Origin of the sequence: Streptomyces sp. NPDC014764, from assembly GCF_043082785.1 — a bacterium.
GTDB classification, from domain to species: domain Bacteria; phylum Actinomycetota; class Actinomycetes; order Streptomycetales; family Streptomycetaceae; genus Streptomyces; species Streptomyces althioticus.
The window spans coordinates 166665-220492 of record NZ_JBIBXY010000005.1; the positions used below are offsets into that span (position 1 = coordinate 166665).

57 protein-coding genes (1 of these 57 only partly in view) are annotated in these 53828 nt (G+C 72.6%); 20 read left to right on the forward strand and 37 right to left on the reverse strand.

Features of this window, described 5'->3' with window-relative positions; all coding sequences use genetic code 11:
* The first annotated feature begins 2 nt into the window (after positions 1-2).
* Together ACF1AG_RS15035 and ACF1AG_RS15040 are read left to right on the forward strand one after the other, a co-directional pair.
* Positions 3-839 (forward strand): MBL fold metallo-hydrolase, encoded by an 837-nt coding sequence (locus ACF1AG_RS15035; protein WP_387796301.1) that lies wholly within the window; start codon positions 3-5, stop codon positions 837-839.
* A gap of 225 nt (positions 840-1064) precedes the next feature.
* Complete coding sequence (locus ACF1AG_RS15040) at positions 1065-1898, forward strand: ribonuclease BN (RefSeq protein ID WP_387796304.1); 834 nt, start codon at positions 1065-1067, stop codon at positions 1896-1898.
* Positions 1899-1929: 31 nt separating this feature from the next.
* Here the strand turns inward: ACF1AG_RS15040 and ACF1AG_RS15045 are convergent, their stop codons facing one another.
* Entirely contained in the window at positions 1930-3018 is a 1089-nt protein-coding gene (locus tag ACF1AG_RS15045; RefSeq protein ID WP_359602256.1) for a galactosyldiacylglycerol synthase, read from the reverse strand.
* 236 nt (positions 3019-3254) lie between these two features.
* Between ACF1AG_RS15045 and ACF1AG_RS15050 the strand changes: the two genes are divergently transcribed.
* Genes ACF1AG_RS15050 through ACF1AG_RS15060 form a run of 3 tightly spaced genes read left to right on the forward strand, consistent with a single transcriptional unit; the run spans position 3255 to position 5873 of the window.
* A complete protein-coding gene (locus ACF1AG_RS15050) occupies positions 3255-4103 on the forward strand; it encodes an SDR family NAD(P)-dependent oxidoreductase (protein ID WP_391809836.1) in 849 nt (282 codons plus the stop codon).
* Between the two features lie 13 nt (positions 4104-4116).
* Positions 4117-5034: a DMT family transporter gene (locus ACF1AG_RS15055; RefSeq protein WP_391809837.1), complete on the forward strand. Its 918-nt coding sequence runs from the start codon at positions 4117-4119 to the stop codon at positions 5032-5034.
* 29 nt (positions 5035-5063) lie between these two features.
* Positions 5064-5873 (forward strand): polysaccharide deacetylase family protein, encoded by an 810-nt coding sequence (locus ACF1AG_RS15060; RefSeq protein WP_391809838.1) that lies wholly within the window; start codon positions 5064-5066, stop codon positions 5871-5873.
* Positions 5874-6335: 462 nt separating this feature from the next.
* Here ACF1AG_RS15060 and ACF1AG_RS15065 read toward each other — a convergent pair whose 3' ends face one another.
* Positions 6336-6764: an OsmC family protein gene (locus ACF1AG_RS15065; protein ID WP_387796312.1), complete on the reverse strand. Its 429-nt coding sequence runs from the start codon at positions 6762-6764 to the stop codon at positions 6336-6338.
* A gap of 48 nt (positions 6765-6812) precedes the next feature.
* On the opposite strand from ACF1AG_RS15065, the gene ACF1AG_RS15070 reads away from it, so the two are divergent.
* Entirely contained in the window at positions 6813-7100 is a 288-nt protein-coding gene (locus ACF1AG_RS15070; protein WP_359602233.1) for a muconolactone Delta-isomerase family protein, read from the forward strand.
* A 23-nt stretch (positions 7101-7123) separates the two neighbouring features.
* Here the strand turns inward: ACF1AG_RS15070 and ACF1AG_RS15075 are convergent, their stop codons facing one another.
* From ACF1AG_RS15075 to ACF1AG_RS15100, 6 genes are all read right to left on the reverse strand, one after another.
* Entirely contained in the window at positions 7124-8542 is a 1419-nt protein-coding gene (locus ACF1AG_RS15075) for a glucoamylase family protein (RefSeq protein WP_359602231.1), read from the reverse strand.
* Positions 8543-8738: 196 nt separating this feature from the next.
* Positions 8739-9941 (reverse strand): glycoside hydrolase family 1 protein, encoded by a 1203-nt coding sequence (locus ACF1AG_RS15080; RefSeq protein ID WP_387796318.1) that lies wholly within the window; start codon positions 9939-9941, stop codon positions 8739-8741.
* Between the two features lie 59 nt (positions 9942-10000).
* On the reverse strand, positions 10001-10885 hold the full coding sequence (locus ACF1AG_RS15085; protein ID WP_359602228.1) for a carbohydrate ABC transporter permease: 885 nt from the start codon (positions 10883-10885) through the stop codon (positions 10001-10003).
* Positions 10882-11859, reverse strand: a complete 978-nt coding sequence (locus ACF1AG_RS15090) for a sugar ABC transporter permease (protein ID WP_359602226.1) — start codon at positions 11857-11859, stop codon at positions 10882-10884. Before ACF1AG_RS15090 ends, ACF1AG_RS15085 begins: the two co-directional genes overlap by 4 nt.
* Before the next feature lie 5 nt (positions 11860-11864).
* Positions 11865-13106 (reverse strand): sugar ABC transporter substrate-binding protein, encoded by a 1242-nt coding sequence (locus tag ACF1AG_RS15095; RefSeq protein ID WP_359602224.1) that lies wholly within the window; start codon positions 13104-13106, stop codon positions 11865-11867.
* Positions 13107-13451: 345 nt separating this feature from the next.
* Positions 13452-14540: a LacI family DNA-binding transcriptional regulator gene (locus tag ACF1AG_RS15100; RefSeq protein ID WP_359602222.1), complete on the reverse strand. Its 1089-nt coding sequence runs from the start codon at positions 14538-14540 to the stop codon at positions 13452-13454.
* Positions 14541-14799: 259 nt separating this feature from the next.
* On the opposite strand from ACF1AG_RS15100, the gene ACF1AG_RS15105 reads away from it, so the two are divergent.
* Positions 14800-15210, forward strand: coding sequence for a DUF4190 domain-containing protein (locus ACF1AG_RS15105; protein ID WP_359602220.1), 411 nt, complete (start codon positions 14800-14802; stop codon positions 15208-15210).
* A 522-nt stretch (positions 15211-15732) separates the two neighbouring features.
* Here the strand turns inward: ACF1AG_RS15105 and ACF1AG_RS15110 are convergent.
* Positions 15733-16161 carry a DUF6228 family protein gene (locus ACF1AG_RS15110; protein ID WP_359602218.1) on the reverse strand — a complete coding sequence of 143 codons (429 nt, stop codon included), beginning with the start codon at positions 16159-16161 and terminating at the stop codon, positions 15733-15735.
* Positions 16162-16224: 63 nt separating this feature from the next.
* On the opposite strand from ACF1AG_RS15110, the gene ACF1AG_RS15115 reads away from it, so the two are divergent.
* A complete protein-coding gene (locus ACF1AG_RS15115) occupies positions 16225-16608 on the forward strand; it encodes a signal peptidase I (RefSeq protein WP_359602216.1) in 384 nt (127 codons plus the stop codon).
* 203 nt (positions 16609-16811) lie between these two features.
* Here ACF1AG_RS15115 and ACF1AG_RS15120 read toward each other — a convergent pair whose 3' ends face one another.
* From ACF1AG_RS15120 to ACF1AG_RS15140, 5 genes are all read right to left on the reverse strand, one after another.
* Positions 16812-17504, reverse strand: a complete 693-nt coding sequence (locus tag ACF1AG_RS15120) for an MBL fold metallo-hydrolase (protein WP_391809839.1) — start codon at positions 17502-17504, stop codon at positions 16812-16814.
* Between the two features lie 185 nt (positions 17505-17689).
* Complete coding sequence (locus ACF1AG_RS15125) at positions 17690-18220, reverse strand: 3-isopropylmalate dehydratase (protein WP_391809840.1); 531 nt, start codon at positions 18218-18220, stop codon at positions 17690-17692.
* Positions 18217-19473, reverse strand: a complete 1257-nt coding sequence (locus ACF1AG_RS15130) for an aconitase/3-isopropylmalate dehydratase large subunit family protein (RefSeq protein WP_387796333.1) — start codon at positions 19471-19473, stop codon at positions 18217-18219. Before ACF1AG_RS15130 ends, ACF1AG_RS15125 begins: the two co-directional genes overlap by 4 nt.
* A complete protein-coding gene (locus tag ACF1AG_RS15135; protein WP_359602208.1) occupies positions 19473-20342 on the reverse strand; it encodes an isocitrate lyase/PEP mutase family protein in 870 nt (289 codons plus the stop codon). The genes ACF1AG_RS15130 and ACF1AG_RS15135 overlap by 1 nt, the downstream gene beginning before the upstream one ends.
* A gap of 155 nt (positions 20343-20497) precedes the next feature.
* The gene (locus ACF1AG_RS15140) at positions 20498-21967 is read right to left on the reverse strand and encodes an MmgE/PrpD family protein (protein ID WP_391809841.1); all 1470 of its coding nucleotides are present in this window, start codon (positions 21965-21967) and stop codon (positions 20498-20500) included.
* Between the two features lie 98 nt (positions 21968-22065).
* Between ACF1AG_RS15140 and ACF1AG_RS15145 the strand changes: the two genes are divergently transcribed.
* Entirely contained in the window at positions 22066-22755 is a 690-nt protein-coding gene (locus tag ACF1AG_RS15145; protein ID WP_359602204.1) for a GntR family transcriptional regulator, read from the forward strand.
* Between the two features lie 12 nt (positions 22756-22767).
* Here ACF1AG_RS15145 and ACF1AG_RS15150 read toward each other — a convergent pair whose 3' ends face one another.
* On the reverse strand, positions 22768-24171 hold the full coding sequence (locus ACF1AG_RS15150; protein WP_359602202.1) for an MFS transporter: 1404 nt from the start codon (positions 24169-24171) through the stop codon (positions 22768-22770).
* A 207-nt stretch (positions 24172-24378) separates the two neighbouring features.
* Between ACF1AG_RS15150 and ACF1AG_RS15155 the strand changes: the two genes are divergently transcribed.
* Positions 24379-25131 (forward strand): IclR family transcriptional regulator, encoded by a 753-nt coding sequence (locus tag ACF1AG_RS15155; RefSeq protein ID WP_359602200.1) that lies wholly within the window; start codon positions 24379-24381, stop codon positions 25129-25131.
* Between the two features lie 41 nt (positions 25132-25172).
* Here the strand turns inward: ACF1AG_RS15155 and ACF1AG_RS15160 are convergent, their stop codons facing one another.
* Complete coding sequence (locus ACF1AG_RS15160) at positions 25173-26015, reverse strand: helix-turn-helix transcriptional regulator (protein ID WP_359602198.1); 843 nt, start codon at positions 26013-26015, stop codon at positions 25173-25175.
* A gap of 101 nt (positions 26016-26116) precedes the next feature.
* Between ACF1AG_RS15160 and ACF1AG_RS15165 the strand changes: the two genes are divergently transcribed.
* On the forward strand, positions 26117-27172 hold the full coding sequence (locus ACF1AG_RS15165) for an NAD(P)-dependent alcohol dehydrogenase (RefSeq protein WP_359602197.1): 1056 nt from the start codon (positions 26117-26119) through the stop codon (positions 27170-27172).
* 401 nt (positions 27173-27573) lie between these two features.
* Here the strand turns inward: ACF1AG_RS15165 and ACF1AG_RS15170 are convergent, their stop codons facing one another.
* Complete coding sequence (locus tag ACF1AG_RS15170) at positions 27574-29916, reverse strand: M4 family metallopeptidase (RefSeq protein WP_391809924.1); 2343 nt, start codon at positions 29914-29916, stop codon at positions 27574-27576.
* 365 nt (positions 29917-30281) lie between these two features.
* Positions 30282-31196, reverse strand: coding sequence for an alpha/beta hydrolase (locus ACF1AG_RS15175; RefSeq protein WP_387796345.1), 915 nt, complete (start codon positions 31194-31196; stop codon positions 30282-30284).
* 108 nt (positions 31197-31304) lie between these two features.
* Here ACF1AG_RS15175 and ACF1AG_RS15180 point away from each other — a divergent pair, with 108 nt between their 5' ends.
* On the forward strand, positions 31305-31739 hold the full coding sequence (locus ACF1AG_RS15180; RefSeq protein WP_359603665.1) for a MarR family transcriptional regulator: 435 nt from the start codon (positions 31305-31307) through the stop codon (positions 31737-31739).
* A 398-nt stretch (positions 31740-32137) separates the two neighbouring features.
* On the opposite strand, the gene ACF1AG_RS15185 is transcribed toward ACF1AG_RS15180, so the two are convergent.
* On the reverse strand, positions 32138-32725 hold the full coding sequence (locus ACF1AG_RS15185; protein WP_391809842.1) for an isochorismatase family protein: 588 nt from the start codon (positions 32723-32725) through the stop codon (positions 32138-32140).
* Between the two features lie 146 nt (positions 32726-32871).
* Positions 32872-34338, reverse strand: a complete 1467-nt coding sequence (locus ACF1AG_RS15190; protein ID WP_391809843.1) for an MmgE/PrpD family protein — start codon at positions 34336-34338, stop codon at positions 32872-32874.
* A gap of 807 nt (positions 34339-35145) precedes the next feature.
* Between ACF1AG_RS15190 and ACF1AG_RS15195 the strand changes: the two genes are divergently transcribed.
* Positions 35146-35568, forward strand: coding sequence for a DUF6003 family protein (locus ACF1AG_RS15195; RefSeq protein ID WP_387796351.1), 423 nt, complete (start codon positions 35146-35148; stop codon positions 35566-35568).
* An 11-nt stretch (positions 35569-35579) separates the two neighbouring features.
* On the opposite strand, the gene ACF1AG_RS15200 is transcribed toward ACF1AG_RS15195, so the two are convergent.
* From ACF1AG_RS15200 to ACF1AG_RS15225, 6 genes are all read right to left on the reverse strand, one after another.
* Positions 35580-36644, reverse strand: coding sequence for an NAD(+)/NADH kinase (locus tag ACF1AG_RS15200; RefSeq protein WP_359603657.1), 1065 nt, complete (start codon positions 36642-36644; stop codon positions 35580-35582).
* Between the two features lie 205 nt (positions 36645-36849).
* Positions 36850-36972: a type B 50S ribosomal protein L36 gene (gene ykgO / locus ACF1AG_RS15205; protein ID WP_019525784.1), complete on the reverse strand. Its 123-nt coding sequence runs from the start codon at positions 36970-36972 to the stop codon at positions 36850-36852.
* Between the two features lie 43 nt (positions 36973-37015).
* Entirely contained in the window at positions 37016-37273 is a 258-nt protein-coding gene (locus ACF1AG_RS15210) for a type B 50S ribosomal protein L31 (RefSeq protein ID WP_359603655.1), read from the reverse strand.
* Positions 37274-37366: 93 nt separating this feature from the next.
* Entirely contained in the window at positions 37367-37531 is a 165-nt protein-coding gene (gene rpmG / locus ACF1AG_RS15215) for a 50S ribosomal protein L33 (protein ID WP_006130960.1), read from the reverse strand.
* An 82-nt stretch (positions 37532-37613) separates the two neighbouring features.
* Positions 37614-37958: a hypothetical protein gene (locus ACF1AG_RS15220; protein ID WP_391809844.1), complete on the reverse strand. Its 345-nt coding sequence runs from the start codon at positions 37956-37958 to the stop codon at positions 37614-37616.
* Positions 37959-38002: 44 nt separating this feature from the next.
* Entirely contained in the window at positions 38003-38698 is a 696-nt protein-coding gene (locus tag ACF1AG_RS15225) for a DJ-1/PfpI family protein (protein ID WP_359603649.1), read from the reverse strand.
* 332 nt (positions 38699-39030) lie between these two features.
* Here ACF1AG_RS15225 and ACF1AG_RS15230 point away from each other — a divergent pair, with 332 nt between their 5' ends.
* On the forward strand, positions 39031-39639 hold the full coding sequence (locus ACF1AG_RS15230; RefSeq protein ID WP_359603671.1) for a TOPRIM nucleotidyl transferase/hydrolase domain-containing protein: 609 nt from the start codon (positions 39031-39033) through the stop codon (positions 39637-39639).
* A 227-nt stretch (positions 39640-39866) separates the two neighbouring features.
* On the opposite strand, the gene proP is transcribed toward ACF1AG_RS15230, so the two are convergent.
* Entirely contained in the window at positions 39867-41396 is a 1530-nt protein-coding gene (gene proP / locus ACF1AG_RS15235) for a glycine betaine/L-proline transporter ProP (protein ID WP_359603647.1), read from the reverse strand.
* A 243-nt stretch (positions 41397-41639) separates the two neighbouring features.
* Here proP and ACF1AG_RS15240 point away from each other — a divergent pair, with 243 nt between their 5' ends.
* Positions 41640-42485 carry a hypothetical protein gene (locus ACF1AG_RS15240; RefSeq protein ID WP_359603645.1) on the forward strand — a complete coding sequence of 282 codons (846 nt, stop codon included), beginning with the start codon at positions 41640-41642 and terminating at the stop codon, positions 42483-42485.
* 13 nt (positions 42486-42498) lie between these two features.
* Positions 42499-43461 (forward strand): class I SAM-dependent methyltransferase, encoded by a 963-nt coding sequence (locus ACF1AG_RS15245; RefSeq protein WP_391809845.1) that lies wholly within the window; start codon positions 42499-42501, stop codon positions 43459-43461.
* Here ACF1AG_RS15245 and ACF1AG_RS15250 read toward each other — a convergent pair.
* From ACF1AG_RS15250 to ACF1AG_RS15280, 7 genes are all read right to left on the reverse strand, one after another.
* Positions 43458-44480, reverse strand: a complete 1023-nt coding sequence (locus ACF1AG_RS15250; RefSeq protein WP_359603642.1) for a P1 family peptidase — start codon at positions 44478-44480, stop codon at positions 43458-43460. The genes ACF1AG_RS15245 and ACF1AG_RS15250 overlap by 4 nt on opposite strands.
* Complete coding sequence (locus ACF1AG_RS15255) at positions 44477-45148, reverse strand: hypothetical protein (protein ID WP_391809846.1); 672 nt, start codon at positions 45146-45148, stop codon at positions 44477-44479. Before ACF1AG_RS15255 ends, ACF1AG_RS15250 begins: the two co-directional genes overlap by 4 nt.
* Positions 45145-45675 carry a hypothetical protein gene (locus tag ACF1AG_RS15260; RefSeq protein WP_359603638.1) on the reverse strand — a complete coding sequence of 177 codons (531 nt, stop codon included), beginning with the start codon at positions 45673-45675 and terminating at the stop codon, positions 45145-45147. The genes ACF1AG_RS15255 and ACF1AG_RS15260 overlap by 4 nt, the downstream gene beginning before the upstream one ends.
* 134 nt (positions 45676-45809) lie before the next feature.
* Entirely contained in the window at positions 45810-46724 is a 915-nt protein-coding gene (locus ACF1AG_RS15265) for a DMT family transporter (RefSeq protein ID WP_391809847.1), read from the reverse strand.
* A gap of 100 nt (positions 46725-46824) precedes the next feature.
* A complete protein-coding gene (locus ACF1AG_RS15270; protein WP_391809848.1) occupies positions 46825-47346 on the reverse strand; it encodes an NUDIX hydrolase in 522 nt (173 codons plus the stop codon).
* A gap of 31 nt (positions 47347-47377) precedes the next feature.
* A complete protein-coding gene (locus tag ACF1AG_RS15275; RefSeq protein WP_359603632.1) occupies positions 47378-47614 on the reverse strand; it encodes a hypothetical protein in 237 nt (78 codons plus the stop codon).
* A 63-nt stretch (positions 47615-47677) separates the two neighbouring features.
* On the reverse strand, positions 47678-48874 hold the full coding sequence (locus tag ACF1AG_RS15280) for an FAD-dependent oxidoreductase (protein WP_391809849.1): 1197 nt from the start codon (positions 48872-48874) through the stop codon (positions 47678-47680).
* Between the two features lie 236 nt (positions 48875-49110).
* On the opposite strand from ACF1AG_RS15280, the gene ACF1AG_RS15285 reads away from it, so the two are divergent.
* Entirely contained in the window at positions 49111-49326 is a 216-nt protein-coding gene (locus ACF1AG_RS15285; RefSeq protein ID WP_190003299.1) for a hypothetical protein, read from the forward strand.
* A 28-nt stretch (positions 49327-49354) separates the two neighbouring features.
* Here the strand turns inward: ACF1AG_RS15285 and ACF1AG_RS15290 are convergent, their stop codons facing one another.
* The gene (locus tag ACF1AG_RS15290) at positions 49355-50350 is read right to left on the reverse strand and encodes an aldo/keto reductase (protein ID WP_359603628.1); all 996 of its coding nucleotides are present in this window, start codon (positions 50348-50350) and stop codon (positions 49355-49357) included.
* Positions 50351-50532: 182 nt separating this feature from the next.
* Between ACF1AG_RS15290 and ACF1AG_RS15295 the strand changes: the two genes are divergently transcribed.
* The gene (locus ACF1AG_RS15295; protein ID WP_391809850.1) at positions 50533-51393 is read left to right on the forward strand and encodes a helix-turn-helix transcriptional regulator; all 861 of its coding nucleotides are present in this window, start codon (positions 50533-50535) and stop codon (positions 51391-51393) included.
* A gap of 20 nt (positions 51394-51413) precedes the next feature.
* Positions 51414-51806 (forward strand): hypothetical protein, encoded by a 393-nt coding sequence (locus tag ACF1AG_RS15300; protein WP_391809851.1) that lies wholly within the window; start codon positions 51414-51416, stop codon positions 51804-51806.
* 62 nt (positions 51807-51868) lie between these two features.
* Here the strand turns inward: ACF1AG_RS15300 and ACF1AG_RS15305 are convergent, their stop codons facing one another.
* Positions 51869-52474, reverse strand: a complete 606-nt coding sequence (locus ACF1AG_RS15305) for a DUF998 domain-containing protein (RefSeq protein WP_391809852.1) — start codon at positions 52472-52474, stop codon at positions 51869-51871.
* A 237-nt stretch (positions 52475-52711) separates the two neighbouring features.
* Between ACF1AG_RS15305 and ACF1AG_RS15310 the strand changes: the two genes are divergently transcribed.
* Positions 52712-53542: an alpha/beta hydrolase gene (locus ACF1AG_RS15310; protein WP_359603620.1), complete on the forward strand. Its 831-nt coding sequence runs from the start codon at positions 52712-52714 to the stop codon at positions 53540-53542.
* Positions 53543-53638: 96 nt separating this feature from the next.
* Here ACF1AG_RS15310 and ACF1AG_RS15315 read toward each other — a convergent pair whose 3' ends face one another.
* Positions 53639-53828, reverse strand: the final stretch of a protein-coding gene (locus tag ACF1AG_RS15315; RefSeq protein WP_387796364.1) for a TetR/AcrR family transcriptional regulator. It continues 422 nt past the right edge of the window; 190 of the gene's 612 nt are visible here — the last part of the coding sequence; the start codon falls outside the window, past its right edge — the gene reads right to left on this strand; it ends in the stop codon at positions 53639-53641.

Here is a 53828-nt window from a genome sequence, read left to right on the forward strand (position 1 = left end):
CCGTGGAGCGCACACCGCACGCAGGCACCGTCAGGGTGAGGTTCATCGGCAACGCCACCCTGCTGATCCGCTACGGCAGCCTGACCCTGCTGACCGATCCGAACTTCCTGCACCGCGGTCAGCTCGCCCACCTCGGCTACGGCCTCGTGTCACGCCGGCTGACCGAACCCGCCGTGGACGTCACCGATCTCCCCCACGGCGACCTGGACGCGGTGGTGCTGTCGCATCTGCACGGCGACCACTTCGACCGGGTGGCCCGGCGCCACCTGGACCGAGGGCTGCCCTTCGTGACCACCCCGCACGCCTCCCGCGTCCTCCAGGGGCTGTTCGGCTTCCACCGCGCCGTGGGTCTGCGCACCTGGCAGAGCCACACCCTGCTGCGCGGTGACTCGCAGGTCCGTGTCACCGCGCTGCCCGGCCGGCACGCGCCGGGTCCGGCGAGGCGCCTGCTGCCGCCGGTGATGGGGAGCCTGCTGGAGTTCGGCGACCGCTCCGGCCGAGTCCGCCTGGTCATGTACCTCTCGGGCGACACCCTGATGTTCGACGGGCTGCGCGACATCGCCCGCCGGTGCCCCGACATCCATCTGGCGGTACTGCACCTGGGCGGGACCACGCTGCCCGGCGGCCTGGTCGTCACCATGGACGCCGGACAGGGCGCCGATCTGCTCGACGTGATCCGCCCGCACCGGGTGCTGCCCGTCCACTACGACGACTACGGCGTCTTCCGCTCCCCGCTCTCCGACTTCCTCGCCGAGGCGGCCCGGCGCGGCCACGGCGGCCGGATCCTGCGCTGCCGGCCGGGCGAACGGGTGACGGTCGGCGGGGACACCCGTCGCTGAGCCCTGCGAGGTGCCGCACCGGACGACCGACGCACGCGGGTGTCCGGCGGCCCCGCCGGGCCGGGCGAAGTGGCGGGCCCCGTCACGGTCGCCGGATGATGAAGCCGGAGAGCGGAACGGCCGCCGTGCGGCGCCCGGTCCGCCCACCCGGCGTGGCACGAGACGGTCCGGTCCCGCCGCGGGTCACGTCGCGGCGCGTGCCCGAGCAGGCGAAGGAGGGGCACCGTGAGGCGGTACCTCGGCGTGCTCCAGAACAGCTGGAGGTGGCTGGGCGCCCATACCCTGATGACGCGGGGCCGGGAGCTGGAGCTGATGCACCGGGCCATGGGCTTCGCCACCCTCGCGCTGGTGACCCTGGCGCCGCTGCTGATCGTGGTCGCCGCCGCGGACCCCCTGGGCCGGGGCGGTTTCGCGACCTGGCTGGCGGACGGCATGGGTCTGACCGGGCGGTCGGCGAGGGTGCTCACGGAGATCTTCAGTCCGCCCCGCAAGGTGGTGGGCACGACCAGTGTGTGGGGCGGTCTCGCGCTCGCCGTGTTCGGCGTCGCCCTCGGCGGCAGCGTCCAGAACGGCTACGAGCGGGTGTGGCGGCTGCCGCCCGGTCCCTGGCACCGGGTGTGGCGGCAGGCGCTCTGGCTGGCCGTGCTCACCGCGTTCCTCTACCAGGAGGTGCGGACCCGCACGCTGCTGTTCGGGCCGGAGCGGATCACCCTGTCGGCGGCGGCCGGCGTGCTGTTCTTCTGGTGGGGTCAGCGCTTCCTGCTCGGCGGCCAGATCCGCTGGCGCGACCTGCTCCCCGGCGCGGTCGCCACCATGGTGGGCCTGGTCGGCCTGCGGATCTTCTCCTACTACGTGTTCACCCCGCTCATCGTGGAGAACGCTGTCAGCTACGGCACGGTGGGCGTGGTCCTGGTCGTGGAGTCCTGGCTGATCGGGGTGGGCTTCGTCGTGTACGGCGGCGCCCTGTTCGGGCACTGGCTGCTCACCCACCACGGCTTCCTCCGTCACTTCGGCCGCCGGCACCACGACGAGGAGCAAGGGCGGGTGGGCGTGAAGTGATCGCCGCAGGCGAGGGCGGCCGGGCGTGCGCTCAATCCTGGCCGGGTGACGGTACGGCGGACCGGCCGGCCAGGACGACGGCGCGCTCCAGGACGTCGGCGCGGAAGATCGCGCGTCCGCGTGCCGCCCTCCGCTCGCGTCCCACGGGGCCTTCCGTGACGAGCCGGTCCAGGACGTCGAGCAGGGCGGGGCCGTCGTCGGCGGCCTCGGAAAGGCCCAGTTGCGCCGTCCGGCGGACTCCGTCGGCGCCGTGTCCGGGCAGCGGACGGTGGCCGACGACCGGCAGCCCGGCGGCGAGTGCCTGCACGGCGGTCTGGCCGGCGGCGTTGTCCACCAGCGCGCGCACCGCGTGCAGCAGAGCCGGCATGTCCGTCACCCAGTCCAGGGCGAGCGTGCCCGGCACGCGGGCGGTGCGGGACCGCAGCGCCCGGTTGCGGCCGCACAGCACCACGGGGAGGTAACCGGCGCCCGCGAGCAGCCGGGCGGTCTCGCCGAGGCCCGCGGCCGCGCCCCAGGCGCCCGCGGACAGCAGCACGGGCGGCCGCCCAGGGGCAAACCGCTCGAACCGTTTCCGCCAGTCGTCGGCGCCGGGGGCGGGGGCGGAGAACTCGGGCGCCACGACCGGGCCCGTGGTCTCGACGTGCGTGCCGGGGACGGCCCGGCGCACGTCGTCGGCGGCCTGGTCGGTGAGGCAGAGGCAGGCGTCGTTGCCCGGGTGGAGCCACTGCCGGTGCACGGCGAAGTCGAGGACGAACACCACGCTGGGGACGCGCAGCCTGCCCAGCGTCCTGAGGTGGCCGGTGAGCTGCGCGGCCAGGTGGAAGACGGGCACGACCAGGTCCGCGCCGGTCCGCGCCACGAGCCGTTCCAGTCCGTCGGCGGCGAGCCGGGCGAGCGGGACTCCACTGGGGCGGGTGTGGTCGCCGGGGCGCAGGAACGCCCGGTAGAGGCCGTCGTACACCCAGGGCGCGTGGCGCACCGACGTCCGGTAGAAGGCGCGCAGCCCGGGGCCCGTGCCGTACGGGAGCAGGCGCATGAGGTCGACGGCTTCCGCCTCGTGGCCCTGTGCGCGGGCGCGCCGGACGAGTTCGCGGGCCACGGTGTCGTGTCCGGCGCCCATGCTCGCGCTGAGCACCAGCACGCGGCGGGCGCCGGCCCGGCGGTCGGCGCCCCGGTGGTGCGGGGCCGGGGAGGACGAGAGCACGTCTTGCTGAGTCACCGCCGACGCGCCGGTGAAACGCCCGCCGGGCGTTTCGGGCGTCCCTGACCTGGATACTCCGGGCTCACCCCCTCCCGGACGACGGGAGTGGTCCAGCCGGCCGCTTCCGGTGTCCGCCCAGCAGCCGAGGTCAGCCCATGCCCCACGCACCCTCCCGCGCCGGTACGGCCGGCGCTTCCGACGCCCGGACACCCGCGCTGCTCCCCGACGACGTGAGGGAGCCTCCCGGCGCGGCGGCGCGGCGGCCGGGGACGGCCCTGGTGACCGGCGCCTCGTCGGGCATCGGCGCCGCCGTGGCGCGCAGGCTGTCCGCGGAGGGGTGGCGTCTGGTGCTGAGCGGCCGGGACGCGGGGCGCCTGGCCGAGACGGCCGCGCACGCGGCAGCCGCCGTGTTCCCCGAGGACCTCACCCGCCCGGCCGCCGAGCGGCGGCTGACGCGGTTCGCACTCGACGAGGTGGGACGTCTCGACCTGCTGGTGGCGTGCGCCGGGGTGGGCTGGGCCGGTGACTTCGCCACCATGACACGGCGTTCCTTCGACGAGGTGATGGAGGTGAATCTGCTGACCACGCTGCGTCTGGTGCGGCAGGTGCTCCCCCACATGGTGGAGGCGGGCTCGGGCCGGACGGTGCTCGTCGGTTCGCTGGCGGGGGCCGTCGGGGTACAGGGCGAGGCGGTCTACTCGGCGTCGAAGGCGGCGGTGGCGGTGTTCGCCGACGCGCTGCGCTACGAGCTGCGCGGCACGGGTGTGGGCGTGAGCCTCGTCGTGCCGGGGGTGGTGGACACACCGTTCTTCGAGCGGCGCGGTACGCCCTACGCGCGGACCCGGCCCCGGCCGGTGCCGCCCGAGCGGGTGGCCGACGCGGTGTGGCGTGCCGCCGTCCGGGGGCGCGACGAGGTCTACGTCCCCGCGTGGCTGCGTCTGCCGGCCAGGGTGCGCGGCGTGGCGCCGGGTCTGTACCGGCGGCTGGCCGCCACGTTCGGATGAGCGGCGCCGCGGCGTGCTGACCGTGGTCCTGGCGCTTCTCGCGGCGTTGGCCAACGCCGCGGCCTCCGTGCTGCAAAGGCGGGCCGCCGCCGACGAGCCGGAGAGCGGCAAGGGTCTGCGGCAGGCGCTGCGCTGGCTGGGACACGTGCTGCGGCGGCCGCACTGGGTGGCGGGCGCGGGGATGCTCGCCCTGTCGACGGTGCTGCAGGCGGCTGCGCTCGGCGTGGGCAGTCTCGCGCTGGTGCAGCCGCTGATGGCGGCCGAGCTGCTGTTCACCCTGGCGGTGGGCAGCCTGGTCTTCCAGCGTCGCCCCGATCTGAGAACCTGGCTGGCCTTCGTCGCCCTGGCGGTGGGCCTGTCCCTCTTCCTGACGGCGGCGGCGCCGACGCCGGGCCGGTCCACGGCGATACCGGGGCACTGGTGGCCGGCGGGAGGAATCCTGCTGGCGGTGGTGGCGGCACTGGTGGCGGCGTCCCGTACGGTGCGGGGCGCGCCACGCGCCGCGCTGCTGGGGCTGGCGTCCGCCGTGTCGTTCTCGGCGACGGCCGCGCTGCTCAAAGAGGTCACCGGGCTGATTCCGGACGGCCCGGTCGCCGTCCTGTCGACCTGGCCGCTCTACGCCACCGCCGTGGTGGGCATCATCGCGTTCCTCCTGCTGCAGGCCGCGTTCCGGGCGGGCACGCTGGCCGCGTCCCAGCCCGCCCTGACCCTCGGTGACGCGCTCACCAGCGTCGCCCTCGGGTGGGCGCTGTTCGGGGAGCAGATCAATCTCGGCGCGCGGGTGGTCCCGGAGCTGATCGGCATCGCGCTGATGGGCGCCGGCAGCGTCGGCCTGGCGCGGGCCCCGTCGGTCGGGGGCGGCTGGGACCAGGCCAGGGCGCGGGACGACCCCGGTTCCGGGGCACGGCGCCAGGCGTCCCGCCCGCCGTGAGCCGTCCGCGTGATCTGGAGGTCACCGCCATGCCCGAATCCGTCCCCCGGGCCGCCGCGCTGCCGCTCGCCGCGGGCGTCCTGGCGCACATAGGTCCTGCGGCCACCTGGCTGCCCGTGGTGCGCAGACACCTGTCCCCCCGTCTCGCCGGCGTGGGGCACCCCCGTCATGTCGCCCTGACCTTCGACGACGGCCCCGACCCGGTCTCGACGCCCCGCTTCCTCGACGCACTGGACGGCCTCGGTGTGCGGGCGACGTTCTTCGTCCTCGGCGACGCGGTCGTACGGCATCCCGGCGTGGTGCGGGAGACGGCGCGGCGGGGGCACGAGGTGGCCGTGCACGGCTGGAGCCACGACCGCCCGTGGCTTCCCACGCCGGCACGCGACGTCCGCGCCCTGCGTCGCGCGGTCGAGGCCGTTCAGGACGTCACGGGGGTGGCCCCCCGGTGGTACCGGCCGCCGTACGGGATCCTGACGTCCGGCCGGTGGGCGGCCGCCCGCGCGGCGGGGCTGCGTCCGGTGCTGTGGACGGCGTGGGGCCGGGACTGGACGGCCACGGCCACTCCCGCGTCGGTGCGCGCCACGGTCGAGGCGGACCTGGGCGGCGGCGGCACGGTCCTGCTGCACGACACCGACCGTACGGCGGCGCCGGGAAGCTGGCGGGCCGCACTGGGCGCGCTGCCCGGCCTGGTGGCGGACTGGCGCGCGGCCGGCTGGACGGTCGGCCCCCTCACGGACCACGGAACGGCGGACGTGCACGCGACCGCTCCGCGGGTGCTGGGAAGGGCGGGCGAGGTGCGACGGCGGGCGCCGGAGCAGGGGCGGTCGCGGCATGGGTGAGGCGGGTGCCGGCCGTGGGCGACCGGTGGTGACGACGGGCTGGGCGGGCGCTCCTGGCGGGGACCGCCGGGCGGGCTCGGCCGGCGCTCCTGGCGGGGACCGCCGGTCCGCGGTGCGGCCACGGCAGCGGTCCGCGGCGATTCCCCGGCACCGGCCGGTCGTGGGGCATGTGAGGGGGACCGCCGGTCCTGGGCACCGCGACGGTGCCCAGCCGCACCGCTGCCCCGGCCACCGGCCGGCCCCGCGCTGCATGAGTCCGCACCGCCGCCGGCGGATCTCGGCACGCGTGAGCGGCCCCCCGACGGGCGCCGCCACGGCGCCTGCCCACACCGCACCTCCGGTCCCCGGAGGTGCGGTGTGGCTCACGCGGTGCCGTCGCCACCAGCCGGTCACGGCACGCCTCGGCTGGCCCCCGGTTCGCGGGCACCGCGACGGCACCCGCCCGCACGGGGGCGAGGGCCCTCAGTCCTCCGCGATCTCCGTGGTGACCGGCGTGCCGAGTTCCACCGTGCGGCTTACCGTGCAGAGGCGGTCGTGGGACGCCTTCACCGCGCGCGGGAGGATCGCCCGGGCACGGTCGGCGCCCTCCTCTTCGGGGAAGGCGACGTGGAAGGTGACCCGCAGGCCGGTCATGCGGTTGCCCTGTTCGTCGCTGATCTTGTCGCCGCTCACCTCGACGGAGAACGCGGTGGGTTCCGCGTGCCGGCCGGTGGCCACGTCGACGTCGGCCGCCGAGCAGCCCCCGATGGCGGCGAGCAGCAGTTCGACGGGGGTGAAGGCGTCACCCCCGTCGGTGCCGAACCGCACGGTCCCGCCACGCGGGTTGGTGGCGACGAACTGGCCGGTGCTCGTCCGCTCGACGACGACGGAACGCTTGGACGCTTCGCTCATGCGTCGACAGTAGTCCCGAAACGGCATTCACCCCGAAGGGAGAACGACATGCGGGAGTTCCTGGTGGAGCTGACCACCACCGTCCCGGACGGCACGGACCCGGCCGAGGTCGACCGGGTCCGCGCCCGCGAGGCCGTGCGCGCGCGTGAGCTCGCGGCCTCCGGGCATCTGGCGCGCCTGTGGCGCCCCGTCGGCGAGAAGCGCAGCATCGGCCTGTGGCGTGCCGAGGACGAGGCGGCGCTGCGCGAGGAGGTGCTGGGCACCCTGCCCCTGTGGCCGTGGATGACGGCGGTCGTCACGGCACTGGAGACGCACCCCAACGACCCCACGGTCTGACCTGCGTCGCGAATCCGCAGAGGTCAGATGGTGAAGCGCTCCTTCGCGAGCAGCGGCTTCACCCGGGCACGGAAACCGCCCGTGCGGAACGGCCGCTGGAGCAGGCCGGGGCGCAGCTGCTGGGCGAGGGCGGCGGCGACCATGCCCTGGTCCAGGGCGAGGACGAAGTCGCTCACCCGGCCGGTGACGGTGTCCACCGAGTCGCGGAAGCCGTAGCGGTCGTCGTACGCGCCGAAGTCACGGTCCAGCGCGGCGAGGTTGGCGACGGCCGCGGCGGGCTCGTAGGGCAGGGCGAGGAAGGAGGCGTGCGGGGTGACCACTCCCTTGGAGTTGTAGCCCTCCTCCTGCATGCCGAGGGCGTCGACGCCGTACTCGCTGTACCCGCCGTCGGGGATGTTGGCGGGCGAGAAGCCCCAGTAGCCGTAGCCGGCCTCCTCGAGGCCGTGGTCGATCTGGCCGCGGACGTAGCGGCGGTGCGAGGTGCCCCAGGAGCGCGGGGACCACTCGGGTTCGGGCACGAAGAGCGGCACCATCAGCGCCTCGAACATGGACCCGCCCCAGGTGGGGACGAGCTTGCGGCCCCGGTGGGTGTAGTGGCCCTGCCAGACCCGGACGCCGTCGATCGTGACCCAGGCGCCCTCGGGCTCCTGTTCCTGGCCCATGCCGGGCAGGAGGGTGCGGAAGACGTGCCAGTAGTGCTCCGGCGGGAGGGAGCCGTCGGCGATGCCGAGATAGCTCGCCATGCGGGGCTCGGTGTTGAGGGCGCCGTAGTGGTGGCCGGTCGGCTCGCCCTTGCCCGGCTTGTCGGGCCAGTAGCCGCCGCGCAGCTGGCCGGGTCCGGCGACCGGGTCGGCCGGGTCGTAGGGCGTGTGGAAGTACGACCAGTCGGCGTCCTCCAGCAGCCGGGCCACCCGGGGCCGCAGCGACGGGTCGGCGTCGGCGGCGATCATCAGGCCGGTGACCAGCCAGGCGTTGTCGACGCTGGAGAGGAAGGGCCGCACCGGGTCGCCGGTCTCCGGCCAGGTCGTCAGCAGGGAGCCGTCGTGCGCGTCGTACCAGTTGAGCCAGAAGCCGTGGGCGCGCTCCAGCCGTTCGACGGCGGCGACGGTGCGGGTGAGGCGGCGGTGCAGGGTGTCGGGGCCGATGACGCCGAGTCCGGCGGCGGCGACGGTGGTCCACAGGCCGCAGCCGATGTTGGTGGGCGAGGTCTGCGCGGACAGGACGGGGCCGCCGGTGCCGCTGACGTCCATCTTGTCGGCGGTGAGCCCGAAGTCGGTGGTCATCGCGTCGAGGGAACGGTGGGTGGCCTCGAACCAGGTGCGGAGCGGGGCGTGCCCGGCGCCGGTGCGGACTCCCGCGGCGGCGGGTGCGGCGCCGGAGAGGGCGGTCGCGGAGGCCGCGGCGGTGAGGGTGGCGGTGGTGAGGAACGTACGACGGTTCATGCGGCTCCTGCCTTCGGGGAAGGGCGGGGTGCGGCCGGACGGTGGGGCGCCGGCCGCCGGGGCGTCGTGCGGTGGGGTCGTGCTCGGTGGGACGGGGTGCGCGGGAGCCGGTGGGTGTCAGGGGCCCACCGGCTCCCGGGTCCGGGGGCGGCGCGTTTCGATGCCGCGGGGGCGGCGCGTTTCGGCGCCGCGGAAATCAGCGCTCGGCGCGTGGCAGTCGCCGGGTGCGGCCCATCCCGCCGAGCCGGACGGCGGAGGGCTTGGCGGTGCGCTCGAAGGTGACCGGGTCGACGGCGATCAGGCCGAACGTGGGCTTGTACGAGCCCCACTCGTAGTTGTCGAGGGCGCTCCAGGCCAGGTAGCCGTGGATCTTCACGCCGTCCTCGAGGGCGGCGGAGACGGCCTCCAGGGCTCCGGTGTAGTAGTCGATGCGGCGGGTGTCGTCGGCGGTGGCGATGCCGTTCTCGGTGACGATCAACGGCGTGTCCGGACCGGCGATGTCCGCGGTGTGGCGCAGGGCGTGGCCGACGGCGGCCGGGTAGTACTCCCACTGGGTGAGGGTGCGCTCGGCGTCCTCGGGGGCGGGGACGGGCCCGTCGGCTCCGATCTTGGTGCGGGTGTAGGACTGCACGCCGATCCAGTCGTCGCCGCGCGCCGCCTCGATGAAGACGTCCTCGCGCGGGTACCGGTAGGCGGCGGTGACGGCCTCCGCGCCGGGCAGCGCCTGGTACACCTGGTTGGCGATCGTCCAGCCGACCTGGATGTCCGGGCCGATGGCCCGTACGGCCTTGACGGCGGCGTGGTGGGCGGCGATGACGGCGCGGGTGGTCTCCTCGTCGGGGGTGGGCAGTCCGGCGGGAGGGAAGCCCTGGTCGCCGGCCTTGGCCGCGCCCGCCATGACGGCGATCATGTTGGGCTCGTTGATGGTGCAGACGTGCCGGACGCCCTCGGAGATGATCGGGGCGCAGTGCTCGACGTAGCGGGCGAACAGGTCGGCCGCGCCGTCGGCGGTCCAGCCGCCGAGGTCCTCGAACCACTGCGGCACGGTGAAGTGGTGCAGGGTGACCATGGGGCGAAGGCCACGGGCGAGGGCGCCGTCGACCATGCGCCGGTAGTGCGCGATTTCGGCGTGCGAGAAGGTGCCGCGCACCGGCTCGATGCGGGCCCACTCGACGCTGAACCGGTAGTCGGTGAAGCCGAGTTCGGCGAGCAGGTCCATGTCCTGCTGCCAGCGGTGGTAGCTGTCGCAGGCGTCGAGGCTGGGCTCCGCGATGTTCGCCGCCGGGTCGTGTTCCTTCCGCCACCAGTCGCTGTTGACGTTGTTCCCCTCGATCTGGTGGGCGGCGGTGGACGCCCCCCACAGGAAGCCGTCGGGGAAGGGCAGGGAGGTACGCGTCATCGTCCTTTTCTCTCTGGTGGGGGTGGGGCGGTGCCGGCGGGACGGGCCGGCGGGACGGGTCACTTGAGTCCGGCGGTGGCGATGCCCTGGGTGAAGTGGCGTTGGAGGACCGCGAAGACGAGCAGCACGGGGAGCACGACGAGCAGGGAGCCCGCCATCAGCATGCCGTTGCCGCCGCCGACGGTCCGGTTGGGATCGTTGGCGAAGGTGGCCAGGGCGACCGGCAGGGTGTACTTGTCGGGGTCGTTGGTCGCGATGAGCGGCCAGACGAAGTTGTTCCACGAGCCGAGGAACGTGAAGATCGTCAGCGTGGCGAGGGCGGGCTTCACCAGCGGCAGCACGATGCGCCAGAAGATGTACCACTCGCCTGCGCCGTCGATCCGGGCCGCCTCCAGCAGTTCGTCGGGGATGGACTGCATGAACTGCCGCATCAGGAACACGCCGAACGCCCCCGCTGCGAAGGGCAGCACCAGGCCCGCGTAGGTGTCGATGAGCCCGAGCTTCGTCATCAGCACGTAGAGCGGCAGGATCAGCAGGTTGCCGGGGACCATGAGGGCCGCCAGCACCACGCCGAACACCTTGGACCGGCCGGCGAACTCCAGTTTGGCCAGGGCGTAGCCGAGCATGGAGCAGAACAGCAGGTTGCACAGGGTGACCAGTACGGCCACGATCAGGCTGTTCAGGAAGTGCCGGGGCATGTCGAGCTGGTCGAGCAGGGCGCTGAAGTTGCTCAGCGTCCACTCGGAGGGGAGCCACACCGGCGGGCTCGCGGTGAGGTCCCGGCGGGTCTTGAAGGCGGACAGCGCCATCCAGAGGAAGGGCGCGGACGTCACCAGCAGACCGAGTGAGGCGACGACGTACAGCAGGGGGGTACGGACGCGGCTCCGGCCGCGGGGGCGGGCCTGCTTGGACACCGGGCGCGGAGTCGTGGCGGGGGCGCTCATCGGGTGTTGTCCTTCAGCAGTCGGAGCTGGAGCACCGTGATGCCCATGATGACCACGAACAGCACGTACGCCATGGCGCTCGCATAGCCCATGTGGAAGAAGTTGAAGCCTTCGCGGTACATGTCCAGCGACACCGTCAGCGTTGCGTCGGACGGGCCGCCCTGGGTCATCACGAACGGTTCCTCGAAGACGTTGAGGTAGCCGATGGTGGTGATGACGGTGGCGTAGAGCATGGTGGGCCGCAGCAGCGGCACGGTGATGCGGCGCATCTCCTGCCAGGCGCCGGCGCCGTCCAGCCGGGCGGCCTCCCGCACGTCGGCGGGGATGGCCTGGAGGCCGGCGATGAACAGCACCATGACGGTCCCGAGGTTGCGCCACACCGCCATGGCGATGAGCGAGGGCATGGCCCAGGTCTCCGAGCCGAGGAAGTCCGGTGCGGTCATGCCCAGTTCGGCGGCGAGACCGGCGATCAGGCCGTCGGACGGGTCGAGGACGAACCGCCAGACGACGGCGACCGCGACGATGGCGGTGACCACCGGGGCGTAGAAGCCGACCCGGAAGAACGTGCGGGCGCGGTCGATGCCGTTGTTCAGCAGGATCGCGACGAGCAGTCCGAGCAGGATGGTCAGCGGCACGCCGACGACCACGAAGTACGCCGTGTTGAACAGGGCTTTCAGGAAGCGGTCGTCCTCGAAGAGCTCGGTGTAGTTCTCCAGGCCGACGAACTCCGCGTCCAGCGGGCGGGTGACATGGCGGGCTCCGAAGTCGGTGAAGCTCATCACGAGCGTCGCGACGATCGGGAAGGCCATGAAGACGGCGAACAGCGCCAGGAACGGCGTGGAGAACAGCCAGCCGTACAGGTTGTGCCGCCCGAGCGGGCGGCGCGGGCGCCGCCCGTCTCCCGGCGGCCCGTCCGGGCCGGTCCTGGTCACTGGGGCCGCGCGGTCGGCGGCCGCCTTGGTCAGCAGGGGCATGCCGGTTACTCCACGAGCCCTTCGATCTCGGCCTGCGCCTTGTCCAGGGCGGCCTTGGCTTCGGCCTTGCCCTGGGTGACCGACTCGATGGCGGAGTCCACCTTGGAGGTGATCTCGGTCAGCCGGGGCTGGGACGGCGTGGTCCTGGCGGTCTCCATCTGCTCGCGCCAGACCTTCAGCTTGGGGTCGGTGGCGAGCTTGCCGGACTCCCAGGCCTGCTGGTTGGCGGGCAGGTCACGGGTGCGCTCGTACCAGTCGGACTGGCCCTCGGCGTCGGTGAGGAAGGAGATGAACTCCTTGGCGGCGGCCTTGTGCTCGCTGTCCGCGGACACGGCGAGGCTGGAGCCGCCGGCCATGGAGACCGACTCCTTGTCGGCGGGCACCGGAGCGACGGCCCACTTGCCCTTGATGTCGGGGTAGTTCTCGTCGAGCAGCGACATGATCCACGGGCCGCCGAAGAACATCGGCACGTCGCCGGTGTTGAAGTCCTTGGTCACGTCGTAGCCGGGCCGGACCGCCTTCTCGCTGAGGCCCTTGGCGAAGAACTCGCCGTAGGTCTCCAGCGCCTTGACCGCCTCAGAACTGTTGACGGCCGCCTTGCCGTCCTCGTCGATGATCTCGCCGCCGGCGGAATACAGGAACGGGTAGAAGCTCTGCACCGTGTCGAGGCCGCCGGGCTGGACGGACAGTCCCCACTTGGTCCTCGCCTTGTCCTGGTGGGCCTGGGCGGCCTTCAGAAGCTCGTCCATGGTGGCGGGCGGCTCGGCGACACCGGCCTTGCGGGCGAGGTCGGTGCGGTAGAAGAGGACGCGGGTGTCGACGTACCAGGGCACGCCGTACGTCTCGCCGTCGTACGAGGCCTGCTCCCAGGCGGCGGGGAAGAAGGCGTCCTCCTTGACGGCCTTGGTGTCGACCGGCTCGAGGACGCCCATGTCGGCGAACTCGCCGAGGTAGGTCCCGCCCATCTGCATGACGTCGGGCAGCTTGCCGGCGGCGGCCGCGGCGACGAGCTTCTGGTGCGCCACGTCCCAGCCGACCGGGGTCACCTTGACGGTGATGTTCGGGTGGGACTTCTCGTAGACGTCGGCGACCTCGGCGAGCTTCTCGCCCTCGGTGCCCATGGCCCAGACGGTGAGCGTCTGCTCGGCATCGGCGTCCACGTCCGCGCCACCGGAGCCGCCGCAGGCGGTGAGGGTGAGCGCGGACGCCACAGTGAGGGCGATCGCGGCAGGTGTGGCGCGGTGCATGGACTGCTCCTCCTCGAGCGTTCCTGATGTATGCGCATTCTGTAAGCGCATACATGACTCTGTAGGAGGGGTTCCGCCGTGACAAGGGGGAGCTGGGTCACACTCCGGTAACGGCTGCGGTGCGCCCTGACCGCAGCGCGAGGGGCACGGAAAAGGGGCGCTCACCTGCGCGCGTACGTCGCGACAGGCGGACACCCCCGATGGCGGGCACAGGGCCCTTTCAGCAACGTAGGCCGGGTGCGGGGCGTACGGAAGCGGGTGTGAGATACGTCCCGTGGGGGTGTGGTGAAGGTGTGGGAGGCGGGGTGAGCGAGCGAGCCGTCCGCGCGCGGAGAGGGAAGGCCCTCAGGCCCCGATGGCGACGGCGGACTGCTCCTCGGGGCCGCAGCCGCAGCTGGCGCGGCGGGCGACGGTGACGGGGAGCATCAGGGAGACGGGGCCGGAGCCGGGCGTGCCGCTGAGGCGGCGCACGAGGAGTTCGACCGCCTCCTCCCCCATTCGCAGCATGGGCTGGCGGACGGTGGTGAGCGTCGGGCGGACGAGCCGGCCGAGGGGGATGCCGTCGAAGCCGGTGACGGCGACGTCGTCCGGCACGGTCACGCCGCGGCGCTCCAGGGCGTGGAGGGCGCCGACGGCCATCTGGTCGTTGGCGCAGACCAGGGCCTGGGGCGGCCCGTCGCCGCGGCCGCAGAGGGCGTCGGCGGCGCGGGCGCCCTCGGCCTGGGTCATCATGGCGGCGCGTACGGCGGGCTCCTCGGGGGCGTCGACGCCCGCGGCGCGGCAGGCGTCGAGGAACCCCTGGAAGCGGGCCTCGACGTCCGGGGACTCCTCGGCGGAGCCGACGAAGGCGAGGCGGCGCAGGCCGTGGTCCTCGATGAGGTGGCGGGTCAGCTCCCGCTGTCCGTCGAAGTTGGCGACCTCGATGTGGTCGAGGTGGTCCAGATGGTCGCCCTCCTCGCGGGGCCCTGCGAGCATGACGACGGGGCGGCGCCGGGAGATGCCCTCGAGCTCCTCCGTGGGCACGGTGCGGGCCATCACGGCGAAGCCGTCGACACGTCCGGCGACCTTCGCGACGAGGCTCTCGGGGCCGCCCTTGAGGGAGGCGGCGATGAGGAGGGCGTATCCGTGCCGGCGGGCGGCGCGCTCCATGCCGCGGATGATCTGGTCGGAGTAGAGCATCGCCGCGTCGTCGTCCTCGGCGTCGGTGTCCGGGTCGGCGTAGTCGGGGAAGCAGAGGCCGAGGACGCCGGTGGAGCGGCTGGCGAGTCCGCGCGCGTTGCCGCTGGGCACGTAGCCGAGGTCGCGCGCGGCGGCGAGCACCCGCTCACGGGTCTGCGCCCGCACGGAGTCGGGGTTGCGGTAGACGCGGGAGACGGTGGCGATGGACACGCCGGAGCGTTCGGCCACGTCGTACACCGTGGGGGCGGTACTCATCGCGGGTCATCCCTAGTCTGTGCGCGCAGGTGGAGTCCGATCAAGATGAAAGCGCATTCATCGTAGGTGGGGCGCAGGTCAGGACACAAGGGAGGGATCCGCGCCAGGGGCGGCTCGGCGTATGGATGACGTCACGCCGAAGGGCACACCACGGCCTTGGCCGCGGCCGTGATGCCGGCATCCGGCATGCGGGCGGAGGGTCCGGGCACACGGACGGAGCGAGTTCCCCTGACGATCCCTCACACCCTACGGAGGACGGATGACTTCGACGCACGGAGGACACCACGGCACGGGCCACGGGCAGCCTACGGGGACGGGTGAACGGCGCAACGGCTTCGGCATCGCGGCACTGGTCCTGGGCATCGTGGGCGTCCTGCTGTTCTGGACGGCGTTCGGCGGCATCGTGCTGGGCCTGCTGGCCGTGGTCTTCGGCGTGCTCGGCTTCCGGCGCGGCAGACGAGGCGTGGCGACGAACGGGACGATGGCGATCATCGGCGCGGTGCTGGGCGCGCTGACGCTCGTGGTGTCGTCGGTGCTGCTGGCTCTGGGCGTGGCCGTGATCAACAGCGACGAGTTCAAGAGCTACCAGGACTGCATCGAGCAGGCGAACACCCAGAGCGAACGGCAGGACTGCGCGCGGGACTTCGACCGGGAGGTCGACGAGCGGTAAGGGCGGTGCGGGTGAGGTGGGGCGCGGCGGGAGTGCCGCGCCCCGCTCGTTCGCACCGGGGGCGTGCGGTCATGCGGGGGACGGCGCGCCGACTGCCGGTCCGGTGTGCCGTGTCGGGCGGCCGGCCACCGGCAGTTCGCGTCCCTTGCCCGCAGGGCTGAGTGCCGGGAGCAGCCAGGTCAGTGCGAGGGGGAGCCGTCGGGGGCCCACAGAGCGGGGCGCGTGCCGATGGCCGATCCGGGCAAGCCGCCGAGGGCGGAGCCGATCGCGTTCGTGCCTCGACTGGTGGACATCGAGGCGACGAGTCCCTCCCCCGCAGGCGCGGCGCACAGCAGCCCCGGCGGAACGTGCCGACGACGACGTTCGCCGCGGACACCCCGGCGCCGGGCATGAAGGCTCCCGTGGCGACGAGCAACAGACCCGGACCGGACGTGGTGGGGGTCAGCGGCAGCGCGAAGGGGCAAGCAACCGCCTGCGAGGCACTCGGCCGAGAATCGGGGCGGCACTGTGGCGTGCGGCCGGCTAGACCGCGACGCTCGCGATGAACGCGTGGATGTCGGCAGCGAGGGTGCGCATGTCCTCCCCCGCCTGGTGCCATGTGCTGGTCTCGAACCGCCATTCCTCCGCGGGTGCCCCGTCGCTGATCACCCACCTCAGTTGGACGTAGCCACCGGAGTGGTGCTCCGCCGAGATGGTCAGGTCGTGGCAGAGCGAGTGCCAGATGCGCTCTCCTTGCCAGCCACGGAAGTCTTCGGCGAGTGAGGCGAGAAAGGTGTCGAGTCCGTCGCCGCCCCACGTCTCCACCGTGGTTGCGACGCTCCCCCAACGCCCGAGTGCCGTGACGAGGAAGTGGAGCGTGAGGTCGTCCTCGTACGGCAGGACCGGTTCCGACAGCTGGAAGCCCTCGCCCACCTGGACCACGAGGGCGCCGGACTCGTCATGGTCGATCACACGAGCAGGTTAGAGGACCGAGGCGGAAGCACCACCCCGGGCCGGCTGCTACCGTCCGTCACCATGAGCGACAGCGTGTACGTGGGTAACGCCGGCAAGGATGCGGCGCTCGACCAGGGCTGGCTGCTGGGGCACTTCAAGGATGTCTCCGATCCCCGTCACAGCGAGGACGTGGAGATCAAGTGGGGGGTACACCCGCCGGGCGACGAGCGGGCCCGGTGGGTGACGGGCGAGGAGCGCACCGCGCTCCTGGTCCTCGTCAGCGGACGCTTCCGCGTGGAACTGCCGGGCCGCAGCGTCCTCTTGGCCGAGCAGGGCGACTACGTCGTGTGGGGCAAGGGCGTCGACCACTCCTGGTACGCGGAGGAGGAGTCCGTGGTGCTGACGGTCCGTTGGCCTTCCGTGCCAGGCTACAAGGTGAGCGACGACGGCCGGCCCTCGGCGTGAGTGACGCGGCACGACGCGGAGCCGGTCCGCGGCCGAGGGGAACGCGAGCGCGATCGACGTCCGAGGTCGCCGAGGTCGCCGAACCGGCTCACCGGCTCCTCGCCGCCGGCGTGCAGAGCCGCCAGGGCGGACTCCGCCTCGAAGAGCTCCTCAACGAGGCTCAGCAGACGGCGAGGACAGGCGTCTGATGCCGGAGCCGGCCGTCACTGCTGCGGCAGCTCGGCGAGGAACTCCCGGAAAGCGGGGATGTGTTCACTGCCCAGCGGAACGCCATGGGCGAATCCGACGGTGGAAATGTGGTGAGGCAGACGCTGGAGACCGGCCCGGCGGATGTTCGGGTCGGCGGCCAGGGCGGCGGGACCGAAGGCCAGCTTGCCCCGGTTGAACACCGCGTCGCCCACCAGGAGGGCGCCGCTGGGCTCGTGGAACAGCACGATGTGGCCGGGCGAGTGCCCCGGGGTGTGGATGACCCGCAGCCCTCCCGAGTGGTCGACGACCTCACCGTCCGCGACGGTTCCGTCCGCCTCGACCGGGGTCCAGTGGAAGGCGGGCAGTCGGTCGATGAAGCGGCCCAGTGCACCGCAGCGCCCCTCGGCGGGGACGCGCCCCGCTTCGAGCCAGGGCCGGTCGGCGGCGTGCACAAAGATCTGGGCGCCGGTGTGGCGGCGCAGTTCCTCGGCGCCCTGGACGTGGTCGGGGTGGGCGTGGGTGAGCACGACACGGCGGATGTCGGAGGGCTTGCGGCCGAGGGCGGCCACGGTGTCGAGCAGAACGGCAGGAGCTTTGGCCCAGCCGACGTCGACAAGGGTGAAGCCGTCGTCCCCGTCGACGAGGAAGGCGTTGTCCCGCTTGCTGGTGGCGATGCGGGTGACGCCTGGGGCGATGCGGTCATGCATGGTCTGACTCCAGGGGGTGAGCAGGTGCGGGGGGGGGCCGGCGATCGGTGCGGTGGGCCTCTTCGGCCCGGCCCGGGGCTTGACGGGCACCGGCGCCGGGCGCGGTGCGGACGAGCAGTCGGCCCGTCGGTTCACGGCCGGGACCCCGTCGGGTGATGGCGGGGCTCCAGCGTCTTTCCGGGCCCTCACCGACGGTTCAGGGGGATTGCCTCGGCGGAGACCGGGAGGTAGCCCTCGCGGGCGAGCTTGGGCAGGATGCCGCCGGCTGTGAGGATGTCGAGGACGAGCGGCGGCAGGGCGCTCCCGGGCAGGCGCAGGCCCCGCTCCGGGTTCTCGGCCCACCCTTCGGCGAAGTCCAGGCACATCGTCTCGCCGTCCGTGAAGGCCGAGGTCACCCCGGGGACCGTCAGGGCGGGAAGTCCGTGGTTGATGCAGTTGCGCAGGAAGAGGGAGTTGAACTCCTCGGCCACCAGCGCTGCGACGCCCAGTTCGCGGAAGAGCGCGGCGACGGGGCGCGAGGAGCCGAGCCCGAAGTTGCGGCCCGCGACGACGATGTCGCCGGGGGCGACCTGGCCGGTCCAGCCGGGGCGCAGTTCGTAGAAGATGTGCCGCGCGGCCTCGGGAACAGGCAGTTTCATGGCGAAGGCGGGGTACATGGCGTCGGTGGTGACGGAGTCGCCGACGACCCAGACCCTGCCGGTGAGCCGGGTGTTCATCGGTTCAGCTCTCCTCGGGGGTCGGTGACGTGGCCGGTGAGTGCTGAGGCGGCGACGGTGGCCGGGGAGGCCATGTAGATCTCCGCGTCGGGGCTGCCCATCCGGCCGGTGAAGTTGCGGGTGGAGGAGGTCAGGCAGACTTCGCCGGGGGCGAGCAGCCCCATGTGGTAGCCGAAGCACGCACCGCAGGTGGAGTTGGTGACCACGGCTCCGGCGTCGGCGAGGTCCTGGATGTATCCGGCGCGCAGCGCGTCCTTGTAGACCTGCTGGGACGCCGGGGTGACCAACAGGCGTACGCCGGGGGCGACCTGGCGTCCGCGGACGGTCTCCGCGGCGATGCGCAGGTCCTCGAGCTGACCGTTGGCGCAGGAGCCGATGAAACACTGGTTGACCGGCCGCTTCTCGATCGCCGATATCGGCAGCGCGTTGTCGCTGACGGTGCCGGGGCGGGCGACGTACGGCTCGAGGGCGGACAGGTCGACGGTACGCACGGCCGCGTAGGCGGCGTCCGGGTCGGCGTCGGCCGCGGCGTAGCTGTCGGGCGGGGCGCCGTGGTCGGCGAGGAAGGCACGGGCCAGGTCGTCGATGGGGAAGGTGGAGAAGTCGGCGGAGATCTCGGCGCCCTGGGTGGCGATGGTGCGCCGGTCGTTCATCGGCACCGAGCCGAGCCCGGGGCCGCCGTACTCCAGGTTGTGGTTGGTGGCGTCCCCGTACGTGCCGGCGATGTACAGGAAGATGTCCTTGCCGGACACGGCGTCCGGCTTGGTTCCGGTGAACTCGTAGCGGATGGTCGGCGCGGCCTGGAACCAGGTCCTGCCGGTGCACAGGATGGAGTACACCTCGGCCGGACCCAGGCCCCGGGCGGCGGTGTTGTAGGCGCCGGCCGCGCAGGTGTGGGAGTCGGTGCAGGCCAGGATCTCGCCCGGTCGGGCGAGCCCGTTCTCGGCGATCACCTGATGGCAGATGCCGTGCCGGCCCACGTCGTAGAACTTCTCGATACCGAAGTCCCGGGCGAAGGCGCGGGCGTGGGTGCCGCCGATCGCGTCATGGACGTTCGGCGCGGGCACCGCGTGGTCCATGACGACCGCGACCCTCTCCGGGTCGTCGATCTTCAGGGGCTGGATCCAGCTGGTGGCGAACTGCAGGTCGATCATGACTGTCATGTCGACGTCGCAGACCACTGTCTGCCCGGGCCGTACCACCTCGACCCCGGCCTTGCGGGCGAGGATCTTCTCGATCATGGTCATGGCCATCAGGAGACCTCCTTGGCGTTGTCGCGGTAGCGCTCGCCGATCGCGGACCACTCGCGCAGGCCGACGAGTTCGAACAGGCCCTCCGGGCCGGCGGCGGCCTCGGGTGCGGTGCCGCCGAGGCGGGCCAGGGCCCGCAGGCCGTGCTGGACGTACGGCGCGAGCAGCGCGCCGGGGTGGATGGCGATCCGGTAGCCCAGGGCGGCGAGCCGCTCCGGTGCGGTGTCGGGGGTGAGCCCGTCCTGGACCATGTTGATCAGCAGGGGCGCCTCGACGGATGCGGCGATCCTCTCGATCTCGTCGACGGACTCGGGGGCCTCGACGAAGACGACGTCCGCGCCGGCGGCTGCATAGCGGTGGGCGCGCTCGACGGCCGCTTCGATGCCGAGCGGGCCGCGGGCATCGGTCCGGGCCACGATCAGCGCATCCGTGCGGGCCTGCAGGGCGGCGTCCAGCTTGTCCGTGAAGGCGTCGGCGGAGATGAGCTCCTTGGCGGGCAGGTGGCCGCACTTCTTGGGGAAGGCCTGGTCCTCGAGCTGGATGGCGGCGACACCGGCGCGTTCGTAGGCGCGCACGGTGCGCACCACGTTCATCGGTGCGCCGTATCCGGTGTCGGCGTCGGCGATCAGCGGCAGGTCACCGAGTGCGTCCACAACGACGTGTGCGCGGTCGGTCATCTCGCTCTGGGTGAGCAGTCCGATGTCGGGCAGGCCGAATCCGGCGACCGCGACGCCGGCACCGGTCAGGTAGGCGGCGTTGAATCCGGTGCGGGCGACGAGGGAGGCGCTCAGGCCGTCGAACACGCCGGGGGCCACGGTGAGTTGGTGTTGGCCGATCAGGGTGCGCAGGCGGGCGCCTGGGGTGGAGGGCATGGCGTTGTCGTTTCTTCGCGTGAGGGTGACGGGGCGCGTCGGGATCTGGGGCCTTCCGTCCGGATCAGGCCGGCTGAGGGCGGCCCCACGCCCGTTCAGGGCAGTGGGAGTGCGTGCCAGGACCCGCGACGCCGGGGCGATGCGAACGGAGGGCTCTAGTCGAGGGCGCCGCGGACGGGAGCGGCGAGCAGGTCGACGAGGTCGTCGATCCGCTCGGTGTTCTCCAGGTCGAGGACCAGTCGCTCGATCTCGGCAGCACGCGCGGTGTCGATGACCTGGGCGGTCAGGGACCGGTACTTGCCGCGGATCTCTGCGTTGCTCAGCGGGTCGTCGGGGCCGCCGTGCGGCTGGTGGAGCGCACGTGTGAGCTGTTCACCGTCCCGCAGGGTGAGGGTCACGCGGGTGTTGTAGCCGGGGTCGGCCCAGCCGGGGTCCTGGGGGGCGTCGTCCAGCAACACCTCGGTACGCTCGATCAACTGCCAGACGTCGTCGGAGTCGATGCGCGCGTCGTGGAACTGTGCGGGGCTCACCTGCCCGTCGAGCAGGGCCACGGCGACCGCGTAGCCGATGTTCATCTGTGCGCCGATGGTGGTCAGCGGGCGCTCGGGCTGCCACCAGCCGTGGTGGTAGATCGCGTCGGGCACCTGGATGCGGACGGACGCGATGTCGCCGGCGGTGAGCCCGTGCCCGGCCCTCAGGGCGAGGGCGGCGTCGATGGCCGGATGCAGTCCGCCCATCGCCGCGTGGATCTTCACGGTGATGGCCTCGGTGTGCCAGGTGGCGCCCAGGTCCTTGGTGATCTGGGACGCGTCCGGGTCGTGGCCCTCGCCGAAGGTGGAGAGGAAGCCGCCGTAGGGCCGCTCGAAGACCCGCTTGATGCCGGTGTATCCGGCCTGCGCCAGCCCTGCGGCGTAGAAACCGTTGCGAGCGGCCAGACCGTGGTGCATCCGCTTGGACATCGCTTCGTACTGGGCGGCCATCAGTCCGGCGGACTGGGTGGCGGCCAGCCCCAGGGCGTCCTCGAAACCGGCGGCGTCCAGGCCGCGCAGCGCGCCACAGGCGGCAGCCGCGGCGTGCGTGCCGAAGACGGAGCCGGAGTGCCAGCCGCGCGAGAGCATCTGCGGGCCGTGCAGGGCGAGCCCGACGCGTGGTCCGGTCTCGAATCCGAGCAGGGCGGCGCGCAGGAAGTCCGCCCCGCGCACGCCGTCGCGTGCCGCGGCCGTGGACAGCAGGGCGGGCAGCACCAGCGAGGCGCTGTGCAGCGGGGCGCGCGGGTAGTAGTCATCCAGTTCGAAGCCCTGGATGAACGTGCCGTTCAGGACGGCGGCGGCCGGGCCGCCGGTGTTGCGCCCCCAGCCGATCACCGGGGTGCTCCCGCCGTCCTCCATGGCCAGGACGCCCTCGACGGCGGTGCGGGACCAGGGCAGTCGGGCGCCGATGAGGGCGCAGGCCAAGCCGTCGAGGATGAGGTGGGCGCCGCGCTCACGTGTGGGCGCCGGAATGTCGTCCAGGTTGGTGGCGGCCAGCCATTCGGCCAGCCGGCCCGTGGGCCCGCCGGGGTCGGTGGGCCGGTGCGGGACGGCGGTCTTTCCAGCGGCCGTCGATGTCGGTGCGGACGTGGACACCGCTCTCACCTCCATTGTTGCGCGATAGCGGTAGGAGAAGCCGCCTCAGCGGCACTCATTACAATTTATAACATCTACTTCTCGCATAGAATGCCCGAGTGGCACTGAGACGAACCTCTCTCCCCCGTACCGCCGAGGCCGCGGCCCTCGTCGAGCTGCGCGACGCGATCGTGCGCGGCGACCTCGCACCCGGCGCCCCGATCCGGCAGAGCGCGGCCGCGGAGCAGCTCGGGCTCAGCGTCATCCCGGTGCGCGAGGCACTCAAGACGCTCGCGGGCGAGGGCATCGTCACCTACGTGCCGCAGCGCGGGTACACCGTCACCGAGCTCAGCCCGGCCGGCGTCCAAGGGCTCTTCCGGGTCCGTGAGCTGCTGGAGGCCGAGGCCGAGCAGTGCGCCGCGGCCCGGCTGCGCGAACAGGACGTCGCCGCGATGCGCGCCGCTCTGACCGAACAGTCCGCCGCCGTCGACGCGGGTGACGTCCTGGCCGTGATCACCGCCAACCGGCGCTTCCACTTCGCCCTGCTCGACCGCTGCGACAACGAGTGGCTGCTCCGCTTCGTCACCCAGTTGTGGGAAGCCCTCGAACCGCACCGCGCCCTGTCCTACCGGCGGGCGGCCGCGGCCGGCGAGCACGAGCGGGCGCGGGCCGTCCTCGACGAGCACGAGAGCATCGTGAACGCCTTCGAGCGACACGACGTGCCGCGCGCGCTGCGCCTGCTGGCCGCGCACCGGGCAGGCGGGCAGGCCGACTTCCACCGCCTGCTCGCACCGTCCGAGCACGACTGAAGCCGGCACGGTTCAAATCCCCTCCAGCGGTGCGGCGTTGGTCTTCGGCCCGAGCCGCGCCACGATGACGCTCATCAGGGCGATCAGCACCGCACAGCCCAGGAACAGCAACCCCGGACCGAGCGCGTCGAGGACCGGCAGCGTGCAGAACGGCAGCACCGCCGCCACCAGCCGGGACAGGGAGTAGGTGCGCCCCAGCGCGAGGTTGCGGACCTGGGTGGGCATCAGTTCCGCACCGTACGACCGCGAGACGGTCGCGTTGACGACTCCGGCCAGCGACGTCAGCAGCCCCGCGGGCACGATCACCCACACGCTGGTGGCCAGCCCGAAGACCGTTCCGGCCACGGCCACCAGCAGTGACGTCGTCACCACGAGAGTCCTGCGCTGGATCCGCTCGGCCACCCACATCAGCAGGACACATCCCAGCGGGTAGCCGAGGGCGGTGAGCGCCGTGTACGACAGCGACTCGACAACGGTGAAACCCTTGTGCAGCAGGACGAGCGGGGCGATGGAGGAGAAACCGTAGAACCCGATCGGACCCAGGGACTCCATCACGCACAACAAGGCGGTGCGGTGCCGCAGCGCCGGACCCCACAGGCGCAGGGCGTCCTGGGGCGGACCGGGGGCGGGGCGCGCGACCGGAGCGGTGTCGAGACGGTCCGGCACGGTGTCCGTCCGACCGCGGGTCGCGCCCGACTCGATCCGGGCGACAGCCTCGAGGGCTTGATCGGGACGGTGCAGGGCCAGCCAGCGCGGGGACTCGGGCAGCCGGCGGCGCAGCAGCCACACGCTGACCGCTCCCGCCCCGGCGAGCGCCATCAGCCACCGCCAGGCGTCCACTCCGGCAACCGAAGACGGCAGCCCTGCGGCCAGCACTCCCGCCACGGGGACGGCGAGCATCCCGAAGGCGTATGCAGAGGCCAGCATCCGGCCACGCCGTGCCGCGGGCATCATCTCCGTCAAGTAGGTGTCCACCAGAGCTAGTTCGGCCCCCAGGCCGACGCCGAGCAGCACCCGTAGCACGATCAGGGACGCCGCGTCCGGGGCGCAGGCCGCGGCCACCGACAGCACCGCGTAACTGATCAGGTTGATCTGGAACATGCGGCGCCGGCCGTACCGGTCGGCGAGCCCGGACAGCAGCAGAGCTCCGAAGAGTTCGCCCACGAAGGTCGCGCCGATCAGCAGCGACTTGTCGGCACTGGTCGCCGCCCAGCCCTCGGGCAGCAGCGGAATGAGCAGACTGCCCAGGGCCACTTCGAAGAAGTTGAAGAAGGAGCCCAGGCCCACCACGACAAGGACGCGCCGGTGCCAGCGGCCGACGGGCAGCGCATCGAGCCGGGCAGCGACTTCGGCCTCCAGCCGGCCGGAAGGACGAGCACCGGGCGGTGCGCCGGCGGCTGTGGAAATTTCAGACATGAGCATCGCCCAGTTCCATTATCTGAAACCTGACTCTCAGGTTGGGAGGGCGAGACTGACAGTGGGGCGGATGAACGTCAAGACAGGGAGCGGAACCCGCTGAACCTGAACAGGGGCCGTCACACACCTCTTGTCGCGGCTCATCACTGCTCGTAAGGTTCCACATATTGACGGCAGTGGCCTATCAATCGGAACAGGGTGATGGTCGTGGCAGGACGAACCGAGGGCGGGGACACCGCCCGCCGCGCGCTGCGCCTGCTGGAGGCGGTGGCCGCCTCCGGCGTGCCGGTGAGCCTGCCTGATCTCGCCGGCTCCGCCGGCCTCACCAAGTCCACCGCCTACCGCCTGGTGCGCGTCCTGCAGGAGGAGTCGTACCTGACGCATCACGACTTGGGCGGTTACACGATCGGCAGCGCGCTGACGGCTCTGTCGGCAGCGGTGATGCCGCGGGCCGACCTGTATGCGGCCGCCCGTCCGGTCCTACGCGAGCTGGCCGACCTGTCCGGGGAGACCGCCACCCTGCACGTGCGGGCCGGGGACGAAGCGGTCCTCGTCCTCGGCGCGGAAAGCGACTACGAACTGCGCCGGGCCGCCCGGCTCGGCTCAACCACCCCCCTGCACCGCGGCGCGAGCGGGCGGGCCATCCTGGCCCATCTGCCACCTGACGAGATCACCGCCGTACTCTCCCGTGCGGACCGGAGTGACACCGCGCAGGAGACGCTTGACGGTCTCGCGACGATCCGGAGCCAGGGGTTCGCCCTGTCCACCGGAGCGAACCATCCGGGCCTGCGCGGGATCGCGGTCCCGGTCCTGAGCCCGGATGGCCACCCCGTCGCGTCGGCGGCCGTTTCCGGTCCCGCCGACCGGTGGACCGCCGAGCGTGCTGTCGCCTTCTCCGCCACACTCGCCGAACGCTGCCGCCCGCTCGTTCTCGTCAGCGCCTCCCCGGCGCGCGTCTAGCAGGTGCTGTGGAAGACCGTCGGCGGCGTCCGCCGGGCATGTCAGCGATGGGGAACGACGTTCCAGCTGGCCAGGATCGGCAGGACGCGGGCGGTCGGAGAATCGGGCTCGGCCGTGTAGACGACAAGGCGCTGATCCGGTTCGTGGGGCGCGCCGACGATCTCGATGTCGAAGGACAACGGCCCGGCGACGGGGTGCTGGACACGTTTGCTCACCGACGCGTAGTCACGGACCCCGTGATCGTCCCACCAGCGGGCGACGTCCCGGTCGGTGGCACGCAGCTCGTCCACCAGGGCGGTGAGGCGCCGGTCGTGCGGACGGCGGGCGATCTCACGGCGCATGGTGGCGACGGTGGCTGAGGCGAAGTCGCACCAGTTGACGATCCGCTCGCGGGCGACGGGCTCCTGGAACATGTAGCGGACGAATGATGCGCCTGGATCCAGCGGGCTCCCCAGGATCTGTGGGAGCAAGGCGTTGCGGGCCAGAACCTCGCCGCGATGACCGAGCAACAGCACCGGGACGTGCTGGAGGGTGTGCATCAGCCGCAGCAGCCCGGGATCGGGGCGCTGGACCGTTCCCGGGGCGGTCGGCCGGTGCGGGGTCGTGGGCGAGGCCAGGTCATGGAGGTGAGCCCGCTCGACCTCGTCCAGACGCAGCGCCCGGGCCAGGGCGTCGAGCACTTCGGCGGAGATGTTGGCCTGGCGTCCCTGTTCGAGCCGGCTGTAGTAGTCCGGGCTCACGCCCGCCGCTACGGCCAGTTCGTCCCTGCGCAGTCCCGGCACCCGCCGCGCTCCTGGGAAGGGCTCGATGCCGGCCCGGGACGGCGTGAGACGATCCCGGCGGGAGCGCAGGAACGCTCCGAGCGCGGCGCGGTCGCGTGACATTCCTCCAGCGTAGCGGCCTGTGGACACCCCTGACTGGTCCTGCCGTAACCAGGTTCGTCCCGACCTCGCCCAGTGCCCGCGACCTCCGTAGAAAGGGATCCATGACTTCCCTTCACACCAGCCGCAGCACAGCCTCGACACCGTTGATGAACCGCTGGACACTGCCGGCGGACGCGACCGACGCCGCCGACCTCGTCCTGGACGAAACACCCGTTCCCGTACCGGGCCCCGGCGAGGTCCGCGTCCGCGTCCGGGCCGTCTCGATGAACTACCGCGACCAGCTGATCCTCAAAGGACCTTTCGGCCGGCTGCCGGGGCAGGATCTCGTTCCGTTGTCGGACGTCGCAGGTGAGATAGACGCCGTCGGTCCGCAGGTCACGGGCTGGAGCGTCGGCGACCGGGTGACCGACCTGCATGTGCTCGACTGGAGCGACGGTCGCCCGCCGGCCGCCATGGGTCTGGGACTGGGCGCGTTGCACGAGAGCGGAGTGCTCGCCGAGTACGTCGTCCTTCCGGCCCGCCGGGTCATGCGCGCACCCGCCAACCTCGACCACGCCGAGGCTGCCACCCTGCCCGTGGCGGCCCTGACCGCCTGGAACGCCCTCTTCGGAGACCACCCGGTCACCGCTGACAGCACCGTACTGATCATCGGCAGCGGCGGCGTAGCGCTCTCCGCCCTGCAACTCGCCCGCGCTGCCGGCGCCCAGGTGTACGCGATGGTGCGGAACAACGCCGCAGGTGAGGCCCTCGTTCGCCTTGGCGCTGCCGGTTACGTCGACAGCGAGGCCGGACAGAACTGGGGCGACGCGGTCTTCGCGCTGTCCGGAGGCGTGGACAAGGTGGTCGACAGCGTCGGCGTGTCCATTTTGCCCCAGGCACTGGCCGCCCTCGCGCCGGGAGGTGAGATCGCCACCCTCGGCCTGTTCGATGCGGCCGGGGGCCCGCTGGACGGGTATGCCCTGCTCGGCAAACAGGCTCGCATCCGCGGCGTCGCGGTCGGCAGCGAGGCCATGCACCGCGATCTTGTGCGGTACGTGGAGACCCACGACATCCACCCGGTGATCGACCGTCGGATCGGCTTCCACGACGCCCCAGCCGCGTACACGGCTCAGACGTCCGGCGGACTGTTCGGCAAGATCGTGATCGAAGTCGGCTGAGACGTCACGACCTCGCCACGGTACGGGCCCGGCGTCAGAGCACGCCCGCCGCCATAAGTGCGGGTTCCGGAGTGGTCTTCCAGCGGGCCTTCGTCCCCCCGCCTCGGTACCGCCGAGGAACGAGCGAGCCGTCCCGGGCGCGGTCACGAAGATCATCGAAGAAGCTTTACTCAGCACCCGCTGACACCCGCGTCCGGTCCGGTCCCGGTGCCGGGCGCCGGTGACGCAGGCGAGCGGTCCGCGGCCGGCAGCGCCCATGGGCGCTGCCGGCCGCGGTCACACGCGTTCCCCGCGATCCACCCGAGGCGCGGCCTGCCGCCGACGGCCTCCGCCGGAGCCGACGGGCTTCGGCGGAGTGCTCCGCGATCCTGGGTCTGCACGACGGGGCACTGTCCGGTGACTCAGAACGTCAGGCTCCAGCGCTGGAGATGCCCCGGGTCCAGGTCGTACAGCCCCGGTGTGGCGTCGGTGACCCGAAGCGTCCAGGTACCGGCCGTCATGACGGCGGAGGCGTCGACCGTGTACGTCTCGTGCAGTTCGGGCGTGAAGACATAGGGTCCCCAGGGTTTGACCGGGATGACGGTGCCGTCCGGGGCGATCAGGTCGATCACCATGGCGTTGCTGAACTCGTGGTCGAGGTCGACCGTGACCTTGAGGTCGCCCGGCGCCTTGCCCGGCTTCCCCTTGTAGACCAGCGGGGACTCGGCCACCCCCCACTGGGGGATGACATACGTGGTGGGGTTGACGAAGAAGTGACCTCCGGACTCGAGAGTGGTCCAGGTGAAGGAGAACGTCCGGGTGTCCCCGGCCGCGTTCGTGACGACGACGGACGAGGAGAAGTCACCGGCCTTGCGGGGCGTACCGGTGATGAGGCCGGTGGTGCGGTCGATCGACAGGCCCTGGGGAAGCTTCCTGGCGGAGTAGGTGAGCGGGCCCGGGCGCGTGCTGGTCGCCCTGATGCGGCGGCTGACCGGCTGGCCGGTGGCCACCGGTTCGGTCGGCAGCGGATCCGCGGCGATGTGGTTGACGTAGCGGTTGCCGACGTTGACACCCGCCCAGGCGTTGGCGACGGCCTCGTAGGCGTCGCTCTGCGAGCCGTACAGGTCGGCCGCGGCCTGGAGCGTCGCGGTGCGGGCGCCCGCGTAGTCGGTGGTGCTCGTCATGTAGACCGTGAGGGCGCGGTACACCACCTCGGCGGCGTTGCTCTGTCCGATGCCCGCGACGGGCAGCTTGTCGTAGGTGGGGCTGTCGTAGTCCACACCGTTGATGGTCTTCCGCCCACTGCCCTCGGCGAGCAGGTAGAAGAAGTGGTCACCTATCCCGGCCACCATGTGCGGTTCTTTCCGCCTGGCTTCCGGCGTCCAGTAGTCCATGGGCTCGTAGCCGACGGCGCTGACGCCGGCCTTCGAGGGGCGGTCCATGTAGCGGATGGGCTTGCCGTCGCCGTGCAGGTCGTCCAGCTCGGCCATCATGTAGTCGGGCACGTCGTGGGGGTTGTCGGCGTAGAACTCGACGGCGGCGGCCATCATGTCGCTGATCGCCTCGTTGAGGCCCGGCGATTCACCGAAGTTGCCCAGCCCGGCCGTGGCGGAGGTGACTCCGTGCGTCATCTCGTGGGCGGCGATGTCCAGGGACGTCACCGGGTGCTGCCCGTCCGCACCGTCGCCGTAGCTCATGCAGAAGCAGCCGTCCTGCCAGTTGGCGTTGGCCAGAGGCACCCCTCGCGACTGCTCGTAGTGCACCCGGGAGGTGCTGCCGCGACCGTCGTCGGCTATGCCGTTGCGGCCGAAGCGGTCCTTGAAGAAGTCCCACGTCATCCGCGCGCCGTACGCCGCGTCCACCGCCGCGGTCTGGAGGTCGGACGGTGTTCCGTCGCCCCAGACGTCGTCGTCGTCGGTGAACAGGACCCCCCGTGAGTCGACGCTCGAGTCGAGCGTCCGGTGGCCACCGCGATCGGGGTCGATCAGAGCGTAGGTGCCGTCGGCCTGAGGGGTGGAGCCGATCGTGACGCGGCCGCTGTAGAGGCTGTTGCCCTGAGCGGACTTCACATGTTCGGCGTTCTCCAGGACGGTGCCGCTCGCGGCGTCCGTCACGACGTGGCGCTCGCTGGGTGAGCCGTCCTGCTGCACGCCGGTGACGACCGTCTCCCAGGCCAGCCTGGGGCGGCCGTCCATCATCCAGACGACCCGGCGGGGGGCGTCGTGCGCGTCCGCCTTGCGGGTGCCCTCGGCCGAGGCGTTGCTCAGGGCCGACTTCCTCGCCGTGGCCGCCGGCACCTCGGCCGTGGTCGTGCCCAGGGTCAGCTTGCCCTGGGCGGCGTAGGTGACGGTCCGGGACTCGCCCCGCTGATGGACCACCAGGTCACCGCCGAGTACCGGAAGTCCGGCGTAGGCGCGGTCGTAGTGGGTGTGCACCGTCCCGTCGGCGTCTTCGACGACGCTCTTGGGAATCAGTGTTTCGTGACTGCCGAGCTTCAGCGCACGGGCCGTGTCGGGCGCCGCGTCGGCGGCCCGGTCGAGCAACTCACGTCGTCGGGCGGGCGGCAGAGGGACAGCCCCGGCTCCCGGCCGGGCCGTCGCGTCGATCTGAGGGAGCGCTCCCACCGACCGTGCGTTCCCCGATGCGCCGTCAGGGGAGGCGGTTCCGGCCGAGGCGGGGAGCGCGGAGACCGCCACGGCCGCGGCGGTGATCACCGCGGTTGCGACCAGACGGCGTCCGGGGCGGCGTGAGCCCTGTGGGGACACCGCCCTGTTGCTGGAGGGATTCAATTCCGGGTCCTTCTGTTCGGCTGTCCACGGATGGTGACGGCCGCCGATGCGGGTGATGGAGGCTGTGATGCCTCCGGGTGCGGGTTGCAGCGGAGTGATCGTTACAGGCGGAACAGCCGTCGCGAAGGGCCCTGTTGGATCATGATCAGATCTTTACTTGGTCATTCCTGATTGACTTTGATTGATTTCGAGTGTTGTGACGAAGCTCCTGACCGCGCGCGCCGCCGACGAGGGCGAGTCGCGGCCAGGCACGCCGGTCGGCCCCAGGGCGCTTTCGGACATCGAGCCCGTACGACGTGCACGGCGTCAGCGACGAGACGGACCGTGCCCGGTCGGGCGCCTTACAGGTGGTTCGCAAAGAAGCCGGCGAGCCGTTCGACGGCAGCGTCGACATGTGCGGGTTCGTCGTACATCTCGTAGTGGCCGGCGCCGTCGATCACCATGAGGTCGACAGGGTTGGGGGCCGTCTTCCACAGCTGCATGCCCATGTCGTAGGAGCCGGTATTGCCGATGCGTCCGGCGAGGACGACCTGGAGGGGCTGGGTCATGAGCTGATCGGCCAGGTGGAAGGCGTCGTAGCCCAGCAGGAGGGGGTCGCTGCGCAAGAGGCGCCGGTTCGTGGAGTGTTCGCTGCCGCCGCGCTCGGTGCGGTAGTAGGTGACGGCCTGCACGGTGTCGATGTCGGTCAGCCCGGCCGCCGTGGCGTCCTCCAGGGTGTCGGGCAGCCAGTTCACGCGGCTCATCCCGCCCGAACGGACCTCTTCGGTACGTGCGTCGGCGAGGCCGTCGAGTGCTGCGGCCGGACCGTCGGGGGAGAAGGCGCGGAACGCGGCGCCGATGTTGACGGGGACGACCGTGCCGACCGCTTTGATGCGGTGGTCGGTGCGGGCGGTGTGCACGGCATAGCCCCCACCGGCACAGATGCCGAGCACGCCGATGCGATGCGGGTCGACGCCGGCAACCGAGGTGAGTCCGTCGATGGCGTAGGAGATGTCCTCGCCTCGCCGGTAAGGGTCTTCGAGGTCACGAGGTTCACCCCCGCTCCGGCCCTGGTGGGCCGGGTCGAGGACGAGCGCCGCGATACCGCGGGCAGCGAGCCGGGAGGCGTAGTTGGCGCCGATCTGCTCCTTCACACTGCTGCCCGGGGTGGAGAGCACCACGGCGGGCAGCGGTGCGCCGCCTTCGCCGCCGTCCGGCAGGTGCAGGTCCGCGGCGAGGTCGACGGGGCCGCGCGGGATGGTGAGGTGCTGGAGCATGGCCGGCTTCCTTCGTGAGATGATTGTTCCATAAGGATCCAGTACGAGAGTGCATCTTGTACGATCTGGAACTAGTACGAAACCGTACCACATGGAGCGGAGGGCCGTATGACGGTCGACGGGGCGCAGCTGTGGACGCTGAATCAGCGGCTGCTGGCAGTCGTGATGGATGCCTGCACGGAGGAACTGGCCGAGCTCGGGCTGGAGACGAAGGAATTCTTCGTCCTGGCCGAGGTGGAGGCGTCGCCGTACCCGGCCGAGATCGCGACCGCCCTGCTGCTGCCCAAGGCGAGCGTGACGGTCTACGTCCGTAACCTCGTCACCAAGGGCTTCATCCGCCGCGAGATCGACGAGGCGGACCTGCGGCGTCACCGGCTCGTTCTGACCGACGAGGGCACGGAGGCGCGCGATCGAGCGCTTGCGGCCCTCGCGGCGGAGTACGACCGCAGGCTGGCGAGGGTCACCCCCCAGGACCGCGTCGAACTGCAGCGCATCCTCGCAGCGATGCTCGACCTGCCCGCGATCGTCCCTTCGCCTTCTTGACAGAGGTCGTGAGCTTCAGCGGCCGGACCCCGGCACGTCGCGCGGGCTCCGGCACCTGGACGGCCACTTCAGCCCGGAGGCCCGGCCGATGTCTGCGTGACGCCGCCGTCGCTCTGCTCGACGGTGACGCCGAGCGACACATCGTCGGCTCGGAGGGGCTCGTGGAGCCGGGCCTCCCGGACGCCCTCCGTCAGGCCGAGGCAGCGAGAGCGGACGCGGCCCGTAGGAGCAAGGGACGTCTGCCCCGACGCCGTCCCCGTGGAACGGAAGGCCGTGCCGCCGCGCACCCGAGAAGCGAACGGGCGCGAGTCGCGGGGGCGGCAGGGCGTGTGGACCGCAGGGCCAGGGGCGTCACGCCACCACCCGGGTCGGGCCTCCCTCCAGCCACAACAGGTCGGTCATGCGGCGGCGGTCCTGCCGAGCAGTTCGAGGACCTCCGCCGTGGTTCCCGTCTCGCCCAGGCGGGGGAAGATCTTCACCACGCTGTTGCGGTGGGCGTCCGCGTCCACGTCCGTCACCGCGTCCGTGACGACCGTGACGTGGTAACCATGCTCATGGGCGGCGCGGGCCGTCGACTCCACTCCGATACTCGTGGCGGCTCCGGTCAGCACGATCTGCGTGACGTGCCGCCGCCGCAGCTGCAGGTCCAGGTCGGTGCCGTAGAAGGCACCCCAGTTGCGCTTGGTGACGGTGATGTCCTCCGGGTGACCGGCCAGCGTGTCGGACACCTCGTCCCAGCCCGCCGACGGGCTCCGGACGTGCGGCGCGGCATCCGTGCGCCCCGGCGGACGGTCCGAACCGTCGGGCGCGGCCGTGACCCGCACCAGCACCACGGGCAGACCTTTGCCGCGGAAGGCGTCCGCCAGTGCGACGGTCCGCTCCAGTACGTCGGAGGAGGCGTGCGGAGTGCCTGGCGCCGCCAGGACACCGTTCTGGAGGTCGATGACGACCAGGGCGGTCGTGGGGTCGAGTGCGGTGACGGGCATGGTGAAAACCCTTCTGGTACGTAGGCGAGGGCGTGGGGGCCGGTGCGGGGTGTCACCGGCGTGCGGGGAACGGGTCCGGCACGGGCCGCCGCGCTCCGGCGGCACGTGCCGCGACGGCCGGCCGCCGGCCGGGTCGCGGTGGTGTGTCAGCCGAGAGCGGGACGCACCTCGGGAGTCAGCAGGTCTGTCAGTTCGGTGATGTCCTCGAGGTGGTCGATACCGAGCACGGCCTGCTCGATCGCGGCCTGCCGCTCCGGGGTGACGAGCGCATGCGTCAGGTCGCGGTACTTCGTCGCGATGTCGGTGTTGCTCAGGTGGCGGTCGCCCGTGCCGCGCGGGTGGGCCACCTCGATGGTGCGGACACTGCCGTCCTTGAGGGTGAGCGTGAGCCGGGTGGTCAGCCGCTCGTCGCGCGCGAGCCGGTCGAAGGCGGGGTCGTGGCGGACCTCGGTTCGTTCGATCAGGCGCCAGACGTCGTCGCGATTGATCCGCTCGGCGGTGAACTGGTCGAGGAGAGCGGCGCCGTCGATGAGCGCGGTGGCCGCGGCGTAGGCGAGGTTCATCTGGGCGCCGATGGGCTCCAGGGGGCGAGCGGCCTGCCATCCGCCGTGGTGGTACGCGGCTTCGGACACGTCGACGCGGATGTGCTCGATGTCCTCGGCCGGGGCCGGCAGTCCATGGCGCAGTTCGAGGGCCGCGTCGATCGCGGCGTGCAGACCGCCCATGGCCGCGTACGCCTTGACGGCGATGCGCTCGGTCTCCCAGGTGCTGCCGAGCGTCCCGGCGATCTGGTCCGGGTCGGGGCTGTGTCCTTCGCCGAAGGTGGAGAGGAAGCCGCCGTACTCGCGCTCGAAGACGCGCTTGATGCCGACGTACCCGGATGCGGCGAGCGCCGCGGCGGTCAGGCCGTTGCGGGCGGCGAAGCCGTGCTGCATCCGCTTGACCATGGACTCGAACTGCGCGGCCATCAGCCCGCCGGACTGGGTGCCGGCGATCCCGAGGGCGTCCTCGAAGCCCGCGGCGTCGAGACGGTACAGGGTGCCGGCCGCCGCGGCCGCCGCGTGAGTGCCGAACACGGGCCCCGAGTGCCAGCCGCGTGACAGCATCTCCCCGCCGTGCAGGGCCAGCCCGACCCGCGGCCCGGTCTCGTACCCGAGAAGCGCGCCGAGCAGGAACCGGGTGCCGGGAACCTTGCCGATGCGGGTCACCGCGGCGAGCAGCGCGGGCAGGATGAGGGAGTTGCTGTGCAGCGGTGCGACGGGGTGATAGTCGTCGAGTTCGAACCCCTGGATGAAACTGGAGTTGATCATCGCCGCCGACGGAGCGCTGGTCGTCCGGCCTCCCCAGCCGATGATCACGGCGTCTCCGGCGTCGTCCAGAGCCGTGACGCCTTGGACGCCGACGCGCGAGACGGGTAGCCGGGCACCGACGAGTGCGCAGGCGACGCCGTCGAGCAGGAGGTGTTTGGCGCGCTCACGCACCGCGGCCGGGATGTCCTCCAGGGTGGTGCCGGCCAGCCAGGTGGCCAGCATGCCGGTCGGCCCGCCGGGATCGGTGGCCGGGGCGCCGGTGGGCTCGGGGGCGGGGATGGTGGTGCGGTCTGGGGAACTCATGCTGCCTCGGCTTTCGGTGTGTCGAGGGGGGCGTGCGGGCCGGCCTCGCAGGCGCTGACCACGTCGGCATGCCTCATGGGCTGCGGGGGCAGAGCCCGTCGAGGAACCGCCGGCGGGTGAAGCCGTCGACGCATTCGGCAGGTCCGGTTCGGACACCACGACGCGGTCACCGCAATCCCGCAGGGCCCGCAGCACGTGCCTTCGGGAGGATCGGGTGCGGCCCGGAGGAGCCGCTGTTCCACCGGCGTACGTCAGTGGCTGCACGGTGACCACTGGTTCGGGTCAGCGAGTGAGGTCGGGCGGCGGGTGATGGCGGCGCCCGCGGCGGTCACCCGGGACACCACATGTGTGCGGGCACCTGTGCCCTTCGGCCGTCTTCACGAGTGTCTCCCCTCGCGGCGACTCCAGGCTTGAATTGTAGGACGGTACTCCCCGACGCACCGTGGTGAGCAGCCGTTCCACAGCCGGCGGCGCTCCCTGGAGCCCCCGGCTCCGGGTGCTTGCGGCTGAGGTGGTGCGCGCTTCGTGCCACTCGGTCCGGGTCCGGGTGGCAGCCGGCGACGGGGCGAGCTGCGACAACGGCATGCCGGCCTTCACGTCCTGCACGTCCTGACGGGCCGGCAGAACCGGTACGTCCCCGCGCAGCCCGGGGCGCCGGGCGCTCCGTACGGAACAGCAGCCGCGTGTGCGTTGCCCGTCCGCGCGGGCTCGTGTCACGGGGGTGACACCTTGTCGTGGACGGCCCGATCAGGGGTAGAGGGAGGTCCACCGGAGTGGGACCACACGCCCTTGCAGGAGGTACCGACCATGACCGACGACGCCTATCTGGTGCTGTTCGACGACCCCGCCGTGTCGCTGGGGGTGCCGCTCGCCGCCGTGGAGGACGCGGCGTTCCTGGACACGCCGGCCGTGCGGGCGTGGCTGGAGGCGCAGGGCGTCACCGTGACGTCGCCGGGGCTGCGGCTGTTGCCGCCGGAGGAGACATCCGCCGTACCGGAGGGCGCCGAACGGCTGCCCGTCCCGCTGGGCGACGAGGAGCTCATGCGCGTACGGCAGCTCAACGCCCCGTACGACGTCGCACGGATGGAGGAGGAGCTGCTCGCCTACCGCTCCTGCGCCGAGGGCCGCGAGGCCCTGCTCGCCCGTGCCGTGGCTGCCGGGGTGCCGGCGCACCGGATCGCCGAACTGACCGGCGAGGACCTGACCGCCGTCAAGGCCCTCGTCCACTGACACGCGGGACGTCAGGGCTGCCCAACCGGGCTGTGCGGCATGGCGAGGTGGGCCAGGTCGCGGGGCGGAGGGCTGCTCACCGGCCACAGCGGTGCCGGCGTGCCGTCGGCGACCGCGGCGGGCGCGTCGGTCAGGTTCATGCGCTCACGCAGCCGGCCGTAGAAGTCCATCGGGCCGAGGCGCACGGCGCGCAGCTTGCGCGGGGACGCGTACACGCCGATCCAGTCGCCCGGGCCGATGACGCCGCGGACCTGGCCGTCGACGCTGACGGCCGCCCGCCCGGACCTCTCCAGGATGCGCAGTCCGACGGGTTCGTCGGGCGCGGCCACGACCGAGCGGTTGAACGTCATGTGCGGCGCGACCGGCGTGAACACCAGTACCTCCGCGCGCGGTGACACGACCGACCCGCCGGCCGCGAAGCTGTACGCCGTCGAGCCGGTCGGGGTCGCGACCAGCAGGGCGTCGGCGGAGTACGAGGCGAGCAGCCGGCCGGAGATGTAGACGCCGACGGAGATCTGCCGGTCCCGGGCGAGCTTCTCCAGGACCACGTCGTTGAGGGCGGCCACGTCCAGCGGGACGCCCCACTCGCCGCCCGAGTCGCAGTCGGGGCGCACGCTGGTCGGCGGCAGCAGCGGGCCGCGTCCGTAGCGGATGAGCGCCTCGATGTCCGCGGGGATCTCCAGGCGGCGCGAGGCGCGCATGGTCAGCAGCATCCGCTCCTCGACGTCGAGACGGCCCTCGTGCACCGCGTCCAGTGCGGAGCGCACGTCGGTCATGGGCACCTCGGTCAGGAATCCCACCCGGCCGAGGTCGACGCCGAGAACCAGGGCGTCCGCGGCGGCGGCGAGCCGGGCGCCGCGCAGGAACGTGCCGTCGCCGCCGAGGGTGACCACCAGATCGGGGTCGCCCGCGGCGGCCACCTCCTCGCGGGCGCTGCGCCGGTCGCCGTCGTCCCACACGTCGATGTCCGTGCAGGCGATGCCGTGCTCCATGGACCACTCGCGGACCTTGCCGGCGGCCGCCACCGCCTCGGGATGTCCGCCGTGCACCACCATGCCGACCCGCTTCACCGTCATGTCCGCCTCCCGGCTGCCGTGCGCGCCGCAGGGGCGGCATCACCCGCCCGCGGTGTCCCTCCCATCCTGGCCGCGCGGCAGGGAGCCCGCACGGCCGGACGGCCGTCGTGCGGGGACACGCCGACGGCCCGGCACAGCGCGATGCGGTGCCGGGCCGTCCGGACGTCGTGGTGCCTGCGGCCCGTCGGCCCAGGTCTGGCCTCGGTCAGCCCTGGCGGGCCTTGAAGCGCGGGTCCTTCTTGTTGATCACGAAAGTCACGCCCCGGCGGCGCACCACCTGCGCGCCGGGCCTGGACTTCAACGATCGCAGGGACTTGCGTACCTTCATCACGTACTCCTGGTGGAAAAGCCCTGGTGGGGCCGGGTCCCGGTCAGCGGCGGGCGGGAGAAGCGCCGTAGCGCCGCTCGAACCGCTCCACGCGTCCCGCGGTGTCGAGGACGCGTGCCGTGCCGGTGTAGAACGGGTGGCTCGCCGACGAGATCTCCACGTCGACGACCGGATACGTCGTGCCGTCCTCCCACTCGACCGTCCTGTCGGAGTCGAGGGTCGAGCGGGTCAGGAACCGGAACCCTGCCGCACGGTCACGGAAGACGACCGGACGGGAGACGGGGTGGATGCCGTGCCTCATGGGTGTCCCTTCTCGCGGTCTCCGCCGCCGGGAGCGGCGGAGACGGGGTGTGCCGACGAAATCACGCGTGCTCGGCGCATCGGCGCCGCCGCGTCAGCGCTCCTCGCGGAAGAGGACGTGCTGTCCGGCGACCGCGTCGTACTTGCGCAGGACGAGCCGGTCGGGGTCGTTGAGACGGTTCTTGCGCGTCACGTAGGTGACGCCGGTGCCGGCCGTGGACTTCAGCTTGACGACCGGGCGTGCCGTGCTGCGTGCCATGAGGTGCTCCTTCCGCCGTCACCGCCCGAGTCGAATGACTCGCGCATGTCAGGCAGCAGGTGTAACAGCGGCCCCCGGCCCGCTATTCCGCCGTGCGCGCGGGTGTCGTCCGGCGCGTCCCGGTGACCTTCGAGGCGGGCAGACGGCCGGCCCGCGAGGTGCCCCCCATGGTGTCTCCGTGGACGTCGACGGCGAAGGCGAGGTTCAGGCACAGGGGCTTGGTGACCGACTGCTTCCAGGTGACGCGGGGGCCGTCGACGGCGATGTCCCGCAGCGGTACGTCCTCGCCCGCGCCGGATGCCACGCCGGTGAGGGAGCCGTCCCGCCGCCGGAACTCGACGACGGCCTTGATACGGCCGACGGGGGTGGCGACGGTCAGGTCCCAGACGCCTTCGAGGGTGGCGGTCCGGTCGGTGTGGGCGGTCATGTGCGAGCGGCTCCCGTGGTGAGGGCGGACGGATGCGGGGCGTGTCACAGCGCCACCGGGGCGGGGCCCGTGGCGCGCCAGACCGTGCCGCGGCGCTCGTGGGCGAAGAGGGTCTCGACGGCGTGCGCGATGCGTGGGCCCAGTTCCCGTTCGAGCAGGTGGAGGCCCAGGTCGAGACCGGAGGTGACGCCGGCGCCGCTGACCAGGTCGCCGTCGTCGACGACGCGGGCGCGCACCGCGTGGACGCCGGTCGCGTCGAGCATGTCGAGGCCCAGATGGTGGGTCGTGGCGTGCCGGCCCTCCAGCAGGCCGGCCATGGCGGGCACCAGCGAACCGCCGCACACCGTGGCCACGGTCACCGTCGGGTCGTCCAACGCCTCCTTCAGCAGCGCGGGCAGCCGGGTGGTGAGGGCGCGGCCCAGGAGGACGGGGACGAACTCGTCCTGCCGCCACTCCCCCTCCCCCTCTCCCGCGTCTACGTCGGGCACCTCGCCGGGTTCGCCGACCCGGCCCGAGGCGCCCGGGACCACGATCAGGCCGGCGGCCCGGGGGTCCAGCGTGCCGGTGGCGCGCAGGGTGAGGGCGCCGGTGCCGCTCACCACCTCGCGCGGGCCCTCGGCGGAGACCAGCTCGACGGTGAGCGCCCCTCCGGACGCGGTGCCTCCCGCGTACAGGACCTCGTAGGGCGCGACGACGTCGAGCGGGTCGAAGCCGTCGAACAGAACGATCTGGGCATGCATAGGGCGGTGCACCTCCGGTGGGGCGTCCGGTCTCAGGTCCGGTCGGACGCGGACACCACCGAAGCTAACGAGTTGCCACGCGGGCTCCCATGGGCGTGCGGGCCAGGTCCCGACGGGTTCCCGCCAGGCCCGTGAGCCCATCCTCACCGCCGTGCGTGCTCGCACCCCTGCCGGCGGCGGGCCCGCGTCGGGCGCGCCGTGCGTCAGGCGCCGTGCGTCAGGCGCCGTGCGTCAGGCGCCGTGGGACGTGCGTAGTTGTGTCCGGCACCGTGTGTCGAAAACGAGTACCCAAGTCGCCGCTCTCGGCGGAGACTCGACGCGTGAGCGACGACATGAACGCTTTCCGGGGCGCGGTGACCGCGTGGGCGGCGGGCGGGTCCGGTGACCCCGCGCGCGAACTGGCCGGGCGGCTGTCCGTCCGTACGGTCGTCCTGCTGGAAGGGTTGAGTGACGCCGCCGCGGTCGGTGCGCTCGCCGCGCGCGACGGCCGGGACCTGGCGGCGGAGGGCGTCTGCGTGCTGCCGATGGGAGGCGCGATGAACGTCGGCCGCTTCTCCGCCCTGCTCGGCCCCCGTGGACTGGGCCTGCGTCTGAGAGGGCTGTGCGACGAGGGGGAGGTCGGCTACTACGCGCGGGCCTGGCAACGGGCGGGCGCCGGAGGTGACGGCGTCTTCGTCTGCGCGGCGGACCTGGAGGACGAGCTGATCCGCGCCCTCGGCGTGGACCGGGTGACGGAACTGGTGCGGGAGCAGGGGGATTTCCGCCCGCTGCGCACCTTCCTGCGGCAGCCCGCGCAGCGGGGCAGGGAGCCGGGGCAGCGGCTCCGCCGTTTCCTCGGGACCAAGAAGGGCCGCAAGATCCACTACGGCCGGATTCTGGTCGAGGCGCTGGGTGAGGAGCGGGCGCCCGCGCCCCTGGACGGTCTGCTCGCCGCTCTCTGAACACCGGCGCGGACACGGCTGTGACGCGGCGTGCCCCGGGCCCGCCGCGTCACCTGGGAGAGGTCGAGGCCGACGGCCGGGCGGAAGACTGACAGACACCGTGCGCGGCGAGCACCGGCTCGTACACCCGTGAGCACCGGCTCGAAAACGCGTGAGCGCCGGCTCGGACTCACGTGAGAGGCGGGTGCCCTGCACCCGCCTCTCATTTCCGTCGCCGGCCGCCCGCGTCAGAACTTCGGGGTCGGTGCCTGCGCGTGCACCATCTCCGCGGCCTCCTCCTCCGTCTGCACCGAGGGCGGGGACCCCTCCAGCGGCTGCTGCGCCGTCTCCTTCATGAGGGCCACGGCGACCACACCGACCAGGGCTGCAGCCATGGCGTAGTACGCGGGCATCATGTCGGAGCCGGTCGCGCCGATCAGCGCGGTGATCACCAGCGGGGTGGTGCCGCCGAACAGCGATGCCGACAGGTTGTAGCCGACGGACAGCGAGCCGTACCGCACGGCCGTCGGGAACATGGCGGGCAGCGCGGCCGACATGGTGCCGAGCAGACAGACAAGGGACAGGCCGAGCATCAGCATGCCCGCCGACACCGCGAGCAGGCTGCCCTGCTGCACCAGTACGAACGCCGGCGCGGACAGGACGAGGAAGCCCAGCATGCCGGTCATCAGCAGCGGCTTGCGCCCGAAGCGGTCGTTGAGCTTGCCGACCTGGTTGATGATCAGCATCAGCACCACCATGGTGGCGACGAGGATCAGCAGCCCGTGCGACTCCTTGTAGTGCAGTTCGTCGGACAGGTACGTCGGCATGTACGACAGCAGCATGTAGTCGGTGATGTTGTACGCGCCGACCAGGGCGATGCACAGCACCAGTGGCCGCCAGTGCTCCCGGAAGATCTTGCCGAGGTCGCCGCGGGCGGTGGTCTCGACCTGGTTCGCCGCCTCGGAGGCGCGGGCGTTGCCCTCTCCCAGCTTGAGGTAGGCGGGGGTGTCGTCCAGCTTCAGCCGCAGGTAGATGCCGACGATGCCGAGCGGTCCGGCGACCAGGAAGGGGATGCGCCAGCCCCAGGCGTCCATGGTGTCGGAGCCCAGCCAGGCGGTGAGCGCCACGACCAGGGTGGCAGCGCCGGTGTAGCCGGCGAGTGTGCCCAGTTCCAGGAAGCTGCCGAAGTAGCCGCGCCGCCGGTCGGGGGCGTACTCGGCGATGAAGGTGGAGGCGCCGCCGTACTCGCCGCCGGTGGAGAAGCCCTGGAGCAGCCGGAAGAGGATCAGCAGCAGGGGCGCCCAGAAGCCGACCGTCGCGTACGACGGCAGCAGTCCGATCGCGGCCGTGCCGATCGCCATGAGGATCATCGTCAGGGCGAGGACCTTCTTACGGCCGATCTTGTCGCCCATCGGCCCGAAGACCATTCCGCCCAGCGGGCGCACCAGGAAAGCCACCGCGAAGGTGGCGAAGGACGACAGCAGCTGAACCGTCTCGTTCTCGGAGGGGAAGAAGACCCTGCCGATGGTGCCGGCCAGGTAGGCGTAGATCCCGAAGTCGAACCATTCCATGGCGTTGCCGAGCGAGGCGGCCTTCACCGCGCGCTTCACCACTCGCTCGTCCGTCACCGTGATGTCCGACCGCCGTAGCGGCGGGTTCTGCCGGCGGCGGATGGCACGGAACAGGGCGGGGTGGCGCCTGGCCGCCTCGGGGGGCGGAGTCGGGCCGTTGTCGGTGGGGGACGTGGCTTCGTTCCTTTCCGGGACAGAACGGTGCATCGGGAACGTAACAGTGTTCCCGTGCGGGCGCCGTGGCAGGGGCGCCCGTTGGGGTTGTCGCGGCCGCGGTTACCGGTGTGCCTCCGGGCGCGGCCACGGGCGCGTGTTCCCTGTGCTCTCACCTGTATGCCTCCGCTGCGCTGGTCGCCCGGGCCGAGCGGTGGTGCGGTGGGAGGCCGGGGGAGCAAGCGTGCCCGGTGCGCGTCGGCACCGGGCGAACCGTCCGTCCCACAGGAGGCACACGTGACCACCCCTCGCCCGCTCGTCCGGCCGGCCCGCGTCCTGGCCGCCGCCCTGGCCGCCGGCACGCTGTTCGCCACGGCGGCCTGTTCCGGCTCGGACAGCAGCGCCTCGCCCGAGTCGGACGCCTCGTCCACCGTCGCGGAGCGGGGACTCGCCGCGCAGACGACCTCGCCGGCCGCCTCGGAGTCGCCGTCGGACCTCAGCGAGGAGGGCGCCCGGAACGCGCTGATCACTCCGGCGGACATCGAGGACGACTGGACACAGGTGCGGGACCCGCGCGAGTGGCGGGACACGCTGCTGGTGGGCAGCGTCGACGTGGCCGCGTTCGTCGACGGGCAGAGCGATGTGCAGGACTGCCAGCGGCTGGTCGACGCGCTGTTCGACGAGACCCTGCTGGGCAAGCCCACGGGGGCGTCAGCCGTCACCGGCTTCCAGGAGGGCGACTCCCGGCTGCTGTACCAGGTCGCCGCGTACGACAAGGCGGAGCTGGACGACTCCATGCAGTGGCTGAGCGAGCTGCCGGACACCTGTGACCAGTTCACGCTGACCGGCGGCGACGCCGGGGAGCGCACGGTGCAGGTCATCGAGACGTCGCTGCCGCAGGTCGGCGACAACCGGCAGGGCCTGACCGTGACGGTGAAGGGCGAGAGCAGCGGCGACCCCGTCACCCTGAGCCTGGACGTCGCCGCCGTGCAAATGGGCGCGGACGCGATCACGGTCACCAACGGCGGGCTGGACGGCGCCGACCACGACACCACGTCGGCCGCGGTGGAGCAGGGCTCGCAGCGGCTGCAGGAAGTGCTCGCGGGGCGCACGCCGTCGCCGACGCCCAGCGGGATCAACTGACCGGGGCGCGCGGGTGACGGATCCGGCGGGGCCCTCGGACGGCGGGGCGGCCTCGGGCGGCGGCCCGGGTGAGGGCAGCGGCCCGGGTGAGGGCAGCGGCCCGGGTGAGGGCAGCGGCCCGGGTGAGGGCAGCGGCCCGGGTGAGGGCGGCGGGCCGCCTCCGGGTCGCGGTGACGTACCTCCCGGCGCGGGTGGCGGGCGGTACGGGCGGGAGCTCTTCCCGCCCGAGGACCCGCACGAGTCGGAGCGCATCGACGCCGCCGCGCTGGTGTACGACCCCGTCACCACCCGGCGGCTGGGCGAGCTGGGCGTGGGTCCGGGCATGCGGTGCCTGGAGGTCGGGGCGGGCACGGGCACCGTCGCTCGGTGGCTCCTGGAGGAGGCCGGGGTGGCGGAGGTCGTCGCCCTCGACCGCGACACCCACGCCCTGACCGCCTGGGAGCTGCCGGGACTGCGGGTGCTCACCGCGGACGTCACCGACGAGGACCTGGACCCGGGCCGGTTCGACCTGGTGCACGCCCGGTTCGTGCTGATGCACCTGCCGGGGCGCCGGAGACTCGTCCACCGGCTGGCGGGCCTGCTCCGTCCGGGCGGCGTGCTGGTGCTCGGCGACGCGGTCGAACTGCCCGACACCCTCGACCGCTCCTCCGCCTACCGGCGCACCATGGACGCCATGTGGGCGGCGCTGTGGGCGACGATCGGCACCGACATCACCGAGGTGCCCGCGTACCCGCGTTACCTCCGCGACGAGGGCCTGCGCGGCATCGGCGCGGAGGTGGTCTGCCCGCCCCTGCTGCCGGGCGGCCCGGCGGCCCACTTCTGGTCGGACACGTTGCGGCGGATGCGTCCGGAGCTGGAGGGGACCGGCCTGGTGGACGCGCGGGTGGTGGACGCGGCACTGGCGTACCTCGAGTCGCCGATGCTGGCGGAGGTGGGCCCGGGGATGGCGATGGTCTGGGGGCGGCGGGAGGACTAGGTCCTGTCTGCCAGTAGTCGGTCGGCGGGGAGGGCGGGGACGGTGCGGCCGGCGTGGCCGGTGGTCGTGGTGGCGGCGAGGAGGGAGTTCAGGACGGCCTCCTCCACGGCGTCGAGGACCGCCTCGAACAGAGGGCTCAGGCCGGCGTCGGCGAGCGGGGGCGCGGCGCCGGGCCGGGTGGTGGTGAAGGCCACGGCGTAGTCGCCGCTGCCGTGGCTGTAGGCCGCGCCCGTCCGGGCGAGGGCGAACACGGCCCGGCGGGCCACGCGGGTGAGCTGCCTGGCGTCCAGCGGGGCGTCCGTCGCGACGACGATCATGCAGGACCCCGTCTCGGAGGCCGGCCCGCCGCCGTCGAGGGTGTGCCCGAGGACGCGCAGGGTGCCGCCGAAGTTGGCCTGCACGAGGGCGCCGACGGTGAAGCTGCGGCCGGCCGCTTCCGGTGTACGGGAGGAGGTCCCGATGCCGGCCTTGAATCCGAGGGCGACGGTGCCGGTCCCGGCCCCGACACACCCCTCGGGCACGGGGCCCGCGGACGCTCCGTCGAGCGCGGCCCGCACATGCTCCTCACGCACGGGCCGGCTCCGGATGTCGGACAGATACCCGTCGTTGCACTCCCCCACGACGGGATTGAGACTCAACACGTTCTCGCAGCCCGGCTGTTCGAGCACCCACCCGACCAGTGCGTCGGCGACCCGGAACGCGGACAGCGTGGAGGTGAGCAGCACGGGGGTCTCCAGCTCGCCGAGTTCGGCGAGCTGGGTGGAGCCGATCAGCTTCCCGTACCCGTTCCCCACGAACACACCGGCAGGAACCGGCGCCCCCGGCCGCACACCGTCCGGCACGACGGCGGTCACCCCGCTGTGCACGTCGGGGCGAGTCCGGACGGTGGCGTGCCCGACGTGGACCCCCGGCACGTCGGTGAGGGCGTTGAGGGGCCCGGTGGGCGTGGGCCCGACGACGATGCCGAGGTCACGGGCGCGGGGGCGGGGGTGGGGGCGGGGGCGGGCAGGAGGGCTCATGCCGGCTCCCGCAGGGCGTACATGTGGAGTTCGCTGCGGGCTTCCTCCGTGTCCACCCGCAGCCAGGAGCCGTCGCGGAAGCGGATCAGCATGATCCGGGTCTCGAACTCGCCGCCGAAGGGGTCTTCCAGCGCGGCCTCCTCGGGGGACAGCCGCGCGACGACCTGGGCGCGCTTGTCGCGTCCCATGCTGACGCGCCTGGGCGGGGACGCGAACACGATGCCGTCCTGGCCGGCGAACACCAGCCTCTCGTGGTGGGTCGAGTGGCTGTACCAGCGCAGGAGGAACTGGCCTGCGGCGCCTTTCCAGTCGCCGTCGAAGACGTTGTCAAGACCACGCTGTTCCACCGCCGCGTCCCTGCGTTTCCCGTCCTCCTTCCTGGCCCGGTGCCGCACTTTCTCCTCCTTCGTGTCGAGGGCACGTTCCACCGCCTCCTCCGCCCGGGCCAGCAGCATCAGCAGCCAGAGGATCGGGAGGAACGGGGCGCCGAGGACGGTTCCCGCCAGGGCCAGCGGGGGTCGCCGGGCCGGCCGTGTCCGAGGATCGCCCGCCGCGTCGAGGACGTCTGCCGGAGGCTGCGGGATCTCCCCGATCCAGCACCACTCACCCGCCTCGGCCCGGACGCCGAGCCGGTCCGCCGTCCCGCTCTGCTTCGATCTGCGCGTCATGTCAGGGCTCCCCGGGTTCGGTGGGCGGGGCTGTGAAGGCGGTTGTCACGCGCTCGACCCAGCTTCGCCGACCGCGCCTTCACCGCAGCGGGCGGCAGCTTCGCGTCGCCCGTGCGGCCGTTGACCATCGCCATGCCGTCGGCGGCGAAGTAGACGGGGTCGGCGTCACCCGCGCGGACGGCCTGGGCGTGGACGGTGTGCGACACACCCCGGTACGACGTCGTGGCCGTGAAGCCGACGGTCTCCTCGCCGGCCGGGGCGACGTCCTCCGCCGTGGCCGCGTCGTGGACGGTGCTGCCGTTGCTCCCCTTGGCGGTGAAGCCGTCCCCGCACGCGTCCACGGCCTTCTCGACCACCGCCGGCACGGCCTGTGCCCCGCCCGTCGCGTACGTCGTGGGCGTGATGTGCGTCTGGGTGCCGTTCAGGTCCTGGGACTCGGTGGCCAGGACCCGCGTGAGGTCCGCCTGCGGCTCGCCAGGTACGGTCGCATCGCCGAGCGGCGGTCCGACCGCCTGCGCGTCCTTCACCCTGGTGTCTCCCCCGCGTCGCTGCTCGCCGTGCGTCGCGCGGCGCGTCTCGCCGTCCGGGTCGGGACGGCGGCACTGCTGACCGGCCTCGGCGTCGCCGGTGATGATAACGAACGGCGGTCACGCGGGCGGTCTCAGGGCGCGGTCGTCCCCGCGTCCGCCGCCGTGCCCTCCCCCGGCTGCTCCTTCTCCTCAGTGGCCAGCGACCGCGCCAGGGGCAGGCGTGACAGCGCCAGCACGCCGGCCGCGATCAACGCCGCGCCCAGGAGCTGCGGGACGAGCCACCAGCCCGTCCGTATGTACTCCGCGTAGACCGTGAGCCCCAGCGCCAGGCTCACGCACGCGTCCCCGAGCGTCAGGGCCGGCTGGGAGGCGACCAGCGGCCCCGACTGCATCGCGTTCTCGAGGAAGAACAGTGCGCACACCCCGAACAGCGCGAAGCCGTAGGTCTGCCAGGTGGTGAAGAAGGCGGTGATGCCCCCGTCGTCGAGGGTGTGCATCGATGTCTTCATCAGCGCGGCCGTCATGGCGTACGAGATGGCCGCGGCGAGCCCGAAGCAGGCGGCCCGGCCGCGGCCCTCCGGGCGACGGAGTGCGGCGACCACGAGGGCGGCGACGGCGGCGACGCACACGACGACGGCCGGGATCCAGTGGGTCATCGGCACCTGTGTGCGGTTCCCGGCGGGCGAGGCCGCGAACAGGACCACGCCGAGGCCCACCACCACGGCGCCCACGGCCAGCCAGCCGGCGCGGGACAGCCGCCCGTGGAGCAGCACCGCGGCGATGACGAGGGCGAGGGGCAGTTCGAGGACGAACAAGGGCTGGACGACGGTGATCGGGCCGGTCGCGAGCGCCACGGCCTGGCAGACTCCGGCCGTGATCACGGCCGCGATGCCGACCAGCCACACGGGGCGGCGCAGCAGGTCGGCGATCAGTCCGACGCGCAGGCCCGCCGACTTGGGCACCGTCAGGGCGGCCTTGCGCTGGAGCACGGTCGCGAGCGCGTTGCTGAGCGCGGCGCCCATCGCGAACAGGACCGGCAGCAGCATGTCCACCCTCCACGACGATTCGGTCCGCCCCCTGTCCCTGTCATGGTGACCGCCGCCGGGGCGGCGCGCGAACGCGGGAGCGGGGGCGGCCCGTCCCGTGTCACCCGGCGGGCCCTTCCGGGTCGGCCGCCTCGTGGCGCCGGGCGGTCCAGCGGTGGTACGCCTCCCGGGCGTCGGGGACGAACGCCTCGTCCCGTACCAGTGCGGCGAGCTGGGACTCCGTCAGCCAGTCGTGCCAGGCGATCTCGTCCGGGTCGGGGGCGTACGGCCCGGTCACCACGGCCTCGTGAAGCCCGAGCCAGTACGGGCTGATCGCCCCCGCGCACCGGAACTTGAGGACGAAGCGGGGCCGGGCCCGTACGCCCAGCTCCTCCGTCAGCTCCCGGGCGGCGGCCTCCTCGTAGGTCTCGCCGGGCTCCGCCGCTCCCCCGAGCATGAAGTTGACGCCGCCCGGGAAGCGGACGTCCTCGTGCGGCCGCCGGTGCACGAGGATCCTGCCCCGCGTGTCCCGGCAGACGACCGTCGCGACGCGGTGCAGCCACCGCCTGCGGATCGCCTCGCTCCTGCCGACGACGCCGATCACCCGATCCTCGTCGTCCACCCGTTCGACCAGTTCCGTCATGATCACATGGTGCCCGAGGGGTACCGCCCTGTCAGTCGTGCAGGCCGCGGGCCGCCGTCCAGGTGTCCGGGCCGCCGCCGCGCCATTCGACGAGCGGGGACTGCCGCAGCCAGTCGTCGTCGGCCTCCTCCAGTCCGGCCAGCCGCAGGAATTCCACGACGTCCAGGAGCGTGTAGGCCATGCCCAGGAAGTGCGGGCCCGCGCGGACCCGGCGGCCGCCGTCGCCGGCGGGCGGGTAGATCACGACGGTCTGCTGGTCGCTCGCCATGGGTCCAGCGTGCACGGGGCGGCAGGGGCGCGCATGCGGCGCGGGCCCGTCGCCGCGACGGGGTCAGCCGCTCACCGGGCTCGGCCCGGGGACCGGCCGGCCTGGGAAGGAGCGGTCACCGAAGAGGATGCGGGCCGCCGCGGCGCGGCCGGGCGGCGTGCGCAGGAGAGTGAACGCCGCGGTGGTCGCGGCGGGCGTCCGGATGTGGGCGAGTCCGTTGCGCAGCGCCAGCCGGCCGCGGAAGCGGGAGCGGAGGGAGGCGCCGCTGTAGTGGGTCAGGGCGTGCGGAGCGCCGGTGCGCAAGGCGTCGTCGAGGACCTGGGCGGCCAGGTCGGACAGGCGCAGGCACGGGTCGAGGCCGCCGGCGGTGAGCGGGGAGACCGCGCCGGCCGCGTCCCCGACGAGCAGTCCGTCCGCGCAGCCGATACGGCGCAGCACCCCGCCGACGGGTATCGGACCGCCGCGCCGCTCCACCGTGTCGGGGCGTCGCACGCCCTCCAGGCCGGGTGCGTGGGCGCTGAAGCGTTCCATGGCGCGGCGCAGACCGTCGGGGAAGCGGTCGGCGTACCCGGCGACGCCGACGTGGGCGTGCTCCCCGTCGTTGACCGCCCACGCGAGGTATCCGGGGGCCACCCGGGGGTCGAGGACGCAGTGGAAGGTGGGCGGTTCGCCGTTCGGGGCCACCGGGAAGACCTCTTCGGCGCCGACCAGCAGATGCCGGTTGCGGTCGAGACCGAGGTCGCGGGCGACGCTCGACCGGGCGCCGTCCGCTCCGACGACGTACCGGGCACGGACGCGGAACGGGCCCTCGCGGCCGGTCAGGTGGTACGTCCCCTCGTGCCGGCCGGCGTAGCGGGTGCCCAGCGCGAGCCGTACGCCCGCCTCCACGGCGACCGCGGCGGAGGTCTCGTACAGCCCCGCCATGTCGCCGACGCGGAACTCGTCCCGGTCGCTGACCAGGGCCACAGGGCCGCTCAGGCTGGGCGGATAGAGCAGCATGCGCCGGATGGGCGGGCCGAGGTGGCGTTCGGGCAGCGGGAAGTCGTCGAGCGTCTTCCGCACGAAGATCCCGGTGGTGCGGATCGCTCCGGCCAGGGTGGTGCGCCGGTCCACGAGGAGGACGTCGTGTCCTTGCCGGGCGAGCCGCGTGGCGACGTGCAGCCCGGCCAGTCCGGCCCCGACGACCAGCACGTCGGTACGGATCGCGCTTTGGGACCCGGGACGGGCGGCGGGCGCGGGGGCGGGGGCGGCTGAGGGCATGGGCACTCCAGGGCTCGGGACGCGGGCAGGGTGTGCGATGCCGAAGACACCGCACAGCACTCCGCACCGATCGAATGGCGATGGGAAGCTATCGAAATTCGATAGACGCGGCAAGTGCGGGTCCCGTCCGTGCGGGGCCATCAGGGTGGCCGCGGGCCGTGTCGGGCACCCGTACCCCGAGGGCGCTGGCCATCCTGGGCCGTGCGGCGCCTTCCGGAGCGAACAAGGAGTACGGCATGTCCATGGACTCGGTCGAGCGTTTCCTCACGGCCCTGGACCCGGAGCACCGGGAGGCCGTCAGCGCGAAACCCCACGAGGAGCAGCAGCGGCTCGCCGACGCCTGGGAGCGTGAGCTGGCGGACGACACGGAACTGGACACCCTGGACGAACTCTCCCCGCCGGCCGCGGAGGCCGAGGCGGCCCGCCGCGTCCTCGGCCTGGAGACGGGGTGAGACCCGGCGCCCGCCCAGTGGCTGCCGGTCAGTTCCCCACGCCCAGCGTCGGCATGAAGGCCGCCGGGTAGCGGTCCCCTCGTGCCGACCCCGGCGGCACCGCCTTCTCGATGTCCGCCAGGTCGTCCGCGGTGAGCTCCACGTCGAGCGCCGGCAGCGCCTCCGCCAGCCGCTCGCGCGTACGGGCGCCGACGAGCGGCACGATGTCGTCACCCTGCGCCGCCACCCACGCGATGACCAGCTGGGCGACGGTGCATCCCTTCGCCTCGGCCACCCCGCGCAGCGCCTCGACGAGGGCGAGGTTGTGCTCCACGTTCCCGGCGGTGAAGCGAGGGCCGGCCGCACGGTGGTCACCCGGCCGGCCGGCGCGGTCCGGCGACCAGTGCCCCGAGATCAGCCCGCGGGCGAGGACGCCGTACGCGGTCAGACCGATGCCCAGCTCGCGCAGGGTGGGCAGGACCTCCGCCTCGACGGCCCGGGAGATCAGCGAGTACTCGATCTGCAGGTCGGCGACGGGATGCACGGCGTGCGCCCGCCGCACGGTCTCCGCGTCGACCTCGGAGAGGCCGAGGTGGCGCACGTACCCGGCCTCGATCAGTTCCTTGACCGCGCCGACGGTCTCCTCGATCGGCACGTCGGGGTCACGCCGGGCCGGCCGGTAGATGTCGATGTGGCCGGTGCCGAGGCGGGTCAGCGAGTGGGCGAGGAAGTTCTTCACCGCGGCCGGGCGGCCGTCGACCCCGCCGAACGTCGGGGTGGGACCGCTCAGCATCCCGAACTTCACGCTCAGCACATAGCTGTCCCGGTCCCTGCCGCGCAGCGCCTCCGCGAGCAGCAGCTCGTTGTGGCCCATGCCGTAGAAGTCGCCGGTGTCGACGAGGGTGACTCCGGCGTCCAGCGCGGCGTGCACGGTCGCGATGCTCTCGGTGCGGTCGGCCTCGCCGTACGACCCCGACATGCTCATCGCGCCCAGGCCGAGCGCGGAAACCCGCGGTCCGGTGCTGCCCAGTGTGCGTGTCCGCATCATGTGCTCCCTTGTCGTCCTGTCGCCTTGCCGTGGAACGGCAAGGGCGTCCTTCACCGAGTCTTGAAGGACTGTCTTCACGTGTTCACTCTGTTACGGCGCCGGGACGGACGGGAGCGGAGCGTTCGTCATGGGAGCGCCGCTCCCTGGATGGGCGTCCCGCCGCGCGGGACCATGGAGGCGTGGAACGAGAACAGCTCGCCGACTTCCTGCGCCGCCGCCGTCAGGCGATCCGCCCGGCCGAGGTGGGCATCGCCGACGGCCCCCGGCGCCGCACACGCGGACTGCGCCGGGAGGAGGTCGCGATGCTCGCCGGGATGTCGGTGGACTACGTGGTCCGCCTGGAGCAGGGCCGCAGCAGTCAGCCCTCGGCGCAGTTGCTGGTCGCGCTGGCCCGAGCGCTGCGGCTGTCCGACGACGAGCGCGACCACCTGTTCCATCTGGCCGGTCACCGGCCCCCACCCGCGGACGGGACGGCACGGCTGGCCCGTGCGGGGCTGGTGCGCATGCTCGGCCTGCTCGGCGACACCCCGGCCGCGGTGATGTCCGACCTCGGCGAGATGCTGGCGCAGAACCGGGCGTCCCTGCTGCTGATGTCGGACCTCACCCGTTTCCGCGGCGACCGCCGCTACATGATCCACCGCTGGTTCACCGAGCCGGAGGTCCGCGCCGTCTGCCCGCCGGAGGACCGTGACCTCAGCAGCCGCAGGCTGGTCGCCGACCTGCGCGCGGCCGCCGGGCGCCGGGCGGGTGACCCGGTGGTGGCCGGACTGGTCGAGCGGCTGCAGGCCGCCAGCCCCGAGTTCCGGGCGCTCTGGGCGGAGCACGAGGTCGCGGTCCGCCGCGCGGACCGCAAGACACTGCTGCATCCGCGGGTCGGCCGGCTTCTCCTTGACTGCGAGACGCTGGTCACCCCTGACCAGGGGCAGGAGCTGCTGGTGCTCACCCCGGCGGACGACGGGACCCGCGAGCGGATGCATCTCCTGCGGGTGCTCGGCAGCGAGGAGTTCCCTGCGGGGGCGGCGGACCACGACGGGCGGTGACGTCGGGCGCGTGTGAAGTGGTGAGCGGTGCGGCCGCGCTGGAGCAGCTGAGGGAGCGGGTGCCGGCGCAGGTGCTGCACGAGCACGCCGGCTGCTGGACGAATCCTCCGCCGGTCGCGGCGGACAGCGTGACGCTCCTCCACCAGTCGGCCGTCGCCCCGTGGGCGGGCGGGCTGCGGCAGGGCGCCGACGGCGGGGTGGAGCAGAGCGGTCCCGACCCGCGTCCGGAGGAGGAGATCGCCGCCTCGGTCGTGGCCGCCGATCCCGAACCGGACGAGGGGGACGGGCGGACACCGGCCGATCCGGTCGAGGGGGTGGCCGCGTTCGTCACGGCCGTGCGTGACGCCTGGCTGCGGGGCGACCGGGACGCGGTGCGGTCGACCGGGCCGGTGGGCAGCTCCAGGTTCCTCTGATGCGGTCGCTCGGCGGTGGGGCGCGTGATCGGATCACGGGCACGGTCCCGCGTCCGTCCAGGTCACATGGACGGTTCCGCGCGCCGTCGCGCGTGGTGCCGTAGGCACGACAGCACCACGACGAACGGCCACAGCGACTGCACGGCGGTCACCACCCGTTCCGCGACGCCCGCCATGCCGGGGCGGTGCATCTCGACGAGGAACCACACCGCGCCGGCGACCATCACGGTGGTCGCCGCGAAGGACGGCAGAGGCCGCAGCGCCCACGGCGTGCCACGGCCGGCCGTCGCGGCGAGGACGGGCCACAGCGCGAGCAGCGTGAACCCGACGGCGGCCACCGAGCCGTGCCCCAGTGAGCCGCCACTGCTCGGGGCGGGGACCATCGCCACGGCCAGCGCGGCCACTCCCCCGCCGGCCAGCGCCACGCGCCCGGCCGCCGCGGCGGCCCGCAGTCCCCATGCCGTGAGCAGATGGCAGACGCCCAGCGCGAGGAACGCCCCGGTCATCACCCAGGAGCCCGAGGCGCCGTAAGCCGCGAGAACGCTGATCGTCTGTGTCGCCGGGTCGTAACCCGCCCCCTCCAGCGCCGCCGAGATCGCCCAGCCCGCGATCAACAGCACCGGCGCGCACCCCGACGAGAACAGAACCCACCTGGGAACAAGCAGCATTGGACCACCATAAGCGGATGAACCCTCCCTTAACGATCTAAATCGAACCTGTCCGAAACTTCCCAAGATGAGCAGTTCGCCTCTTCGGCGTAAGGTGATTGCCGTGCATCCGGCCGTGGTTCCGAGCTGCGGCCGCAGTCCCTCCGGCCGGCCGGAATCCGCCCGCGCGCCCCATCGGCACGCCGGCGGTCGCGCATCGGCCCGGCCGCCTCAGCCCCAGCATGCGGAGGACCAATCATGGGCACGGTGACGACTTCTGACGGGACGGCCATCTTCTACAAGGACTGGGGTCCGCGAGACGGACAGCCCCTCGTCTTCCATCACGGCTGGCCACTCAGCGCCGACGACTGGGACGCCCAGATGCTGTTCTTCCTGCAGCAGGGCTACCGGGTGATCGCCCACGACCGGCGTGGCCACGGACGCTCCGACCAGACGGCCGACGGGCACGAGATGGACACGTACGCGGCCGACGTCGCGGCGCTGACCGACGCGCTCGACCTGCGCGACGCCGTGCACATCGGACACTCGACCGGCGGCGGCGAGGTGGCGCGGTACGTGGCGCGCGCCAAGCCGGGCCGTGTGGCGAAAGCGGCGCTCGTGAGCGCGGTGCCGCCCGTCATGATCAAGTCCGACAGCAACCCGGGCGGCACGCCGATCGAGGTCTTCGACGGCTTCCGCACCCAGCTCGCCGCCAACCGCGCCCAGCTCTACATCGAGATCGCCTCGGGCCCGTTCTACGGCTTCAACAGGCCGGGCGCCGAGGTGTCCCAGGGGCTGATCGACAACTGGTGGCGGCAGGGGATGACGGGCGCGGCGAACGCCCACTACGAGTGCATCAAGGCCTTCTCGGAGACCGACTTCACCGAGGACCTGAAGAAGATCGAGGTGCCGGTGCTGGTCATGCACGGCACGGACGACCAGATCGTGCCGTACGACGACGCGGCCCCGCTGTCGGTGAAGCTGCTCAAGAACGGCACGCTGAAAACCTACGAGGGCTACCCGCACGGCATGTTGTCGGTGCACCCCGACGAACTCAACCCGTACATCCTGGAGTGGCTCAAGTCGTAGCGGGCGGCGGCCGGTCGGCCCCGCTCCGGCCCCTCACGGGAGCCGGAGCGGGGCCGCTGTGCCGTCGGGCCCCCGGGTCGCGGGGACGCCCGGCCGTCAGCAGAGCGTGGCGATCGCCGTACCGGACAGGAACCGTTCTGCGCGCTCCCACGACCAGCCGGTCTCGACGACCAGGGTGCGCCAGCCGGAGGGGCCGAACCAGTACCACAGCAGGTCGGCCGTCTCCTCTCCTGACGCTTCCTGACGCGCCGTGAGCGCGTCCAGGTGGGCGGCGACGTCGCGTAGC

Coding starts and splice junctions, on each gene's coding strand:
- ACF1AG_RS15045 (WP_359602256.1), bottom strand. CDS start 3,018: ATGGGCGCCGGACACGACACCGTGGCCCGCGAACTCGTCCGGCGCGCC.
- ACF1AG_RS15050 (WP_391809836.1), top strand. CDS start 3,255: ATGCCCCACGCACCCTCCCGCGCCGGTACGGCCGGCGCTTCCGACGCC.
- ACF1AG_RS15060 (WP_391809838.1), top strand. CDS start 5,064: ATGCCCGAATCCGTCCCCCGGGCCGCCGCGCTGCCGCTCGCCGCGGGC.
- ACF1AG_RS15065 (WP_387796312.1), bottom strand. CDS start 6,764: ATGAGCGAAGCGTCCAAGCGTTCCGTCGTCGTCGAGCGGACGAGCACC.
- ACF1AG_RS15070 (WP_359602233.1), top strand. CDS start 6,813: ATGCGGGAGTTCCTGGTGGAGCTGACCACCACCGTCCCGGACGGCACG.
- ACF1AG_RS15075 (WP_359602231.1), bottom strand. CDS start 8,542: ATGAACCGTCGTACGTTCCTCACCACCGCCACCCTCACCGCCGCGGCC.
- ACF1AG_RS15080 (WP_387796318.1), bottom strand. CDS start 9,941: ATGACGCGTACCTCCCTGCCCTTCCCCGACGGCTTCCTGTGGGGGGCG.
- ACF1AG_RS15085 (WP_359602228.1), bottom strand. CDS start 10,885: ATGAGCGCCCCCGCCACGACTCCGCGCCCGGTGTCCAAGCAGGCCCGC.
- ACF1AG_RS15090 (WP_359602226.1), bottom strand. CDS start 11,859: ATGCCCCTGCTGACCAAGGCGGCCGCCGACCGCGCGGCCCCAGTGACC.
- ACF1AG_RS15095 (WP_359602224.1), bottom strand. CDS start 13,106: ATGCACCGCGCCACACCTGCCGCGATCGCCCTCACTGTGGCGTCCGCG.
- ACF1AG_RS15100 (WP_359602222.1), bottom strand. CDS start 14,540: ATGAGTACCGCCCCCACGGTGTACGACGTGGCCGAACGCTCCGGCGTG.
- ACF1AG_RS15105 (WP_359602220.1), top strand. CDS start 14,800: ATGACTTCGACGCACGGAGGACACCACGGCACGGGCCACGGGCAGCCT.
- ACF1AG_RS15115 (WP_359602216.1), top strand. CDS start 16,225: ATGAGCGACAGCGTGTACGTGGGTAACGCCGGCAAGGATGCGGCGCTC.
- ACF1AG_RS15120 (WP_391809839.1), bottom strand. CDS start 17,504: ATGCATGACCGCATCGCCCCAGGCGTCACCCGCATCGCCACCAGCAAG.
- ACF1AG_RS15125 (WP_391809840.1), bottom strand. CDS start 18,220: ATGAACACCCGGCTCACCGGCAGGGTCTGGGTCGTCGGCGACTCCGTC.
- ACF1AG_RS15130 (WP_387796333.1), bottom strand. CDS start 19,473: ATGGCCATGACCATGATCGAGAAGATCCTCGCCCGCAAGGCCGGGGTC.
- ACF1AG_RS15135 (WP_359602208.1), bottom strand. CDS start 20,342: ATGCCCTCCACCCCAGGCGCCCGCCTGCGCACCCTGATCGGCCAACAC.
- ACF1AG_RS15150 (WP_359602202.1), bottom strand. CDS start 24,171: ATGTCTGAAATTTCCACAGCCGCCGGCGCACCGCCCGGTGCTCGTCCT.
- ACF1AG_RS15160 (WP_359602198.1), bottom strand. CDS start 26,015: ATGTCACGCGACCGCGCCGCGCTCGGAGCGTTCCTGCGCTCCCGCCGG.
- ACF1AG_RS15165 (WP_359602197.1), top strand. CDS start 26,117: ATGACTTCCCTTCACACCAGCCGCAGCACAGCCTCGACACCGTTGATG.
- ACF1AG_RS15175 (WP_387796345.1), bottom strand. CDS start 31,196: ATGCTCCAGCACCTCACCATCCCGCGCGGCCCCGTCGACCTCGCCGCG.
- ACF1AG_RS15180 (WP_359603665.1), top strand. CDS start 31,305: ATGACGGTCGACGGGGCGCAGCTGTGGACGCTGAATCAGCGGCTGCTG.
- ACF1AG_RS15185 (WP_391809842.1), bottom strand. CDS start 32,725: ATGCCCGTCACCGCACTCGACCCCACGACCGCCCTGGTCGTCATCGAC.
- ACF1AG_RS15190 (WP_391809843.1), bottom strand. CDS start 34,338: ATGAGTTCCCCAGACCGCACCACCATCCCCGCCCCCGAGCCCACCGGC.
- ACF1AG_RS15195 (WP_387796351.1), top strand. CDS start 35,146: ATGACCGACGACGCCTATCTGGTGCTGTTCGACGACCCCGCCGTGTCG.
- ACF1AG_RS15200 (WP_359603657.1), bottom strand. CDS start 36,644: ATGACGGTGAAGCGGGTCGGCATGGTGGTGCACGGCGGACATCCCGAG.
- ykgO (WP_019525784.1), bottom strand. CDS start 36,972: ATGAAGGTACGCAAGTCCCTGCGATCGTTGAAGTCCAGGCCCGGCGCG.
- ACF1AG_RS15210 (WP_359603655.1), bottom strand. CDS start 37,273: ATGAGGCACGGCATCCACCCCGTCTCCCGTCCGGTCGTCTTCCGTGAC.
- rpmG (WP_006130960.1), bottom strand. CDS start 37,531: ATGGCACGCAGCACGGCACGCCCGGTCGTCAAGCTGAAGTCCACGGCC.
- ACF1AG_RS15220 (WP_391809844.1), bottom strand. CDS start 37,958: ATGACCGCCCACACCGACCGGACCGCCACCCTCGAAGGCGTCTGGGAC.
- ACF1AG_RS15225 (WP_359603649.1), bottom strand. CDS start 38,698: ATGCATGCCCAGATCGTTCTGTTCGACGGCTTCGACCCGCTCGACGTC.
- ACF1AG_RS15230 (WP_359603671.1), top strand. CDS start 39,031: ATGAACGCTTTCCGGGGCGCGGTGACCGCGTGGGCGGCGGGCGGGTCC.
- proP (WP_359603647.1), bottom strand. CDS start 41,396: ATGCACCGTTCTGTCCCGGAAAGGAACGAAGCCACGTCCCCCACCGAC.
- ACF1AG_RS15250 (WP_359603642.1), bottom strand. CDS start 44,480: ATGAGCCCTCCTGCCCGCCCCCGCCCCCACCCCCGCCCCCGCGCCCGT.
- ACF1AG_RS15255 (WP_391809846.1), bottom strand. CDS start 45,148: ATGACGCGCAGATCGAAGCAGAGCGGGACGGCGGACCGGCTCGGCGTC.
- ACF1AG_RS15265 (WP_391809847.1), bottom strand. CDS start 46,724: ATGCTGCTGCCGGTCCTGTTCGCGATGGGCGCCGCGCTCAGCAACGCG.
- ACF1AG_RS15270 (WP_391809848.1), bottom strand. CDS start 47,346: ATGACGGAACTGGTCGAACGGGTGGACGACGAGGATCGGGTGATCGGC.
- ACF1AG_RS15275 (WP_359603632.1), bottom strand. CDS start 47,614: ATGGCGAGCGACCAGCAGACCGTCGTGATCTACCCGCCCGCCGGCGAC.
- ACF1AG_RS15280 (WP_391809849.1), bottom strand. CDS start 48,874: ATGCCCTCAGCCGCCCCCGCCCCCGCGCCCGCCGCCCGTCCCGGGTCC.
- ACF1AG_RS15285 (WP_190003299.1), top strand. CDS start 49,111: ATGTCCATGGACTCGGTCGAGCGTTTCCTCACGGCCCTGGACCCGGAG.
- ACF1AG_RS15290 (WP_359603628.1), bottom strand. CDS start 50,350: ATGCGGACACGCACACTGGGCAGCACCGGACCGCGGGTTTCCGCGCTC.
- ACF1AG_RS15305 (WP_391809852.1), bottom strand. CDS start 52,474: ATGCTGCTTGTTCCCAGGTGGGTTCTGTTCTCGTCGGGGTGCGCGCCG.
- ACF1AG_RS15310 (WP_359603620.1), top strand. CDS start 52,712: ATGGGCACGGTGACGACTTCTGACGGGACGGCCATCTTCTACAAGGAC.